Source organism: Bifidobacterium sp. LH_491, assembly GCF_056356495.1.
Map to the genome: position 1 here is coordinate 1614800 of NZ_JBKEUI010000001.1, position 57671 is coordinate 1672470.

Sequence of the window (57671 nt, forward strand, 5' to 3'; positions counted from 1 at the left end):
ACATCGATGGCGCAGTACAGGGTGTCGAGTTCGTGTCGCCCCTGCCAGGCTTTATGGCGTTCGCCTACTCGCAAAGTGAGATTGGTTTTTGCGGGGCATTCGACGCTGACGCGAGTCGGCAATGTATGTTCCTGCCGCTGCGTCATTGTGCCTCACCTCGCTGGGGTTGCTCCGGTTCGTCTGCGGCGTTGCCGTGGTCAAGGCAATCGGCAAGGCGTACAAATTCGTCGATGGTTAAGGTTTCCCCACGGCGGGTGGGGTCAATGCCGGCTTGTGCGAATGCCGAGTCCGGCACCAATTTTCTCAACGCGGCATGTAAGGTTTTGCGGCGTTGCCCGAATGCGGCATCGATAAGCTGAAATACCGTGTCACGCGAAGCTTGGGAGTGCAGTCGTTCGCTGGCTGTTTCGCCATGCTCATAGCGGCGGAAAAGCACCAATGCCGAATCAACGTTGGGTGCGGGCCAAAATACGTTGCGGCCAATGGTTCCCACACGTTCCGCAGTGCCATACCAAGCGAGTTTGACGCTTGGAGTGCCATAGATTTTATTGCCCGGCGCGGCTGCCAGACGGTCGGCGACTTCTTTTTGCACCATAACCAGAAAGCTATGCATGGTGTCGAAACGTTCGAGCAGCGTTAACACAATTGGCGTGGCCACGTTATACGGCAGATTCGCCACCAGCGTGAACGATGGGGATTGGGCGAGATTCGGCACCATGTCAGGCGTAAGCTTCAATGCATCCTGATTGATAACGCGGAATCGTGCCGATGCCTGCGGCATGTATTCGTCGACGGTGCCTGGCAGCCGTTCGGCAAGCGGCGGATCGATTTCCACCGCGGTGACATCCGCGCCGGTTTCCAGCAAGGCGAGGGTAAGCGAGCCAAGACCGGGCCCAACTTCCAGCACGTGGTCCTGCGCGCCAACGCCAGCCTCGCGCACGATACGACGAACCGTGCCGGGGTCAATCACAAAATTCTGCCCGAATTTCTTGGTGGGGCTAATGCCGGCTACTGCAGCAATGCGACGAATATCGGCGGCTCCCAACAAGCGCCCATCGGCACCACCGGCAGCATGATGCGTGCCATCTTGCAAGCCCATCTCCTCAACCATAGCGTTCCTCGTAGTGACTTCCGTCATATTTTTGCCGCGCGGCGAATGCGCTCTCCTACCTTAATACCAGTTGTTCTTCAAGAAAAACTGCCAGGCCTTTTCCGGCGAACCATAGCGTTGCGAGATGTAGTTCAATCCCCAAGCAATCTGGATGCCGGCATCATTGCGCCAGTCCGCGCCATACGCGGCCATCTTGCTTCCCGGAAGGGACTGAGGGATGCCATAGGCGCCCGAGCCCTGGTTTTCTGCGTTCCAGCGCCAGTTGGATTCACGCGTCCACAATTGTTCGAGATCGGTCCAATTTTGTCCCGTCCAGCCATATTGCGCCGCAGCTCCCGCACCATAGGTTTTAGCCTCCGCGATGGTGGGTCGCCATAATATCGCGCCGCTACCGTCCGAGCCGCCGGTGTCACCAGTATCACCGCCGGTGTTGCCGCCGGTATTACCGCCGCCAGATCCGGAACTTCCATTATCCGAGCCGCCGGTGTTGCCGCCCGTATTGCCACTGTCGGAACCGCCGTTGCCGCCTGTATTGCCGGAATCGCCGGTGTTGCCGCCGTTGCCGGTATCGGCGTCGCCACTGTTGTCTTCGCCGTTGCCGCCTGTATTGCCCGAATTGCCGGTGCTTCCCGAACTGCCGTCGTTGCTGCCAGATTGGCTTCCAGAAGCACTCCCCTGGCCGCCGCCGTTGCCGCTTCCCGAATCGCCATTCGAGCCACTGCTTGTAGACGGCGACTCGCTCACATCAGGCCCGACGGCAATCACGCGGTCAATCGCAATTTTCGTCGTCGTTTGCGACACCAACTGCTCGCTTTCCTGCACGCCGTCCACATAGGTGACGTCATACACTTCCTGGCGCTCGCCGTTCTCGCCTTCTTGACGAATCACCACTTCACCGGGTTTGAGGCTGGGGTCAATGATGGTTTGCGTGCCGAAGGGAACGCTGACGGTTTTAGTGACCTGCCCGTGCGTGACGCGCTGGACGCGCAAAATGGTCTGGCCGCCATCTTTTTCGACGCTCACGCGGTCGTCTTTGTTGAGAACGATGCCTTTGGAGTCGAGGATGGACGCTGCGGGCAGCGACCCGTCGGGTGCCACGGAGCTTTTGCCGTCGGCGATGACCGTAACCGGGCCGTTGGCGTTGATCACCAGTCCGCCGGTGAGTTTGTTGTAGACGTTGTCGATATTAACGGTGATTTTGGCGGCGTCCGCTTCGTTTTGCTCAAAAAATCCCAAAAGTTGATCTGCGCTGGTGGCGATAGTCCAGAACGGTACAGTTTTGCCGTTGATGGTGATGGTGGTTTGGTAGGCGCTGCGCACCGTGACCACCGTGTTGTTGGTCAGTTCACCGTTGGATGTGGTGGTGACGATGTCATGCGACTTCACTGTGATGTTTTGCTCCTGCAACAGGCGTCCGACGGTTTGCGCATAGGTGATTACCGTAGAGGTTTTGCCGTTGACGTTCAGCGCCACGGCTTTGCGGGTGGTTACGGCGAAGGTAATCGTGGAGGAAAGTACCAAGGCGGTCACGCAGAGTATGACTCGCAGCCGTCGCATCGCTACAAAATGTTGCGGTGTCCATCGTCTCGCCATGTCGTATCCTTTTGGTTGATGACCTACAATCTGTGACGCATTGTATCGTGTTGGGGGTTGTCGTGGACTGTTTTTGTTCTAGCGTTGTCGATTCCCCCACAAACCAGCGGGCGTTACGTTGTGCCCTTCGATATGTGTGTTGTGACGGGCGTCGGCTACGAGGTCTGTTGCGCGTTGCAGGTGTCAGGGGTATTCTGTGCCTTGGAAAAGTCCGCGGGGCGCTGCGGACAGGCTCGCGGATGGCGAACCCAATGACGGGGAAGGCTGCACGTGCATGGCTTTTCGGGTGGTGGCGACGGCGCGGTGGATGGCATTGACACCCACGCGTGTGTGGCTGGTTTCCGGGGAATATGCGGTGAATACAAGGAGATAAATGAAAAGAGGGGCGGGAGAGAAGGGGATATTCCCGCCCCTCGACGGACCAGGCTGGTTGGGGGATGCCTCGTCCGTCTGTGTACCAGAAGCCATAGTTGGGGGAAGGCTCCTGGATTCTTACTCATGGTAAGTTTTTGTGCGAGCCGATATGACGGCGTTAGTTCCATCATACCCGATGGCGCAGAGCCTCCTGTCGGGATCGAACCGACGACCTGCCGCTTACAAGGCGGCCGCTCTGGCCATCTGAGCTAAGGAGGCACATATCTGCCGTGGCAACGCTGGCGACGCCCGGCAAATAAGCACGAACAGGGCACCATCGTAGCACACTTTATGTGTGGTCAAGCGTTATAGCAGTGTGGTGTTCCCCACTTCACCATTATCTAGACAATTTGTTGCATTGCCTTATTGGTGTAAAGCCAAAGTATTGCAACGATTGGTCAGGAAAAAACAATATGTTGCAATAAAAAAGTTTTTCGCTATGAGTAACAATAATGGGCGCGTACCAGCGTGTCGCGCCCATTATTGTTGGCAGAGCCATTGCCCATAACCGCCGGATGCGAGATGCGACCAGTTACGCAAACGACTTCGGCTTCTGGGAATCACCGATCGAAGGTAGGGAAGCCGGATCACCAACCTTGTCGGGGGACAGGCCAATCGACTGCAAGAACGCATCCTTAACCGAAATATCGGCGGTTGCCAACTGGCTGGTATCCCAGTAATGACCGTTGATCGTCACTGTCGGTGTGCTCATGGAACCGCTGCTGTTCCATAATTCGGAACGCTTCGGGGTGTACGTGTTGATGGCCTCGAGCCATGGCTTATATTCGCCCGAATACGCAGCCTTGGCCACGGATTCATCTACGCCGGCGGCAATGGCCTGCTTGCGCAGTTGGGCGTCGCTCACGGACTGGTAGGCCGAAGCTTCACCGGGCTGGAAATCGGCGGCAAATAAGTTGGAAATATAGTCAAGCAAATGGTCCGGGTTGTCGTCATGGTCGGCGATGTACAGCGCGGAACTTGCGGCGCGACTCGAATAATTATCGGTGGACGAGGGGTCAAGGAACGACATGAAGTGCAAATCAAGGTTGATTTGACCGGCGTTCATCAGAGACACCAGCGTAGGGTCAAGCTGGCGGTTGAGGTTGCCGCAGCCGGGGCACAGAAAGTCCATGTAGACAGCCACAGTGGGTATGCCAGAGACTTTTTGGCCGTAGCCGTCTTTGGAAAGGAGTACGCCGCCCTCGTCGTCGGCGCGGGTTGGCTTCGTCTTTACGTCCTGAAGTTGCTGATAAGCCTGCGCTTTGGTGAGCGAAGTGGTGGCTTGGTTCTTATGCACCGCGCGATAAATGCCAAAACCGCCTACGCAGAGCAGTATCACCACAAGCGCGGCCACAATAGCGCCGATCATGGTTTGCTGGCGACGTTCCTTTGCCGCCTGTTCCTCGCGAGCTTTGGCGGCGGCAGCTTCGGCCGCGCGGCGGTCCGCGCGAGTCTGACGTTTTATCGACTTTTTATCGTTCTGAGGCATGGTATTCCTTTCGGCAGTCAGAACAGCCAATCAGTGCTGCCCATAGTAATCGATGGAGATGAACGAAGCCGTTGATAACGGCGACCATGTCAGTGGTTCGTCGGCGAGTACTACGGTGGCGCAGGCGGTCGTCACTATGGCCCATGCGGCTGCGGCGAACAAGGCGCGTCGCCGGGCAGATTGCGGTTGCGAGAGGACCTGGGCCGGGTCTGTTTGCATCGATTCGATGTCATTGGCATCGTCGGTGGAATTCGTTACCAATCTCACAGTTGTTCTCCCAGCGCATAAGACCCCCAAGCCAAAGCGAATCGGCCCGGCTGCGGGAGTGCATGCGGCCACCAGCCAGCCCAGCGCCCACGACAACGCCAGCGTTGCGCCCGTGGCCGACAGCGACGTATCCGATGGCAGCACCACGTCCATGCCCCACAAGCGCAAGGTGGCCGTGGGCAGCGACGTCACCATCATGCACGCCAGCAATACCACCATGGCCACTAGGGACGCTAGCAGCGCAGTGGCCAGCGCGCCTGGCAACGCCTTACACATATGCCAGGGCAACGCCGCGATACGCAGCGCCTGGTCGGAACGTTTACGCATGCCGCCACGACGACTCTCGCGATCCAACTGCGCCATTGCATTAATGCCGATCGTCGCGAACAACCATGCAGCGCCCGCGCATAACACCACCGTCCACAAGGGCATGCAAGCGCCCAACAGCGAGACCGGCACCGCAAGCGTCAGCGCCGCCCAACGGCCATGCGAACGCCTGCGGTATCTTGTTTCTTCGGCCGGATTAAGAGCCGTGGCAGGCTGCTGGGGGGACTCGGCGAACGGGTTGGTCTGTTCGAACGCCAGCGGCTGGGACAGAGGCTGTAAGGGATATTGCATTGCCGGTTGTGCTGTCGGCTGTCCGCCGGTCAACGGCAAGGTGGTAGTGGCGTCGGTCATTGGCAACGTAGCCTCGCCAGCTTGTGGCATCAGGCGTGTGCCACTGCCAGACAGTACCTGCGTCATCTGGGGCGTTGTCGGTATCGTCATCTGGGTCGCCGGTGCCGCCGTCGATGTCACCGAATCATCGTCACGCCACAACGTGCGCGGATTATCAACGCTGGCCGCCATTGCCGTGGTGCCCGGCAAGCCGGTCGCGCCCGCCAGCGTGTCCGGCTGCACTGTCGGGATGCCGCCAGCCAACGGCATCGTAACACTATCCGAAAAAGGGGGCATCATCTCCGACGAAGCATCGTTACCATCGGATCCGCCAGAAAACGCCTGCAACGCATCCATACTGATGGCTTCCAGCAACTCATCCGGCGTGCAACGCTGAGCACGATCCGGCATCAACGCCGCCCGAAACGCCGCCATCGTGCGCGCAGGAAGCCCCTGCAACATCGCATTGCCCGACGCCGCACGCTCCAACACCGCCATCATCGGCTTCACGCCAAACACCGGCTGACCAGTAGCCGCAAACGCCAACACCGACGCCACCGACCACCAATCCGTCCACTCATCCGACTCCGCACCATCAATAATCTCCGGCGCAATAAACCCCGGAGTACCCATCACCAAACCAGTGCGCGTCACATGACTCTCGCCCTCACCCATCGCAATGCCAAAATCCACCAACACCGGGCCCGACGCTGCCACCATCACATTCGTAGGTTTGATATCACGATGAATAATGCCCGCCGCATGCACCGCACGCACCGCATCAATCAACTTACGAGCCAACCGTTCCAAATCATCACCAACATAGCGGCCATTCGCCGCCACATCATCACGCAGATTCTTCCCCTCAATCAGCTCAGTGACAATAAACGCCAGCGAATCATCCAACTCCATATCAACAATCGAACACACACCCGAATGACGCACCTTCTGCAACGCAACAGCCTCACGACGAAGGCGCTCGCGGGCAGTCAAGCGATCCGTGGCGCTCGCCTCATCATCCGCCAACGAGTCGCGCAAAATCTTCATCGCATACACCTGCCCGCCACCATCGGTGACGCGCCACACCGAACCCATCGCACCGCCGCCCAAGCGCGACAGCAGCGTATAACCGCCAACCAGCTGTCCGGCTTCCAAATTCAACGCATGCAGGTCACTCATACCTCTCATCGTAGTAGGAGGCAGGCCGGGGCGGGGCGTTTTCCCAAGTGTTGCGTGCGGCGGCTGCGGTGGTTGACGTGTGGTGTGGTGGGGTTGCAGTGGCGGCTGGCGTGCGGAAGTTTTTGGTGGGGTTCGTTTTATTGCGCGGAGCGTTGTCACTCTCCGGCGGTGTGGTGTTGGTGGGAGGTGGGTGCTGGAAGGAAAGTGTGTGTTTTCCGTACTTGAACGGCCGAAATATCGGGGCGTCGGGAGCCTTGGGGCGAAAGTGTGTGAAAACGCCATGCTGAGAGGCGGATGTGGGCTGATTCCAGTGGTGAAAACACGCACTTTGCGGATTACGATGCCGTAAATGCACGCAATGAGGGGGGTTCCAGTGTTGGAAACACACACTTTTGGAGAGCCTTGACATCGGGTTACAGGGTTATAGGCCAAAATTGTGGGGTTATAGGTCAGAATGTGTGGAGTATGGGGTTATAAGCCAAAAGAGTTCTGTTTTTGGGTTTTCATCGATATTCATGGTAAAGCAAAAGGGCTGGAACCCTGAGGTCCCAGCCCTTTGGTGCTGGTGCGAGTGGGGGGACTTGAACCCCCACGAGCATACGCTCACTGCCACCTGAAGACAGCGCGTCTACCATTCCGCCACACTCGCAGACGAAGAGCAAACTTACCATGCTTAACGCGGTTGCGCAAGGCGGTGTGTCGCAGTGTGGCGCGCGGCTTTTCCGATATCCTCGCAGGTCTCGCTGTGTGGTTTTGCCGTCCGGTTCGCGGTTCCGCCAGGTTTAGCTGCGAAGCGCGGCTGCCTGGGTTGCTCGTCGGGACAGGCTGCCCAATCTGACTGTCCAACTGGCTGGGTTACTCACCTGACCAAGTCGAGGGACGTGGCTGCAGTTCGGGGCATCGAGTTTGGCTGGCCGGCTTGGCAACCAACCTGGCTGGCTAGCCTGGTACTAGGCTTGGTCCATTGGTGATCCTGTGCTGTCCGGTCGACTTGTCCATCCGGTCTGTCCGGTCGGCCTGCCCAACCGGCCTGTCAACCGACCCGGCAGACCAGCCCTCACAGGCTGCATTACCCGCGCGACCCGTTTGCGTAGAAGCGCGCCAGGGTTTCGTCGCGGAACTCGTCGAAGTATCCGCCGTCGATGGAGGCGCGAATATCATCGAGCAGTTTCACGAAGAAGTATTCGTTGTGGATGGTCGCCAGGGTGAAGCCGTTCATTTCACGGGCTCGCAGCAGATGGTCCACGTAGGCGCGCGAATAATGCGTGCAGGTATAGCAGCCGCAGCCTTCTTCCAGCGGGCCGAAGTCGGTTTTGAATTCGGCGCGTTTGACGTTGTATCGTCCGTCTCGCGTGAAGATGGCACCGTTGCGGCCGCATCGGGCGGGTGCCACGCAGTCGAACGTGTCGCCGCCGTTTTCCACGCAGGCGAAGATGTCGTCCACTGCGGCGATGCCGAGCACGTGTCGTGGCCTGCTTTCCGGCATGGCGTCGCAGATCCAGGCGCAAATGTCGCCGATGATGCGCTTTTCCATAGCGCCGCCGATGCCTACGCCGTCAAAGTCCAGCGAAGCGATTTGTTCGGCCGCGTGGCGTCGTAGGTCCTCATAGTTGGCGCCTTGCACCACACCATACAGCGCTTGATACGGCTTGCCGAGACGGGCTTGGGTGAGCCGTTGGTGCTCGGCCACGCAACGCTGCGCCCACCGGTAGGTGCGTTCCACGGAGCGTTCCTGATAGCCGCGCGTATTCATCAGCGTGGTGAGCTCGTCGAATGCGAACATGATGTCCGCGCCGATTTGATGCTGGATACCCATGGAGATTTCGGCCGAAAAACGGTGCAATGAGCCGTTGAGCGGCGATTTGAAGGTGACGCCGTCCTCGTCCACGAATGCGAGTCGCTCCTTGCCCTTGGCGATGACGTCGTCGGATTTCATGCCGGTGACGTCCATGGCCAGCGTTTTTTTGAATCCCGCGCCCAGGGAGAGTACTTGGAAGCCGCCCGAGTCGGTGAAAGTCGGGCCGTCCCATTGCATGAAGGCGCTGAGGCCGCCGGCGGCGTCAAGCACGTCGGGGCCGGGGCGTTCGTACAGGTGGAATGCGTTGGATAGCAGGCATTGCGCGCCGAGCTGCTTCATGCTTTCGGGCAGTACCGCTTTCATCGCGGCTTGTGTGGCGACGGGCACGAATGCCGGGGTTTTGATGTCGCCGTGCGGCGTGTGGATGATGCCGGTGCGTCCGTATCGGGCGCCGTCGCGACCTTTGCCGTCGGCTGAATGAGGTAATCGTGTGATGGTTTCAAAGGAAAATGCGCTGCGGTCGCCGGGTTTGCCCGGTGCGGCACCGTGCGGATGTTCGATAAGGCTGCTCATAGGCATTACTGTAGAGATATCCGTCAACAGACGGTTTATGGCAGGAGGGTTCGCACGATTTCTTGGCTTTCTATAATGTATCGGGTGGTATCCGCGTGTCGTAGGAGAGGACATTAGGCAACCCTCATGAAGATTAGTGCATTTCTTCCAACAAACATTCAGGAAACTTCCAGAGCTGGTGCGTTTACTCGTAGATAGCGATTCAAAGACGGATATGCGCACCTGATGCGGAGGCATTGGATGCAGTCCGTCAATGTTCAAAGGAGCAAACAATGGCTGAAGAACAGAACGGCGGCTGGAACAATCAAGCCGAGCAGCCTCGTGAGGATATAAAGCCCACGGAAACAATACCTTCGGACGCTCAGTCTCAGGCTGATACGTCCAATGATTTCAATGAGACTACTTCACTGCAATCCGATTCCGTTGTGTCGTCATCGCTAGGGACGCCAGAGGCGGATCCGGGTAACGCTGCGGAACAGACTACGCAGATGACCGACGACTCGCCGGTTTCGACCGAGCAGCCGACTGAGCCGGTATTCCAATCGGCACCCGAGTATGGCGCCTATATGCCGGCCGGAATGACTCCACCTCAAGGAGCGCCGAACGTTTCGGACGCTGCTTCGCCGGTTTCGGGTATTCCGGCAAGCCAGCAGCCTCCGTTTGGACAGCCCACGCAGGCAGGCAACACCGGTTACGGGCCAACCGGTAATCCTTTTGCTGCGCGTCAGCCGTGGAACTCGTCGTTTGGTCAGCCGGCCCAGGATGCCGGGCAGCCCACGGGGAATGGCGGAAATCCCGTGTTCGCCGAAGCGCCGCATGCCGATAACCAGCCAGGTCAGCCACAAGGCTTTGGCATGTTCCCGCCCGCGAACGGCGGCCAGCCGGGCGGAACTCCGGGTGCGCAGGGTGCTCGTCGTAATGCGAACTCGGTGATGGTGGCCGTGGTGGCTGCCTTGGTCTCTGCTGGTTTGTGCCTCGGTGTGGGGTATGCCGCGGTGACGAACGGCTGGGTTACGGTTCCATCGTCCAGTTCGTTGTCCACGGTAAAATCCAACGAATCGGGTTCTGGCACCGCCAAGGTCGAGGGTGGTACGGCTGTGGACTGGTCTGCTGTGGCCAAGAACGTATCCAATTCTGTGGTATCCATTCAGGCACAGCTGAGCAATGGTTCTGCTGCCGGATCCGGTGCGATTATCGACAAAGACGGTCATGTATTGACCAATAACCATGTGATCTCCGGAGCGCAAACCATTCAGGTTACGCTTTCCAATGGCAATATTTATCAGGCAAAGGTCGTCGGTACTGATACCACCACGGATTTGGCGGTAATCCAGATTAGCAATCCGCCGGATGACCTTACTCCTGTGACTTTCGCCAACTCTGATGATCTGGCAGTAGGCGAAAACGTCATGGCTATCGGTAACCCGTTGGGATATGATGACACGGCTACGACCGGTATTGTTTCGGCATTGAACCGTCCGGTAACGGTGATGGACGACAATGCGCAGATGGTGGTGACCAATGCGGTGCAAATCGACGCTGCGATCAATCCTGGTAACTCGGGCGGTCCGACGTTCAACGCCGCGGGGCAGGTAATCGGCATCAACTCGTCGATTGCAACTACCGCGTCAAGCAGCAGCTCCGAAGGCGGCTCCATCGGTATCGGCTTTGCGATTCCCTCGAACCTGGCAAAGCGTGTCGGCGAAGAGATCATCAAGGATGGTTCCGTCAAGCACGTGGCGCTGGGCGTCAGTGTGAAGAGTGCAACCGTTGAGGCCGACGGATTGGTGCGTGGTGGTGCTGAGATTACGACCTCGTCCACTGGGGGCGCGGCTGTGACCTCAGGAGGCCCCGCAGACAAGGCCGGACTCAAAGCGAATGACACTATCGTGGCATTTAATGGACATGCTGTGAACAGTATGTATTCGTTGTTGGGATTCATCCGTGCGGCGGCGCTGGGTGATACGGCAAAACTGACGGTTGTTCGCGATGGCAAGACGATGGAAGTCGACGTCAAGCTTGACCAGCAGGAGGAACAAGTAAACGGCACGAATCGCAGCGAAAGCAGCAATGGTTCGAATTCCCAGGACAACAGCCAGCAAAATCAGCAAGACCAGCAGGATCAGGGCGGCAACGGGTACGACTTCGGTGGGCTGACCGATCCGTTTGGACTGTGGTAAAGACTGCGCATCTACTGCGTGGGACGGGCGTGCCGAGAGGTGCGCCCGTTTTTCGTCATGGACGGCCGCTCAAGGCGGCAGTCCATGACGAAGTGAGGTGGAGTTCAGGGGCGGGCTACTTGACGCACAGGGTTTTGGGTGAATCAATATGGGCTTAATGTGAGCATAGAGCTGGTCTTGGCTGAATATCGCAACAAATGGGCGCTGGGCAATGCCGCATGGCAACATGTCGGCGTGTAATGTCTTATGTTTTGTCACCGGTATACGTGATACTGTTACCACATGTTTGCGTTCTCCTGTTCGGAGTTACGCGCCATCAATAACTGAATATGTCAATCTTTACGCCGTGTATCGCGAAGCATTCGTCGATGGGTTAACAAGGCGTGAATGCATCACCGTCGTGTGTTCGCCGACGGTCCGTGTACGAGCGTAAGGAGTTTCGATGAATCGTATCATCGACCTTTGTAGGCGGGTGCCGCTGCTGCCCGTGGTTATTATTCTCGCGTTCCCGCTTGCTGTGTGGGGACAATACCGTCCGTGGGGCCAGCTTGATTGGCCATTTGATCCGGGTTTGGGCGAACTGTTGGTGGTGGTGTTTGTTATTTACACCGTTATCGACACGTTGCGTGGCATGATCGATGACATTCGCAACGGTCATGTCGGTGTGGATATTCTCGCTGTGGTAGCCATCCTGTCTACTGTTGCAGTACAGGAATTTTGGGCGAGCTGGGCGGTTATGCTCATGATTTATTCCGGCGAAGCCATTGAGGAATACGCGCAGGCGAAGGCTGAGCATAGCTTGACGGCGTTGATGAGCGCGGCGCCGCAGGTGGCGCATGTGGCGACGCTGCCTGGTGTGGGGCCGAAGCTGGAAAGTATGGGCGCTCCTGAGGGCGCCGGCAAAACTGAGGATGGATTCCGACCCGCTGATGCCGGCGCGGTGTCTGACGGTGGCATACAGACAGAGACGGCGCAAGGTGCCGGCGATGCGGGGGGACGTGTCGACCGCGGCGAAGGTATCGAAGGAGCCGAGCAGGCTGCTGTCGCCGCGTTGGCGCAGAACGTTTCCAAACTTGCATCCAACCCCACCGCTGGCCATTTTCGCACGATTCCCGTCGATGAGGTCAAGCTGGGCGACGTACTGGTGGTGCTGCCGGGGGAAACCGTGCCAGTTGACGGCGAGCTGCTGTCTGGTTCGGCAACATTGGATTTGAGCAATATCAACGGCGAGCCGGTTCCGCGGGAGATTTTCGCTGGTGGTCGCGTTATGTCCGGCGCTATCAATGGTTCGGCGGCGCTTACCATGCGCTCCACGCAGCTTGCCCGCGATTCGCAATACCAGAGGATTTTGGCATTGGTGGCTTCGGCGCAAAACTCGCGCGCCGCTGTGGTGCGCACCGCTGATTTGCTGGCCGTGCCGTTCACGGTGATTGCCTTCATCATCGCTTGCGTCGCGTGGACGCTTTCCGGGGTGCCGCTGCGTTTTGCCCAAGTGCTGGTACTGGCCACTCCCTGTCCGCTGCTGATTGCCGCTCCGGTTGCTTACATCGCGGGCACCAGTCGTCTGGCCAAGGCCGGCATACTGATTAAATCACAGGAAGTGTTGGAAAATCTGGGACGGGTCTCCCATATTTTCTTTGATAAAACCGGCACACTCACAGTGAAGAAACCTCGTGTGGTGCGTGTGGACGTGCCTGGTGGCGGTGATGCAGGACATGCGGCGGCGAATAGCTCGCAGTCGGATGAGATTTTGCGATTGGCCGGTATCGTCGAAGCGTATTCCGTACACATTTTGGCGCAAGGTATTGCTGCCGCGGGTGCGGAAGCCGCAGAGCGGCTTGGGTATGGTCATGCCGCAGGCGCATTGGGCAAGCAGTATCCCGTTGTCGCCCATATTCACGAAGATGCCGGCAGGGGCGTTAGCGGAGAAGTGGACGGTCGTCAGGTGCGTGTCGGTCGATATGCGTTCGTTATGAACGAAGAGGGAGTCAAAGTGCCGCAAGGGCTGTTCCCCGAACGTGCGGCTGATGAGATGGCCACCTATGTCGCTATTGACGGCACGCTCGCCGCACGCATCGTGCTTAAGGACGTGCCGCGAGCCAATGCCGCATCGTCGTTGGCGAAACTGCGCGAACTGGGCATCACGCGACTGACGATGCTCACGGGCGACAAGGAAGCTTCTGCGCGGATCATCGCCGATGAAGTCGGCATTGACAACGTGTATGCCGAACTCTTCCCGGAGGGCAAGGTCGCCGCCATTAAAAACGCGTCGCTGATCAAGCCTGGCAAGCAGCCTTGGTGGGATGTCGCCATGCAGAAGCTTACAGGTGAAAACCGCCGGCATTCCGTCACCATGATGGTTGGCGACGGCGTCAATGACGCTCCCGTGCTTGCCGCCGCGGATATTGGCATGGCCATTACCGACGGTACTTCCACCGCGGCCTCCGAATCGGCGCAGGTCGTCATCATGAACGACGACATCAGCGCCGTGCCCACTGCGGTGTCGATTTCGCGGCGCACCAAGCGGGTTATGCTGCAGGCGGTTGTCGTTGGCTTGGCCTTGGCCATCATCGGCATGTTGGCGGCCGCGTTCAATCTCATCCCAGTGGTGGTGGGTGCGTTCATCCAGGAGTTGATTGATGTGGTCAGCATTCTGTGGGCGTTGACTGCGGTGTTTGACCGCGATTAGTCTTCGGCGTGCGCGGCTGCGCGGGACGGAGCGTGAGACTGACGATATGGCGTTGTCGAGCTGCGCGGGCGCGTTGCATCACTCCGTTTGTCACGTTCCACCACAAGGGCGGCGCGAGGTGGGAATATTCCGCCTCGCGCCGCCCCTTGCATGTGTCAAGGTCTAGCCTCGTTCCTTGTGTTGCGCTAGTCTGGACGGGTGACTGAGCATAATGAACTTCGTATCGCTGTTATCGGCGCCGGCCCCGCTGGCGTCTACTCCTCTGATATTTTCCTGCGTCAACTGCGCAAAACCGGTGAGGAACTTGGGTTGGGTACGTCGGCGCGTATCGACGTGTTCGAAAAGCTGCCGGTGCCTTTCGGTTTGGTGCGTTACGGCGTGGCCCCCGATCATCCCAGCATTAAGTTCATCGCGGACGCGCTGGAGAAAACGTTGGACAACCCGGACATCCACCTCTACTGCGATGTGGAATTCGGCAAGGACGTGACCCTTGACGAGCTGCTGGAACGCTACGACGCCGTGCTGTTCGCCACGGGCGCGGTGAAGGATAAGCCGTTGGAATTGCCTGGCGCTGATTTGGACGGTGTGTATGGCGCCGCTCGTTTCGTCGAATGGTATGACGGATATCCTACGGGCGCTCGCACATGGCCGTTGGAGGCCGAGTCAGTGGCGGTAATCGGCGGTGGCAATGTGGCCATGGACGTGGCGCGCGAGCTGATGCGCAATGCCGACGATCTCAAGGCCCACACCGACATTCCGGACAACGTGTATGAAGGAATCGCAGCGAATCAGGCCAAGGAACTGCATTTGTTCATCCGTCGCGGCGTCGCCCAGGCGAAGTTCAGCGTGCAGGAATTGCGCGAGATGGAAAAGCTGCCCGGTGTGCAGCTCATCATCAACGAAGACGATTTCGATTTGGACGAAGACACGGTCGAGGAAGCCAGCAAGGACAAGCTCACGCGCCAGATGGTGGAAGAGCTGTTCGCCATTCGTGAGATGGCGCTGGATATGGAAGATGACGGCGACGTGGATTATGAGGGCAATCCCGCCGACCGCAAGTACTATATTCACTTCAACGCCGCGCCCGTCGGAGTGTTGGGCGAAGACGGCAAGGTGACGGGGCTGCGCGTGGAGCGCACGCAAACCAGCGCCGATGGCCGCATGAAGCGTACCGGCGAATACGACGAGTATCCCGTGCAGGCCGTGTATCACGCGATTGGCTATCAGCCTGCCGAGGCGCCTGGCATTGCCTACGACGACAAGGGCGCGCATTTGGCCAACGAGGACGGCCGCATTGTGACCAGCGCCGAGCGTGGCACGGTGCGCCAGCGCCTGTATGCCACCGGTTGGGCCAAGCGCGGACCGGTGGGTCTGATTGGTTCGACGAAGTCGGATGCGCTGCTCATCGTGACGAATATGCTGCAGGATTTGGCGCAGGCTGGCTGCAATGGTCGCCTGGCTGGGGATCGTGACCCGCAGTCTATTGACCGGCTGCTCGAATCGCGTGGTGTCAAGCCGATTGACTTTGCTGGTTGGAAGAAGATCGATGCGTTTGAACGCGCGGAGGGCGCGAAGGAAGGCCGCGAGCATAAGAAGGTCATCGACCCTGAGCAGATGCGCGCCTTGGCCCATGCATAAATAGGCTATCGCTGCGTTTCGCTGTGCGCGGAGAGTGGGGAATGTCCCCGCTCTCCGCGTTTGGTGTAGTGGGGCGAATGGTTCTTGAGATTCATGTGGATTTCTCTTGATATTCGTAGGGCAAAGGCTGTTGCGCGGCAAGTGGCTTCATCGGTGTCGCCAGCATCGCATAATTCGTCAAGTGCTCATACAGCCAACGCCCAGCTCGGCAGTTTAGGCTTCACTACATGCACACCGATTTTCGCGTACACGGCCATTGCAACGGGTTGAAAACAGCCGCGTTGTTCGCCTTGCTGTGGGCAGTGCTGTTGGCCATATGGTGGCTGACCGGCGCACGGCAGGGCACGTTGGGTGTGTTCGTGCTCATTGGCTTGGCGGGTACCTTCTTCAGCTATTGGTTCTCCGACAAGATAGCCATCGCTTCCATGCGGGCGCAAGAAGTGAGCGAAACCCAAGCGCCGGTGTTGTATCGCATCGTGCGGGAGCTGTCTGCCAAGGCCGGGAAGCCCATGCCACGCATTTATATTGCCCCAACCGAAAGCCCCAATGCGTTCGCCACCGGGCGCAACGAGCGTCATGCCGCCGTATGCTGCACGCAAGGATTGTTGCAGATGCTGAACGAGCGGGAAGTGCGCGGCGTGCTGGGGCATGAGCTGATGCACGTGTACAACCGCGATATTCTCACGTCTGCGGTGGCTTCAGCCATGGCCACGGTGATTACGTATTTAGGCTATTCGCTGATGTATTTCGGCGGAGGGCGCGACCGGCGTGACGGCGATGCGCTGGGGGCGGTCGGCACGCTGCTCATGGTGATTCTCGCGCCCATCGGTTCGGCGTTGATTCAGATGGCGATCTCGCGGACGCGTGAGTTTGATGCGGACGAAGACGGCAGCCGCCTGACCGGCGATCCAGAAGCCTTGGCTTCGGCTTTGTGCAAGATCACCAACGGCGTGCAGGCGACGCCCATGGCGCAATCGGCGGGTGTGGAATCTGCCGCGGCTATGATGATCGCCAACCCGTTTAAGGGCGGCGATGTGTCGCGTCTGTTCTCCACTCATCCGCCTACCGAAGAGCGCGTGGCTCGGCTGATGCAGATGGCTCAGGAGATGCGCGGCGTCACCGTGTGGCAGCAACGTTAGTGTCGTCGGCAAGTTCATGGTACACTGACTAACGGCGTTTGCACATCGCGGCATGCGTTGTGTTCAAGCCCTGCGGATGTAGTTCATCGGTAGAACGAAAGCTTCCCAAGCTTTAAAGGCGGGTTCGACTCCCGTCATCCGCTCCACTCGCCCAGTGCTGGGATTGCAAGTTCCAGCCACTCAACACATTCAAAACCACTCATCCCAACGGTTCTGGATGGGTATGCGGTCTTTCTCGAAAAACGTGGCAAGCCCAGTCAAGTACTATAGTTGCTATAGTGGTGTGTCCAACTTAAGCAAAGCAATGCATGGGCGCAATGGAGGAGACTAATGGAGGGGGCAATGGCGGTTATGGAAACGGAGCGGCTGCTGCTGCGAGCATGGGATGAACAGGATGCGGAAGCGTTGTATCGGTATGCGAGTGCGCCTGAGGTCGGCCCGGCCGCGGGATGGCCGGCGCACACCAGTGTGGATGATAGCCGCAATGTTATTGCCAACGTGCTGTCGGCTCCGCAAACCTACGCGGTGGTGTGGAAGAAAACGGGCGAGCCGATTGGCAGCATTGGGTTGTCGACGGGTTCGGCGACGGATTTGACGGATCGGGCCGATGAATGTGAGCTTGGCTATTGGGTTGGCAAGCCGTTTTGGGGGCGCGGGATTATTCCCGAGGCTGCGACGGCATTGTTGGATTATGCGTTCACCGACTTGGGGATGCGAGCCGTATGGTGCGCATATTACGAGGGCAACACCAAATCGGCCCGCGTACAACGCAAGCTGGGCTTTCGCTATCATCACACGACCCATGACGTCGACGTGCCGCTGCTGGGCGAACATCGTACGGATCACGTGTCGTTGCTCACGTGCGAGGATTGGCAGGGGAGCTCGCGGGAGTCGACGTCCGCAGCCGGTGCCGCCGAAACGGCCGGGGACGCTCAATCCGCTGGGGGCGGCGAGTCCTATCAAGATGTCAACGCGCGTGTGATTACGTCGTGGATCGAGGACGGCTGGGAGTGGGGCGTGCCCGTTGACCATGAGACATTTATGCGTGCGCAGCAGGGTGAATGGACCATTCAACTCACGCCGACCAAACCGGTGCCGGCCTCCTGGTTTCCCCCGTTGCAAGGCTGCCGCGTATTGGGGTTGGCGTCGGGCGGCGGCCAGCAGATGCCGATTCTTACCGCCGCCGGAGCACAGTGCACGGTGTTGGATTACACGCCGGCGCAGTTGGAGGCGGAACGTAAGGTTGCCGCACGCGAAGGCTATGACGTGACCGTGGTTCGCGCGGACATGTCGAAGCCGCTGCCGTTTGCGGACGAAAGCTTCGATCTTATCGTGCACCCTGTGTCGAATTGCTATATCGAAGAGGTGCTTCCGGTATGGCGTGAATGCTTCCGCGTACTTCGCTCGGGCGGCAGGCTTATCGCCGGGCTGGATAATGGCGTGAACTATATCGTCGACGAAAACGAAGCACAGGTGGTGAACCATCTTCCGTTCAACCCGTTGCGCGACGCCCAACAGCGGCAGCAGTTGGAAGAGCAGGATTGCGGCATGCAATTCTCCCACACGGCCGAAGAACAGTTGCGCGGCCAGCTGCAGGCGGGATTGCAGATCATGGACCTCTACGAGGACACCAACGGCACAGGACGACTGCACGAACTCGGCATTCCCTCATATTGGGCGACTCTGGCGGTGAAACCGCAGTAACACCGCAGTCGTGAACCACAGTGTGGATGGTAGAGGCGAACTGCGGTAGTTCGACTACGTCGGCTCGGGGGCGGTGCAACTTAACGATGGGGGTTGCCGCCGCTCATCACCGCCGCCACTCGTCGAGTAACCGCCCGCGGCACCAACCGTTCGGCGGCAGCGCCTGCCCAAGCCAGCGGCCCATGATAGGCCAGCACCTTGCCCGACATCATGCGGCGATAGGCGAAACGGGCAAGCTGCCGGGCACTCGCCGGCTTGGTCATAGTGAAGAAATTCCGCCCTGACATGTGTGCCGCCGAGGCGAAACCAGTGGAGGTAGGTCCAGGGCATACGGCGGTGACGGTCACTCCCGTTGCGCGCAATTCATACGACAGCGCCTCGCTGAACGAGCGCACGAACGCTTTGGACGCGAAATATGTGGCCATATACGGGCCAGCCATGCTCGCCGCTACCGACGCAATATTGAGGATGCGCCCGCAGCCGGCCTGTCGCATATCCCGGCCATAACGGTAGGCCAACTCCGCCAACGCCGCCATATTGACCTGCAGCAGCTCGCGTTGACGCCGCCAATCGGCGTCGAGAAAACCATTCCAGTCGGCAAAGCCCGCGTTATTGACCAAGATGCGCACATCATATCCGCGTCTCGTAGTGGCCTCATGCAAGGCCGCTGCGGCGTCCGATTCGCTCAAATCCAGCGTGATTACCGCAACATCGACGCCATATCGTGCGGTAAGGCGCTCGCGTATCGCCTCCAGCTTGTCACGCGAACGCGCGGTGAGCACGAGATTGTAGCCGTCGGCGGCCAGTAGCGCCGCCAACTCTCGCCCGATGCCGCCCGAAGCTCCGGTAACCACTGCGTATGCCATGCGTCCTCCCGCCGTTGTAGATGTGTTGATTCCACTGTACGCCTGTGACAGCCGGAGGGGTGGCGAGAACCGCATTTTGCTGCGCCAATAGTCGCATTCCGTACGCAGATGAGCACATAATTGCGGGGTGCGCCGAACGTGACGCACCCCGCAATTGCTATATGCCGTGGCTGTTGCGAGCCGTCAGCGTTATCGGTCGTGGCGTGCTCGTCGCGTGAGCATCATTGTGGCGCCGGCGATCATCACTATCGCTGCGGCCATCATAAGGGAGTGCACGTTTGAGCCAGCTTGTGGAATCGTGTGCTTGCTGCCGCTGGCGTCGCCCGATTCCGGTTTGGTGGTCGAGTCGGACGGAGGGATATTGGGGTTGCCTGGGGTCTGGTCGCCTGAGCTGGGCGGCGTCGGTGGGGTGTCTCCCGTGATATTCACCGTAAATTGGGCGGTGATATTGGGATTGTCGGCGTATGCCACGGTAATGGTGTTGGTTCCGGCCTTGGACGAGTCGAAGCCGGACACCGTGTACTGATCTGCGTTGAGGGGGATGGTGGCATTGTCGGCAAATGTCACCGTCAGGGCGAGCCCGCTGCCATCAAATGCTTCACCGACCTGGTAGGAGGTTTTGGCTGGTCCTGAGGTGATGGTCAGAGCCGTAGCGGCGGGTATCGCATCGGTGATGATGACTTCACCAACCTTGGAATACGGGTAGGGTGATATTCCGTCGTTGCCGGTCTGCGTGAGGCGTAGTTTGAGGCCGGTTGTGGCCGGGATGCCGCTGAGATCCACGAATACTGATGGTTGCGCGGATTGTGAGACTCGACTGGTTCCGCTGGACGCGTCCGCCGTCGCTGATGATCCGACCGGCACGCCAACGAGGTCGGTGTCCGCCCATGTGCCGTCGCTGTTTTGATATTGCACCGTGTATCGGGACGGCACGGCTTCGTTCTTGGCATCTGGATACATGACGACGCCGCCTAGTTGCCGCGCGGTGTCGAAGGTATAGCTCAGCCAGGCGTCAGTATCGCCGGCATCCCAGTTCGACCATGAGGTGGACAGCAGTCCGTCGTTGCTGTTGGATGCTGGCATATCACCATAATTATGTTGAATTGCCGACGCGGTCGCGGTGGCTTGTGTGGCAATGTTGTCGATCACTCTCACGTAGAGGGTGGCCGTGATGTTGGGATCGGAGTTGAGCATTATCGGCACGTGTTTCAGACCGGGAGTGCTCATATCGACGGTGCCGGTGGTGTATTCGCCCGAGGTCAGCGCGCGGGCGGAGCCATCAGTGTACGTTGCCGTGACGGTGAGGCCGGTCTCGTCGAGGCGCTCGTTGGTGCCATATACCGTGCGCTGTGGCGTCGTGGTGATGGCGAGGCTCTTCACGTTGCTGGTGGCGCTTTCCACCTGCACCAATGTCACGTTATCGATGGCGGCGGTGGCATCGGCGGTCAGATTCGGCTGTCCGATGGCAACCCAGAGCGCGCAGGCGGGATCGACGTCAAGAGGCACGACGAAGGTGCCGGTATAGTACACGCGGCCTCCGGTGGTGTCTGCAGTGGTGGTTGAGTCGTTCAATACGGTTTTGGTGTACTGGCTGAACGATCCGCCTGCGCCGAGTGCGGCTGGGTGTGCCTTGACGGTGACTTGCAGCTTCGACGGGCTAGCGTCGCCGCTCTTGCCCAGCGTGGCCCACAAGCCGATGCGATAGGTTTTGCCCGGTTGCGCCGGTAGTGTGCGCTGGTTAATGGTGGCGTTCTTGAAGGGATCGCTGATGGTACCGAGTTCCGCCGCGTAGGCACCGGAGACAACGCCGGTGGTACTGGAACGTGGGTTATAGGCAACCTTTTCGCCATTATTCGTATCCCAGTTCAGCGTATTGTCAGGGCTGCCCATGGTCCAAGGCGATGCGGATTTCTTGGAGCCGTTGGAAGAGGACGCCGATTCGAATGAGCCATCACGCATCACGTCATTGACGGTGGCGAAACTGATGCCGGTGATGGTGCCATCGCCCAAATTGTCAAGGCGTAGGCTTGACGTGTCCGACCCCGTGCGCACATACAAGGTGGATGTGCCACCTGTCAGGTCGGTGGTCTGCATGTAGCCGCGCTGATTATCGATGCTCACGCCCAGTTGGGTGCCTTGCGGCGTGGTGGAGGTTATGGCGATGGTGCGATTGCCCGGGACGGTTACTGTTGTACCGCTGCGGCCCGCCAATTCGGCGATCCCAGGCTTGCCCGTATTCACGTCAGCTTTTTGGAACGCGCCGACATCCGGGGCGGACCAGCTGGGCACCGGATTTTGCTGACCGTACGCGTGGGTTGCACTGTCGAACGAGGTGGGGAATCCCTTGGTAGTGTTCGCGCCGTCGTTCAGATGGACGTTGTTGAGCTCGAAGGGCAGTCCTTCGGAGGCAAAGGCTCGTCCTTTTCCGTTGGTATACGGGTTGACCATGTTCAATGAGGACAAATCACCGTTGCTGACCGCGTCGAGGTTCAGGCCGCTGTCGGCTAGATATTTGTTGAGTCCAACGACCTGATTGCCTTGGCTGGCTTCTCCCAGCGGCCAGTTGTGTGCATTGTCGTCGGAGCCGACGAACACATTGTTCACATACACCATGTGCCGTGTCGGGGTTTCCAGCGAAGCGTTTTCGTCCGCAACCGTGCCTTGCGCGATGATGAGATTGTTGGCGAACGTGATGGATGCCGCACCGCCGTTCGTGCTGAATTGCATGCTTTGCGTCTTGGGCATGATGAACGTGTTGTTGTAGAAGTTCATGTCGGTTACGTTGGCCATGAACATGGAGCGGTGCGTGTCCTGGTTGAAGTCCAACGGTTCCGAAGCGACGCCGTCGTTGATGGACAGGTTGTATCGGAAGGTTGCTCCCGCGGTCATGGCAGTGGGGCCTGAGCAGTTGCATACCAAGAGCGAGCCGCCGGCGTTGTCGTGGCTGTAGTTGTATTGGAAAACCGTGTTGCGTGTGCCGTAATCGTAGTCCCAGGCCGTGCCGTCATTGTTGCTGCTTGCTCGCTGTGTATTGGCGACTTCGTTGTACTGGAACAAGGTGTTGTCGGCGTTCCAATTCCAGATTGCGGCATTGGAACCCGCCGAGGCTTGTTCCGCGGCGGAATACACGTAGTTGCCTTCGACCACCGCGCCGTCGGACATTTGGATCACGATACCGTCGCCGCCGATGTGACGCAGGGAGTTACGTGCGATGTACACGTTCTTGTTGGGCGTCCAACTGTTCGCATCATGCGGGGCGGGACAATCCCAGCTGACGTCTTCGCGGCAGCGCCAATCGGTGGACATGTTGATGCCGGAGCGCTGCACGTTGGTCAGCGTGTTGTCGGTGATGCTTACGTCGTCGAAGTACGAGACGGTTTTGCCCGGTCGGCTGGCGTCCGAAGTGACGTTGGCCTTTGTTTTATCCGGACCTACTGTCGGAATGGACTGTCCGTAGGTTTCCATTTGGATGCCGCCTGAACCGCCCAGATCCTTCTCCGGAGCGCCGTAAATGTCGTGAATGGTGTTGCCGGTAACGGTGATGTGGTGGAGCACTCCCGCATTGTCGTTCATGAGTACGATGCCGCGGCGCATATATTTGCCGCGTTGTGCGCTATCGCTATCCGTATTGGTTACTTCAAGACCTTGCACGGTGATGTATTCGGAGTTTTTCAGCAGTACGGTTTCGCTTACGCCATTGCCGGCGATTACCGGCGCCGCTCCTGTGCCGTACGTGCCGATGGTGATGGGCGCTTCGGCGGTGCCTTTCGCGTTGACCACGCGCAGACCGGCCTTGACCTGCTGGCCGTCAACGTCCTGCACTTGCGCCGAGCACGTGGTGCCGGCTTTGAACAAGATGCCATCGCCGGGTTGCAGCGTGATGCCGTTGGCTGCGGCAAGTGAGTTGAGCGGTGAGGCTTCGGAGCCATCTCCGTTTGCCTCGCGCGAGCAGTCCACGTAATACGGATGCTGAATGGTCGCCGTATCGGATGCGCCTGGCGTGCTTTCATTGACGAAACCGGGAGTGGCGGTAACGCCTACGGTAAGCAATGTGGCAGCTGTTACCGCGCATCCTGCGAATTTTTTGCAACATAATGACAGCATTGTCACGACGGTGCCCCTTTTCTTGTGTGTTCCCTCAAGTGCCGTCCTCGGTGACGACACCCGCGTCCTACGATACAGGCAGCCGGGTAAAACTATTGCCGGGCGCCGCCATATGTGCCGGGGTTTCGTGGTGCATCTCACAACGATAATGACGCATTGTCAGCTTGGTTGGCGGATAATGGAAGTATGACTATTGCAACCCCTGAACGCTATGCCGAAATGCTGGATGCCGCGCGCCGCGGGGGTTACGCATACCCCGCCATCAATGTGACGAGTTCGCAGACGCTGAACGCAGCGCTGCAAGGGTTTGCCGAAGCGCAATCCGATGGCATCATCCAGGTGTCCGTCGGCGGCTCGGCGTATTTCTCCGGGCAGGCGTTACGTGACCGTGTGGTGGGTTCGATGGCGTTCGCCGCGTTCGCGCATGAAGTGGCTGCACAGTATCCAAACGTGACGGTGGCGCTGCATACGGATCATTGCGCCAAGCAGTATCTCGATGAATGGGTGCGGCCATTGTTGGAGCGTGAGGCCGAGCAGGTGGCTCGGGGCAACGAACCGCTGTTCCAGTCGCATATGTGGGATGGCTCGGGGATTGCATTGTCGCAGAATCTGGACATCGCCGAGGAGTTGTTGGAGCGTTCGGTGGCTGCGCATACGATTTTGGAGATTGAGGTCGGCGCGGTTGGTGGCGAGGAGGACGGACACGGTGCCGCCATCGATGAGCGGTTGTATTCCACGCCGCAGGATGGCTTGGAGGTGGCGCGTCGCCTTGGTTTGGGGGAGCGTGGCCGGTATATGGCGGCGTTTACTTTCGGCAATGTGCATGGCGCGTACAAGCCGGGAGTGGTGAAGCTCAGGCCGTCGTTGTTGGGCGATATCCAGCGTGAGGTGGCGCAAGCGGTGGATGATGGCCGGCTTTCGACGGCAGGCGATGTCGTCGGAATGACCGGTACGGACGATGTTCCGGCAGACAAGCCGTTTGCCTTGGTGTTCCACGGTGGTTCGGGCTCGACGCCGCAGGAGATTGCCGAGGCGGTTTCCCATGGCGTGGTGAAGATGAACATCGACACGGATACGCAGTACGCTTTTTCCCGCGCGATCGCCGGGCACATGTTCGAGAATTACGACGCCGTGTTGAAGGTGGATGGCGAAGTGGGGGACAAACACATGTACGATCCGCGTTCGTGGGGGCGTGAGGCGGAGGATGCGATGGCCCGGCGCGTGGTGCAGGCATGCCAGCAGTTGGGGTCGGCGGGGCGTGCCCTGAAATAGTCGCAGGATGGGGGCGTCCTGCTGGTCGTCGGTAGCTGCGGTAGAGGGCTCGGGGTACTCTTCTGATGTTGGAATTGCGCCGTTTATACCACCGAATGTGACGCGCGGGCGGCGCGGTGCTGGAGGTGCATACTATGCCAGGAATCGTGTTGATCGGCGCTCAGTGGGGCGACGAAGGTAAGGGCAAGGCGACGGATCTTATCGGCTCGAAGGTCGATTATGTCGCTCGGTTCAACGGCGGCAACAACGCCGGGCATACTGTGGTGGTCGGAGATGAATCGTATGCGTTGCACTTGCTGCCCAGCGGTATCATCAGCCCGAATGTGACGCCGGTTATCGGCAACGGCGTGGTAGTCGATCCGGAAGTGTTGTTCGAGGAAATCGATGGCCTACAGTCGCGCGGCGTGGATTGTTCTCGGCTGCTGGTGAGCGAGAGTGCCCATATCATTGCGCCGTATCATCGAGTGATCGATAAGGTGACGGAGCGTTTCCTGGGTAAGCGCAAGATCGGCACTACCGGTCGCGGCATTGGTCCGGCGTATGCGGACAAGATCAATCGTGTGGGCATCCGCGTGCACGATTTGTTCAACGCGGAGCATGTGCATGATAAGGTCGAGGCGAGCCTGCACCAGAAGAACCAGATGCTGGTCAAGCTGTATAACCGCCGTGCGATTGATGTGGATCAGATCACTGACGAACTGCTGGCATTGGGTGAGCGGCTCAAACCGTATGTGGCGAATACCGGATTGGTGCTGAACAAGGCGTTGGATGCCGGCAAGACCGTACTGTTTGAAGGCGGACAGGCTACCATGCTGGATGTCGATCACGGCACGTATCCGTTCGTGACATCCTCGAATCCGACTGCCGGCGGCGCGTGCACGGGCACGGGCGTCGGGCCGACGAAGATTTCCCGCGTGATCGGCGTATCCAAGGCGTATGTGACCCGCGTGGGCGAGGGACAGTTCCCTACGGAACTGTTCGATGAGAGCGGCGAATGGCTGCGCCAGCAGGGCCATGAGTATGGCGTGACCACCGGGCGGCCCCGCCGTTGCGGCTGGTTCGATGCTGTGGTGAGCCGGTATGCGGTGCAGGTGAACGGTTTAACGGATATTGTGCTGACCAAGTTGGATGTGCTCACGGGCTTGCGTGAGATTCCGATTTGCGTGGCGTATGATGTGCAGAACCTGGACGGCACGCATACGCGCTATGACGATATGCCGTGCGATCAGGCGGCATTCGCTGCGGCGAAGCCGGTGTACGAAACTATGCCGGGTTGGTCGGAGGACATCTCCCAGATTCACGACTTTGCCGATCTGCCACAGGCGACGCAAAACTACGTCAAGCGGTTGGAGGAGCTGTCCGGATGCCGGATTTCGCTGATCGGTACTGGTCCGCAGCGCGATCATGTCATTTCGGTGCATTCGCTGATTGACTGATCGCGGTTCGAATTGGCCCGCATATTGAGGGGCGGATTCGGTTGCGCTGGCTTGGGTGGACATCTGATAGGGTGTTGGCGGCGGTCATACACCGCCGCTTTTGTCGTGGTAGTGAGTACGGAGGGTGAACCCGATGCGGGAAGAAGTCGTGGGATCGGAGGCGAATGGCGAGCCTGTAGTGCCGATGAGGCCCAGTATTCCGGAGCTGAAGCCGGTGGAGTTGCATGCCGTGCCATTTGTGCCACTTGATGTCGACGACGATATGGCCGCCGATGCTGCCGCGGCCGCTGACGTACAGACTCGTTCTGCGTCGTCGCATCCGGATGCGGCTGAGCCTCCTGCCAGCACGATGGAATTGTTGACTGCGGTAGCTGAGCCGGTCGTGCATCCTACCGGTGCCGCGGCCGACCCGGAGCCTCCATCTATTCCGTTGGCGCCGTTAAAGCGTGTGCAGGCACGGTTCAATCCGTTGGCGGATGCCGTGCTGTATGCGGTGGTGTTTGTGGGCGGCTGTTTGGGTACGGGCCTGCGGTATGGCACGTCGCTGTTGTGGCCTGCTCCCCATCAGGATGGTTCATTCCCCTCGGCGCTGCATGGTGCAACGTTTGTGGTCAATATGGTGGCATGTTTGTTGTATGCCTACCTATCGGCGTATATGTCGCAGGCGTCCTGGCTGCGCAAGCGTGTGCGTGAGGTGACGAGTCACGGCGTTGGCATGGGATTTTGCGGCGGTTTGTCAACGTTGTCGGCAATGGTTGTGGAGAATATCAGCGCCTTGCAACATGGGCAGTATGCCGGAGTGGTCACATATACCTTGGGTAGTTTCGTGTGTGGTGGCATATTGGCGTGGATTGGTATGCGTGCGGCGACATCGGTGGCGGCTGACCGCGCGGCACGTTCGGTGATCCAAGTACAGCTTGATGACCAAGGGGGCGATATGCCGCCTGCTGCTCCGGTGAGTGCGCTGGTGAGTAAGGCTGGCGTGCGCGCGGGAGCGCATGGTGAGGTGACGTTGGAGGTTGCATCCGAGAGGTCGGCGATGGCGTCGTTGCCTGCGTTTGAACCTACGGCGGCCACGGATGAAATTCCTGTGGTTGCCGATCCCGCCAGTGGGGAGGTGCGGTGATGGTAGTGCTGCTGGTATGCCTGTGTGGTGGTTTGGGCGCAGTGTCTCGTTTTGTGTTGAATACGTCGATTCAACGTTGGTGGGACAAAGCATTCCCGCTTTCCACCATGGTGATTAACGTCATTGCCACGTTCTGCGCCGGCGTCGCAGCTTCGGCGTATGCGCATGGCGCCGTCGGTGACGTGCCGTACCTCCTGTTTGTCACCGGTTTCCTTGGAGGATTCTCCACGTTCTCTACGGCGATTAGCGAATCTGTTGCGCTGATGCGCGACAAACGTATCGTCATGTCGCTGCTCTATATGTTGATGACGATGGTGCTGCCGATGTTTTGCGTGCTCGCCGGCTGGTGGGTTGGTTCGCTCGGTCGATAAGCCGGGAGGCGTAAACATTGTCGCCCCAAGTCGCGCTGGACTGGTGCGGTTTGTTTTACAATGAAGTGGCATGACAGGTGCAAGTCAAGGAGGCCAAGCATGTCGCAGACGGACGAATCCATGATTGGGCGTGAGTCGTCGGCGGTTCCCGGGCGTTTCGGAGAGCCGTTAACCGTGGAACATGTGCGATGGTCCCGACAGGAGGGGAATGCCGCGCCGAATCGTCCTATGTTTGTATGCCTGCATGGTTGGGGCTCCAATGAGGATGATTTGGTCGATATGATGCGTTACGTTGCGCCATACAATGATTATGTGTCGCTACGTGCGCCGCTGGTGCTTGCCCCGGGAGCATACTCGTGGTTCCACGATGCGGTGCCAGCTGGAGAAGATTTGGACCGTGACGCGTTCGCCGCAGCCAGCGCGGTAGTGCGTTGGATCGAGCAGCATATTTGCGCGGACCGAGAGCTGGTGCCTATCGGATTCTCCCAAGGCGGTTTGCTCGCAAGCCATCTGCTGCGCCTCAATCCGCAACGGTACCGCGCGGCGGTGGTGCTCTCCGGCTTTGTTGCGCATGGAGATGTGCCCGGCAGTGCGCCTGCGGACGAGGAGCTTTCCGCGTTGAACGTGCCCGTATTCTTTGGCTACGGTGACGATGACGCCGTTATTCCCAAATACGAGTTGTTCGGTGCGGCCGCCTGGCTGGAAGAGCATACATGGCTCAAATGTAAGTCGTATCCGAAGCTCGACCATGCGGTGAGCCTGAGCGAGTTCAGTGATTTGCGCCAATGGCTGGCGGATAACAATATTTCTTCCGGAGTGCTGTAAGCCAGGATGGCCGGGGCGCGCTGTGGGGCTGTGGCCATGCGGTCACCGGTTTTACAGTCGGGATACCAAGCCGTCGAGCTGGTTGGCGTGATACTCTTGCCGTATTCGGCTTACAGGCTGGCGTCGGCATCCACGCTCATCACATAGATATTGCGCCGCAGCGTGCGAGCCTGTGCTCGGGTGATGTCACCGGCCTCCACCATATCGCGCACGACGCCAAGCTCAATGGCATAGCTTTCCCGCTTCACCTCTTCGGCCTGCACCATTGCCTTCGCGCTGCCGCCCGCAGTCGGTCGGGCGCGCAGCACCGCATCCGCTCGACGGTAATCCAGCAACAGTGCCGAACAATGCTCGGTGTTATAGGTAGTGCCGGACAGTTCGTTATGCAATTGCGCAATCACGTGCTCGTTGGCCGCCAACTGCACGTCGCGCACGGCCGCGTACACATCGCTTTCGCTCAACAATGGCGCGGTACGGCGAATCTTATCGCTGACACGACGCAGCATAACGCCGGCACGCCGTTGGAATGCGCGACATCGTCCGCGCACCTGCGACACTGTATGTCCAGAACGCTTCGAGCCCGAAGCATGCCGGAGTGTATTCATAATATGGTCAAGCAGGCGTTCGCAAGCCTCCAACTGCACTTGCTGCTGCGTGGCGTCCGGCGTCGGATGCGCTTTGAGTCGGTCGCGGTATTCCTTGATATAGTCCTTTTCCCAATGCAGCGCATCGATTTGCAGCTGCTCCAAACCATACGGATCGGTTTGTCCAATGCGTTGCTGCAGCCGCGCTATACGCTTCGTATAGGAATCCATGACCATCAGTACTGCTCGGCGATTGTCCTCGGTGATGCGGCTGGCCAATTCTTCGATAGTGGTGCGTAGCACTTCGATGGTGATGGCATCCATCGTGGCGGCATCATCGTCATGATGGCGGGGCGCGATCAACGGCAGTAAGAAATTGGCCAATATCAACGTCACGATGATGACGCCCGACGCCACGAAAATCAGCTCATCGCGCATGGGGAACTCGTGGCCGGAATCAATGGCATACGGGATGGTGAGCATCAGTGCCAGGGTAATGGTGCCTTTGGGGCCCCCGAATGTCATGACCAAGGCGGAACGCCAGCGTTCACGGGTCATACGGCGGCGCTGATGTGTGTGCTGGTCGCGGGCAAGGCGCAGCATGCCGGTGACCCAGAGAAATCGCATGGCAATGACGACTGCCGAAATGACCAGAATATCGCTTATCAGCATAGTGTTGCTGATGTGGGGATCATGCCAACTGGCACTCATTGCGCCTGGCAACAACAGGCCTAGAAGGATGAACACCGCACCGTTGAGTGTGAACGACAGCACCTGCCACACGCTGCTGGACACGATGTTGGTGCGTGCGACGTTGGGGCCGACTCCGGTCCGGTCGAAGCGGACGATAAGTCCGGCTGCCACTACGGCAAGAATACCGGAAACGCCGATAAGATTTTCCGCAGCTAAATACAGCATGAACGGCAGAAACAGCTCCATGAGCACGCGTGTGGTGGTGGTTTCCCAGCCGAGCGAACGAATGGTTTCAAACAGCCAGTTGGCAAGCCACCCTACGATTACGCCGAACAACGCCCCGCCTATGAAAGTTGCGGCAAAGCGTGTGGTGGCATCCACCGGTGAGAATGTTCCGGTGACCGAGGCAAGAATGGCGAATTGGAAGCCGACGACACCAGAAGCATCGTTGAATAGTGATTCGGCGTTCAACACGCTGCGTTGCCGTTCGGTGAGCGAGGCCTCCTTGCCGAGTGAACTAACCGCTACGGCATCCGTGGGACCGAGCGCCGCGCCCAATGCGCAGGCGGCCGGCACGGTCATGGCGGGCCATATCGCATGCAGAGTGAAGCCGACTGCAGCAATCGTGGCAACCACCAGACCCACTGCCAGCGACATGGAGAGATTCAACGTGCGGAGCAACGCTGGTTTATCGATGTCGTGAGCCTCGATATACAGCAGCGGGGCGATGAAGAGTACCATGAACAAGCCTGGATCAAGGTGCACATGGTCTGTCGAAGGCAAATAGGCCAACATCACGCCCAAGGCGATTTGCACCAACGGCATGGAGATTTTCGGTAGGAAACGGCTGAGGAATGACGAGACCACCACTGCGCCGATAATGTACAGTCCGAGCTGAAAAACCTCCACGAAACCTCCTTCGCATCGGTGGATGGTTTCAGAGTATCGAAACGTTGCGTCGTCCGCATACTGTCACAGATGCGTCTTGCGAATCCTGCACATCCGTCGTGTACCCGTGCCGCTGAAACTTGTAACTCTCAGTTACAGGTTGGGGGTGTGGGGGTCGCTTTGTACCTTAGGGTTGCGGGTTATTGTTGTGTGATGTGCGGCGTGTGACGCACGCATAGAGTAGTTATGCGATATAGCGCTCAATAACTCGTGAGGCTGCCGATTTTGCCCATTCTCCCCAATCAAAATCAAGGATTTCAAAGTCGACTTTGCTGGCTTGCGTCGGGCGATACCAGTTGATGCCGGAGCGGATGGATTCCGTGCCGAGCTTGGCGAGGAATGAGGATTCCCCACTGATCAGCACGCGCGACGGCATGGAGAAGTTCGCCATCATCGCGGTGAGCGCTCCCAGTCGGAAGCATAACTTATTCGTCAATAGCCGAGCTTGTGCCTTGCCATTGACGGCGTCGCGGGCGAAGTCGTCGAAGGTGGCGTCTTTGCCGATGGCAGCGGAGTATTCTTCCGCCAACGAATCGCTGGTCAGACACTGCGAACAGCCGATATGCCCCGCGTAGCATCGCGGGCCTTCCGGGTCGACGAGCACATGCCCGGCAAGACCGTAGCTTTTATCCGAATAATCGACGGGCTTGCCGTTCTCCGAAAGGGAGAACCCCACGCCCGCGCCGATGGTCAGCACGGCGAACCGCGGAATGCCAACGCCTCTCCCGAACCAGCTTTCATGGACAAGCAGCGAATCCAAATCGTTGAAGACGGACGTGTGAATACCGCAGGCTTGTGTGAGCATGCCCGCCAAGTCGACGCGGCCATCCCAATGCAGGAACGGGGCGTAGGTGACGTAACGGTCGGATTTGACGTGTCCGCCGAGACTTATCCCGATGCTGACGGGCTGTGTTGGCGCGTCGGCACAGCATTGTTCCACCAGCTTGTGCACACGCCGTACCACCGATTGCGGCGCATTGTCGGGAAGATTCATGGTGCGCGGCTGTCCAAGCGGACAGCACAATGCATCCGTTGCCACTGCGGTGGCCTGTTCGGTGTGCAAGTTGATGCCAATGAACGTGCGTTCGCCCGCGCGAAGCCGCAGTGCGGTTTGCGGACGTCCGCGACGCTCTGTCGTATCGCGCGGCACAAACCCCATCGGCAGTGTGCCGTGGGCGTTGGCTTCCGAGGGGAGTTCTTCAATGACGTTGGCGTACAGCAAATCGCTGGTGATGCGGGACAATGCCCCCTGCGAAAGCCCAAGTAGCTGGGCCAGCGTGGTGCGGGCGATAGGTCCATATTGGGTGATGGCGGCAGCGACGCGGTGGGTGTAGGGCGAGCCGGTGAACCATTGCGGTGATTGCCACTCGTCGTGTTCCAGTTCCGCGTCCATAAAGCCCCCTTGGGTTGATGCTGCGAAGTGCGTGTGCGACGCAGGTTGCCCTGTCACGAACCCCATTATAGAGAACGGTGTCTGGGATAGCTGAAAATTAGCCGAAGGATACGGGCACTCTTCCGCATGTTCGCTGCAGGGCGAGTCGTAAACATATTCGACACGCCCTCGTGGAATAATAAAGAGGTATGCATTGGCAGCATTTGCGCCGATGCCCATGACCGCGCAGTCTTGCCATGATCGTCAGTGTTCCGCCGCAAGCGGCAGAAGCCTTGCGGCGTTGAAGAGGCGAGCATGAGGACTGACTACTCCGCGGCTGATTGAGGAGAATATTATGGTTGATCATCGTGATCAATCCACTGTATCGGAGAGCACGGCGGCCCAAGAGGCGTTGTTGCATGACACGGATCCCAGCTTGACCGACGCCATGGATGTGGCGCAAGCGTTGCAGGTGGATCCCAACGTTGGTTTGAGCTCGCAGGAAGCCGAACGCCGTTTGGCGAAGTTCGGCCGCAACGAATTGGCTAGTGCGCCACCCGTACCGAAGTGGAAGAAGTTCCTTCAGCAGTTCCAAGACCCGCTGGTGTATCTGTTGCTCGTCGCCACCGGCATTTCCCTGGTGGCTTGGTTCATTGAAAAAGCCAATGCCCAACCCGGTGCTGAAGGCGGCGAGGCGCTGCCGTTCGACTCGATGGTGATCGTGCTGATCCTCATCGTCAACGCCGTGCTTGGCTACATTCAGGAAGCCAAAGCGGAGCAAGCCGTCGAAGCGTTGTCCAAGATGACCGCGCCGCAAACTTCCGTCCTGCGTGATGGGCAGGTCGTGCGCGTGGATACCGCCGACATCGTTCCGGGCGACATCCTCGTCCTCGGCGAAGGCGACACCGTATCCGCGGACGGTCGACTGCTCGCTGCAGCCTCGCTGCGTATCGCCGAAGCAAGCCTGACCGGCGAATCCGTACCGGTTGGCAAGAAGCCCGACACGTTGGCCAGCGCCAAAGCATTGGGCGACCGTTCCAACATGGTGTTCAACGGCACCTCCGTCACCCAAGGCACCGGCCGTGCCATCGTTACCGGCACCGGCATGAACACGCAGGTTGGCAAAATCGCCGACATGCTCGCCCAAACCGACGACGAAGCCACGCCGCTACAGAAGGAAATGGCGCACGTGTCCAAGATCCTCGGCATTGCGGTGTGCATCATCGCCGTGCTGGTGCTGGTGGCGCTCGCGGTGATGGAAGGCTTCCACGATATCCATGATGTCATCGATTCGCTGCTGTTGGCGGTCTCGTTGGCGGTTGCCGCCGTGCCCGAAGGCTTGGCTGCGATTCTGACGGTGGTGTTGGCGCTTGGCGTGCAGCGCATGGCGCAGCATCACGCCATTGTGAAGAAGCTGTCCTCGGTGGAGACGCTGGGCTCGGCTTCGGTGATTTGCTCGGATAAGACCGGTACGTTGACCCGTAACGAAATGACCGTGGAACGCGTGGTCACGCCGTCCGGCGAAGTAGCGATCACTGGCACGGGTTATGCGCCGCAGGGCGATATGGCCGCCGTTGATGGCGGGGCCATCAGCGACGCGCTGCGTGGTGAGGTGTTGGCGACGTTGGGTGCCGGCACGTTGGCGAATGATGGCGAGCTGCGTGAAGGCAGCCAGCCTGGTACGTGGGATATCGTCGGCGATCCTACCGAGGTGTCGCTGGTGGTGGCTGCTCGCAAGACCGGTGCCGATGGGCGTTATGCGCATTTCGCTCGTGTGGCGGAAGTGCCGTTTACGTCCGAACGCAAGCGTATGGCGATTGTCGTCAAGGATGCGCAGGATGGCATGCTGAGCGTGTTCGCCAAGGGTGCCCCGGATGTGTTGCTGAGCTACTGCTCGCGCATTGAGGAGGGCGGCATGGTGCGGCCGCTTACCCCGGCGGACCGCGATGCCATTTTGGCGACCGTCGAACGCTTGTCAGGCGAAGCGTATCGTACGCTGGGCCAGGCCTACCGTCCGTTGCAGGTTCCTGAGTTGGCGCAGATTCCGGGCATTCAGGCTGGTGCCGACGGTCAGGTGAGCGACGTCGCCGAACAAAGCGACGTCATCGAACATGACCTGATTTGGAATGGTTTGGTCGGCATTATCGACCCGCCGCGTACGGAAGTGCGTGATTCGGTAGCGGAAGCCCATCGCGCGGGCATTCGCACGGTGATGATTACCGGCGACCACCCGTTGACCGCGGCTCGTATCGCCACTGACTTGGGCATTATCGACAAGGGCGGCAAAGCCATGACCGGCGATCAGTTGGATCAGCTGTCCGAAGCCGATCTTGACAAGGCCACGTCCGAGGTGTCCGTGTACGCCCGTGTGGCGCCGGAGCATAAGCTGAAGATCGTTGAATCCTTGCAGCGTCAGGGCAATATTGCGGCCATGACCGGCGACGGTGTGAATGACGCCCCGGCGGTGAAGAGCGCCGATATTGGCGTGGCCATGGGCATTACCGGCACGGAAGTGACGAAGGAATCCGCGAAGATGATTCTGGCGGATGACAACTTCTCCACCATCGTTGCCGCGGTGCGCGAAGGCCGTGTGATTTTCGACAATATCCGCAAGTTCCTGCGCTACCTGTTGAGCTCGAACGTGGGTGAGGTGTTCACCGTGTTCGGCGGCGTGATGCTTGCCGGCTTCCTGGGCATCAGCCAGCCGGGTACGGTCGGCGTGACCGTACCGTTGTTGGCGACCCAGCTGTTGTGGATCAACCTGTTGACCGACGCCGCGCCGGCGTTGGCCATGGGTGTGGACCCGCAGACCGACGATGTGATGGATCGCCGTCCGCGCAAGCTCACCGATCGGGTGATTGACAGCTCCATGTGGGGCGACATTATCTTCATTGGCGTCATTATGGCGGCGGTGACGTTGATTGGTATGGATATGCATTTGGCCGGCGGCTTGTTCACCGACCGTAGCGTTGAGGCATTGGGCCACGAGGCGCAAATGGTGGAGGCGCGTACCATGGGCTTCACCATTCTGGTGTTCGCGCAGCTGTTCAACGCGATTGCGTCGCGCTCGCCGCGCCAGTCCGCGTTTGTCGGCCTGTTCTCCAACAAATGGCTGTGGGGTGCGATTGCCATTTCGATCGTGCTGCAGCTTGTGGTGATTTATGTGCCGTTCCTGAACGCAGCCTTCGGTACTACGCCGCTCGGCTTGTGGGCATGGTTCGAGTGCATCGGCTTGGCGGCGCTTGTGCTCGTGGCGTCCGAAGTGCGCAAGTTCATCCTGCGCATGGTGGAGCGTCGCAAGTAGTCGCAGCTATCTGCCAGTACTGGCAGACGGTAAGGGCCGGGCATCCTGTGGTGGGATGCCCGGCCCTTGGTCATACCAAAGCCGTTGATGGCAGTTACGGCCGGAAGTTAGTCGGCGATATTGGCCCGGTAGAAGCGCTCGTAGCTGCGGCTCGGGGTCGGGCCACGCTGCCCCTGGTAGTGCGAGCCGGTGGCTTGTGAGCCGTAGGGGTGCTCGGCGGGGGAACTGAGTTGGAAGAAGCACATTTGGCCGATTTTCATGCCAGGCCACAGCTTGACCGGTAGGGTGCTTACGTTTGAGAGTTCCAGGGTGATGTGCCCTTCAAAACCGGGGTCGATGAATCCGGCGGTGGAGTGGGTGAGGATGCCGAGGCGTCCTAGGGAGCTTTTGCCTTCGAGACGTGCCGCGATCGTGGCGTCGAGCTTGACGTATTCCCATGTTGCGCCTAGCGCGAATTCGCCGGGGTGTAGGATCCATGGTTCGTCGGGCGCGACTTCGAATTGTTCAGTGAGTGCTCCTTGGTTTTCGGCAGGATCCACATATGTGTAGGCGTGGTTATTAAAGAGTCGGAAGAAGCGATCCAAGCGGACGTCGATGGAGGCGGGCTGCACCATCTCCGGCGTCCACGGGTCAAGGGAAATGTGGCCGTCGCGTTGGGCGGCAAGGATATCGCGGTCAGACAGCAGCATACAAGCTCCTTGGACAGGACCGCCTGTCGGCGGTCGAATGTGATATACGTTACTGTGTTTCAGTCTACCGTTATGGTGGGTCCGTGTTGCGGAGGCGGGGTTTATGCGTATGGAGTTTTCCACAAGAGCATCGGTGCGGCGCCTCATGTCACCGTTATATCGTATGCATCATGGCGTTTGGCGTGGAGACGTGTGGGGCGATGAACGTACCGGCGCATCATATATATCGCGACACTTACAAGTACTTTGCGTAGTTCTCAGGATATTCCCAGAGAACGCCAGTTATGTGCTCAGCAATGGGTGGTTATATAGAGATTGTCAGCACAGCTGATCAGGGAAATTCCTGATAATTCAATCCTTTCTTCTTCTCTCTCCTTTCTCGCCCGGCGGGCCCCCTCCCGCCGGGTTCTTTTTTGCCGGGGCTGCGATTGTGGATAATGCATCCGGTAGGCGCGAACAAAACGGCATTCCATGGGATCGGCCGGCCGATAGCGCCGCGTTGGACAGTGATTGTGCGCGAACGACATATGTCCGTCCATTCGGCGCATTCTGCGCTAGGCTGACGGTATACGTGGTAAGTTAAGTGGCGTTTCGCGTGAAATCGCCGAGACCTATTCCAAGGCGCGCGGGACTGGCGTCGAGTGCCGCGAAGCGCACGGTGAGGAGGGATACGCATGGTCGGTATGCGTGATGTAGCAAAAAAGGCGGGAGTGTCGCTCAGCACCGTATCCCTCGTCATGAACGGCAACGGATACGTGTCAGCGGCCATGCGCGAACGCGTCGAAGCGGCCATGAGCGAGCTGAACTACATTCCCAACGAACTTGGACGCAACCTGTTCCGCAATCGCACCGACACGGTAGGCATCATCGTGCCCACCATACGACACCCGTTCTTCGGCGCCCTCACTGCATCGCTACAGCACAGCCTCGCCGCACACGGGTTGCGCACGCTGCTGTGCTCCACCGCCGACGTGGAACAAGGCGAAGCCGAATATGTCGGTATGCTGCAGCGTCACATGATGGATGGCATCGTGATGGCCGCCCACACCACGCATACTCCCGATTATTGGACGTCCATCAACTGTCCCATCGTGGCGTTCGACCGGCGCTTGGGTCATGGCATTCCCTCAATCGGATCTAATCATGGGCAGGGCGGCGAGCTGATTGCCGACCTGTTGATCCGTACCAATGCGCGCAGCGTGCTTCTCGTCGGTGGTCCGCGCCACCAATTCCACGACGTACCCGACGTGGAAGGCGGCACCACTTTTCCCACCATCCGCTACTACCAAACCGTGGAACGTCTCCTTGCCGACCGCGGCATACGCTGCCGATACATCGAAGTGCCCGACGTCGCTGACTTTGACGCCTACCGCACTGCGATCCACCAGGCATTGCCCGCCTTCCCTGATGCTGACGCCATCGTCAGCCCCGACATGGGCGCTGCCTACGCTGTGCAGGAACTCACCCGGCTGGGACGTAGCATTCCTGGTGACATTCAGGTCATCGCATACGACGGTACCCACATGGCTGACGCCGCCGGGAAGCGACTTACCGCCATCCAACAGGATTTTGACGCACTCGGTGCCGGTGTGGCCGACACCATGGCGGCACTGATTGAGGGGCGTTCGCCGGAGCGGCTGGCGTTGGCTCCGGTGTCGTTGCGGGTGGGCGACACCACACGTGCGTAAGCATTGCGACGGTTTGGCGATGCACGTAGGGTGCGAAGCGTAGATGCATGGTCGGCGTCATGCGTCGTGCCGTCGCTCGATGCAGCGGGGCGGTACAAAACGATGGCGGCCGCGCGGCAAGAGCAGTATGTCTTTGTCGCACGGCCGCCAAAATCGCTACGTTACGCTGTTGCTTCACGGCGGGCCATGGCCTGCTCGTAGTCGCGCGTACCCTTGAACACTTCATGCAGCCATGGGTTGATATGCTGCCGACGGGCGCGCGCCATGATGTATCCGAAGGCCAGCACGTTGGCGACCAGCGCGCACAGCGACACCGCAAGATTCACGTTCGGATTGTTCACCGAATCGGTGGAGAACACCGAATAATCTTGGAACATGGGGAAAATCTGCGCGAACATGCACCACAGGGCCAACGTGTTGGCGCGGTTTTGGATCCATCCTCCCTTGTTCCAGAAGAAGTTGGCGACGGTGGGGGCCAGCAGCAGCGCCAGGCCGCAGTACCATGCGTGCGTAGGCAGGCAGTTGTACGTGTAGCAGAAGTTCCACAGGTCGTAGGCGACGATGAACACCCACGTCATATCCGGCCACAGCATGTCCTGCTTTTTCTTGGAAACATAAATGCCGAACCAGCCGGTCATGCAGGCAATGTTGATGATGCCGGCGATGCCGTTGAACACGTTGTGCCAGCCACCCATGAGCGTGACGCCTTCGGTGGAAACCCACGTGGTGCCCCATGCGCGGATTGCTGACTCAAAGTCGGATGCTACGGCGATGAGAATATTGATAGCGACGATCACGAACGGGAAGCATTTGAACCATTCGGATTTGCCGATGTTGCCCCAGCGGTATTTCAGCGCCATGAAACCGATGCAGCCCGCGGTTGCCGCGTAGAGTTTCGCGTAGTGGAACCAACTGTTCATATGGATGTATGTGGGGTTGTGCAATGCCCATTGTGCGCCCATTGCCACGCCTACGTAGATGGCGATGAAGTACACGGTAAGTGCGGCCGGTATCACGAGGAATGCGATGATGCCGCCGAGTTTGGTTCGTCGGGCGAGCTCGTTGGCGCCGATGAGGCATGCAAATACCAGTATCCAGCCGAGCCATTGGTAGATGGCGTGGTCGCCATAGACTTGGAACAGCATGATGATCCTTTCTCTCTGCTCTCTTTCGATGTTGTGGTGTTGCTTAGTTGTAGGGGGGTCGCGTTATGCGTTGTCGCGGTTATCGTCGTCGCCGAGATAGGCGTCGAGGTGTAGCGTGTATGCCGCGAGGCTGGCAAGCTGGTCGTCGCTGATGTCGGGTTTGATGCGGATAAGCGCGATAAGTCCTACGATGAGCATGTAAAACGTGTCGGGTACGTACTGGATCTTGATGGGGTGCCGTGCGGCGAAGTCGCGTACGGTGGAGTTGCACATGTAGTCGGAGACACTGCGTGCGGCGCGGTTGATGAACCGGGAGTAGAGGTCGGTGTCAGCGTTGTGCGTCATATGGTGGCGCAGCGGACTGTCGTCGTTCACGATGACGCGTAGTAGACGGATGACGTCGTCAAGCGCTTTGGAGATATCGCCGGGCGTGCGGTCGCGATCCCAGATGCGTACTTGGTTGAGGATATCGTCGGTGGCGTCGTCGATGATGGCGTCGGCGAGAGCGTCTTTGTCTGGGAAATAGTGGTAGAACAACGTTCGTGTGATGCCGGCGTATTGAGCGATGTCGCCGACGGTGAGGGCGGCGAAGTCGCGTTCGGTGCAGAGTCGGCGAGTCGCGGCGATGATAGTGGCCCGTTTGCCGCCGTTGGTTGCCGGGTGTGTGGCAATGCAGTGTGATGGTGTGATGCTCATGGTGGCGGTCCTTTCGGTGGCCTCGATCATGTGGGTGCGGCGGCGTCGACGTTCTATTTCGACACTGTGTCAAAATAGCGGTTTTCAGTGTAGGGCTATTTTGACACATTGTCAACTATGAAATGGTGAAGTTTGACAAATACCTAGAAAAAGCCGCTGTATCTAGGGGATTTTCGTTGAAAGTCTACTTTTATCTTGCTGATAGGTTTGCCGTGCATCCCCGTTCGGAAACTGTGCATGCGCCACGCTGGTAGGGCTTGTTTCGTGTGTATATACCCCACTTTGGAGTGGCAATTGTGCCGTTACGACACTCGTAGGGATCTGAAACCGGCTGTACGGGTGTGGAACTTACGCATTTTGGTGTTCGGAGTTGGAAAATGCACAGGATTGTAGCCTTATCAATGCGGTACATGCACGGTTTCCTCTGCTGAAGGAGGCTGGGAGGCGTATGGACGCCGTATATGCACAGTTTCGGCTGGGGATTTGGCGCCTGGTTTGGATGGTGTGTGTTTTCGACACTGATAGGTCCCGTTTTGTGCGTGTTTTCGACACCCTGGACCGAAAGGTGTGTGTTTTCCGCACTCTTGGAGGGCTGATACGGGGGTGAGGATGCTGAAAACACGCACTTTCGGGTTCGAGTCCGGTGAGGGGGGGGATTGGTCCTACCGGTGGCGGAAACACGCACCTTTACTCGGGGTGGTGAGGCTGGGGTGGGATGTATCCAATCAGGTCGGATGGAGCCATTGGATGGACTCATGAGAGTGCTGCAGATACACAGTTTTGCGCGGATGCGGCTTGACAGGGGCGTCCAGGGAGTCCTGTCTGAGGCGATAAGGGTGTCGCAAAGACGCAGTTTTGGGCGGGGGCGCGAAGGGGTTGCGCGGGCGACGTACACTGATAATATGGCTAATTCTTCTCGCATGTCGTCGTTTCAGCGGCGCGAACAGTTGATCCGTGTGGGACGCGCGTTGTTTGCCGCCAAGGGCTTCGAGGCGGTGAGCGTTGAGGAAATCGCCGCTAGTGCCAAGGTGAGCAAACCAATTGTGTATGAACATTTTGGCGGTAAGGAAGGCTTATATGCGGTGGTGGTGGATCGTGAGATGCGTGCGCTGACTGACGCGTTGGTGGCGGCATTGTCTGACGAACATGCGCACCCGCGGCAGATTGTGGAGCGGGCCACGTTGGCGTTGTTGACGTATATTGAGGAAAATAGCGAGGGCTTTCAGGTGCTGGCTCGGGATTCGCCGTTGACTGATCCGGATGGCTCGTTCAGTTCGCTGTTGGGTGATATCAGCATGCGTGTGGAGAAGATTCTTACGGGTTGGTTCAAGCGTCAGCATCTTCCGGCCAAGGGCGTGCCGTATTATGCTCAGATGGTCGTTGGCATGACGGTGTACACCGGGCAGTATTGGGCGGATCGTCGCAAGCTGAGTAAGGAGCAGTTGGCGGCGTTGATTGTGAATTTGGCGTGGCACGGATTGTCGCATTTGGAGGCTAAGCCGCAGTTGCGATTTGAGGGCAGTCATGCGGAACGTCAGACTTCTCGGCTGGATCAGACCGTGGGGAGCCGGCCTGTCGGTGGTGGATCGGGCGGTATGGCTGTGGATTTTGTGGCAGGCGTTGCTGGTATTGGTGACGCTGCTGGTGTGGAAGCTGACAGCGATATCAATGTCGATATTGCCGGTGATGTCGATGGCATGTCCGGCAATTCAGACGGCGAGCGGGGCGTGTGACTGTCAGCATCCTCGCTCTCGCTGGGCTATGCCGTCTCCAGCTGCCGCCCCTCAATGCTAGGTTGGTAGTGGATGGGTGACAAACTGTCACAGCGCACAGGTCATAGGAAATACGAGAACGATATGAAGAATGCAGCGAAGACCCTCACGTTTGTGGTGCCGGCATACAATATGGAGACGTATTTGGAGCGCTGTATCAGTTCGTTGGTGGCGGTTCGTCGGCCAGATGATATTGAAGTGCTTATTGTTGACGATGGTTCGAGCGATGGCACTGCTGGTCTTGCCGACCAGTTCGCGCAGCGGTATCCGGGTATCGTGTATGCGATTCATCAGCAGAATAAGGGGCATGGCGGCGCGGTCAACGCGGGTATTGCTCGTGCGCGTGGCACATATGTCAAGGTGGTGGATGCCGATGATTGGGTTGGCCCGGAAGCGCTTGCCCGTATGATGGACGTGCTGCGCAAGCAGTGTGCGGGCGGTGAACCGGTTGATTTGGTGATCACGGATTACGTGTACGACAAGGTTGGCAAGCGCAACAAGCATGTGGTGCGGTTCAATCGGGTGATGGATGCGGATCGCGTGCTTGGCTGGGATGATTTGAAGCGTTTTGGCATGGCGCAGTACATCATTATGCATGCGTTGACGTTCCGTACTGAGGTAGTGCGCCAGTCGCAGTTGTGCCTGCCGGAGCATACGTTCTATGTGGATTTCATTTATGCGTATGAGCCGTTCCCATGGGTGCATACCATCATGTATTTGGACATGCCGTTCTACCATTATTTCATTGGACGCGACGGGCAGTCGGTGCAAACCGATGTAATGATTCGTCGTGTCGATCAGTTGCGTCGGGTGAATCAGATTATGGCCAAGTCTACGCCGGAGCCGGGTACGGTGCCGGACGGGTTGTATCGCTACATGATTCATTTCCTGTCGATTAATACGGTGGTGACGAGCGTGTTCCTGATTTTGTCGAAGGATCGGGAGCATTACGAGCAGCAGCGTCAGTTGTGGCGTGATATTGAGGCGATGTCGCCGGCGATTGCCAAGGATCTTCGGCGCCGTCCGCTGTCGCGGGTGATTAATATGCGCGGCAGTGTGGGGCGGTTCATTATTCGTCAGGGGTATCGAATTGCCGAACACGTGGTGGGGTTCAACTAAGCGCAGGGGCTTGGATTTGCCGACAAGGCCCCTGGAGAGAGCGTGGCTCGTTGACTCGTGCCGCGTCGTTCGCCGTGCAGTCCCTAGGACGAGAGCAAAGCGCCGATAAGTGCCCCAGGGGTTCTCGAACCACGCATGGACGGATCGCCCCTCACGACGGTGCCCGCGGCTGGGCTGATTCGATGGTCTCGCCGCCTATGGTCGTTCTCTTTGCCGGTCTGGCCGATGACTGCTTCTGACGGCATGCCATTCCGGACGGCGGCGGGCGGCCGTCATGAGACTCGCGGACGCTACACGCCTGCATGGCACGGATCCCGCCCGCAAGAGGAATGGAGGTGCCGCATTAGTTGTCTGTATTGTCGCTCATCCTTGATTCCGCCTGAATGACAGCGCTGATCCATTCCAATTGGTTCTCAGTTGAGATTGTCAAATTAGTCGTATGCTCGCGAATTTTAAGCCATGTTCCTAGGACGTCCCATGGAAGAAGACTTTCAGTGGAGAGGTTGTCAATTTCCCCATATATCGCCGGTCTGTCTCCAACGACATCAATGGCATGTTGCAATGATTCACAATCATCCACATCTATCGCAACAGCTGAGACCGTCTCCCAATACACGTCTGCGTCGTCCCAACTTGAGCTTGCCTGAAATAACAGAAGATATGACAGGGAAAGTAGTACGACGTATCCAGCGGCGAACACGAAGAGGCATCGGCGAGCTCGCCGCCGGATATGTTGAGGTGGGCGAGGTAACGGCAACATCAGTCGCACCTGTACTGAAGCCCGTACCGCGTCATGTTGTTGTGCCCCTGTTTGTGTGCGTACTGGAGTGATTGCGTCAGCCTCCGCTTTTCCGGGTTGAATGATGATTGTCCCCTACCCAATGAGGCTGGAGTTCGCGCAGCGTCTATCACGGAAGACATTGTACTGCCATCGAGACGTTCCGCTCCGTTGAATCTCGGTAGGGGGATTCGTCCATTTGCCGTTCGAGACGAGTTCCATGGTCAACGATATGAAAAAGTCCACCGTTTCCGGCGGACGTTCCGATGAAGTAAGTGCCCCCCCAGGGATTCGAACCCTGAACCCACGACTTAAAAGGACGCTGCTCTAACCGTTGAGCTAGAGGGGCAACGGTTCATCACTATACAACCTCCCCGTAGACAAAAAAGTATTGCGTTTGTGTTGATGTGTGGTATTCTATAAAATGTAACTATTCCAATAACAAATAAATGACGGACTGGAGGGAGACGTCATGCCTGCTGAACATGTAATCGCCATTCATGCGTTGGTGTATCTGCATCATCGGCATGGGGTGGTGTCCAGTGCGGAGCTGGCCGATAACATGTGCACGAATCCTGCGCGAGTGCGCAAGGTCATGGCAAAACTCAAAGATGCTGGTCTGGTGAAGTCTTGCCGTGGCAGAGGGGCTGGGTACTGTCTCGCCGCTCCGGAGGACGATATCGCATTGGACCGTGTCTTCGAGGCCGTTGCTGAGGTTCCGGTGCCCACTGGTTGGCTTTCCGGAGATCCGCACCGGGAGTGTCTGGTTTCGTCGGGTATGGCGGATGCGTTAAGGGAAGTGTATGCCGATCTGAATGAGTGCTGCGCCCGGCGTTTGGGTGCGATCACTATTCGGAGCATAGGCGAAGGCATAGCACGTCGCCGTTGAGTGCGGTAGATCGGTGCGTTTGCCGTGTGGGGGTGGATTTGGCGTCGCTCGGCGGCAGGCCAGTATGCGATAGTCCTCTCGGTGCGTCTGCATGAAAAGTTGCGAGTAAACAATAACAGAGAAAGGACATGGCTATGGTGGATACCGTAAGGTCATATGATGCCATAATCATTGGATTCGGTAAGGCTGGGAAAACCTTGGCGGCCGATTTGGCGGGTCGTAACTGGAGCGTGGCGTTGGTGGAGCGTTCTTCGCACATGTACGGAGGCACATGCATCAATGTAGGGTGCATTCCCTCCAAAACACTGGTGGAAAGCGCGCAATTATCGAAGCGTTGTGACGGCGAGGACAATGCGGAGGCGTACGAGCGTGCGATAGATCGGAAGCGTCGCGTGGTGAGCATGCTGCGGCAGAAAAACTATGAGAAGCTTGCCAAATTGGAGACTGTGGATGTGTACGACGGCGTCGGGTCTTTTATCGATTCGAATACGGTTGCCGTGAGCTCGCCCGACGGCGAGGAATGGAAACTTGGATCGGAACATATATTCATTAACACCGGTGCGCGTCCGATAATGCCCGACGTCGAGGGACTTTCCGATAACCCTTATGTGTACACCAGCGAAACCTTGATGGAGGAAACTCGCATCCCGAAGCGCTTGGTCATTATCGGCGGGGGATACATCGGTATGGAATTCGCTTCGATGTATGCTGATTTTGGATCACAGGTCACCGTGCTCCAGGACGGCGAGGTGTTTCTTCCCCGTGAGGATCGCGATATTGCCGACGCTATTTTCGATATGAATAAGCGACTCGGCGTATCCATTGTTCTGGGGGCGTCGGTGCGACGCTGCGAGGGGGGATTGGTTGTGTATTCCCACCATGGCGAGGAAAGCAGCGTTACCGGGGATGCCGTTTTGGTGGCTACCGGGCGTCGGCCTAACGTGGAGTCGCTGCATGTGGAGAATGCCGGTGTCGCGCTTGATGATCGTGGGGCCATCAAGGTGGATGATTGCTTGAGGACCAATGTTCCCGGAATTTGGGCGCTGGGAGATGTCAATGGCGGTCCCCAATTCACGTTCGTGTCATTGGACGACTACCGTATCGTGGCGGCGCAGTTGCGTGGTGACGGCTATTCCAAGGCTGATCGGGCGGCTATACCTTACAGTGTGTTTATGGATACTCCGTTGTCCCGTGTTGGGTTGACTGAGCGGCAGGCGCGCGAACAAGGGTTGCCGATACGGGTGTGTTCCATGCCGGCTGCCGCCATCCCGAAGGCCCAGGCGATCGGCAAGACGGAAGGCATGCTCAAGGTGATCGTGCATGAGGAGACCGGACAGGTGATAGGGGCGGCGTTGCTGTGCGCTGAATCGTATGAGATGATCAATACGCTGTCGCTTGCCATGCGGTGCGGCGTGCATTATAGCCAGCTTCGTGATGCGATGTATACCCATCCAACGATGACCGAAGCGTTCAACGAATTGTTCATGCAATAATATCGATGGCGCTGAATGGGCTTCGGGAGGCGTCTGATTGACGTGGTCCGTCGGTGTTGTGGAACGCGAGACGTTCTATGACGTAACCATCGGTTCATTGTCGGTAGAAGTAACCTTCCGGGGCCCGGGCCGGCTGCAGGCCGGTGGCGTCGAGAACGATTCCATTCCGCGTGGAGTCCGTGTTGGGGGAGTGTGTGGGGTCGACGGTGATGATCGCCTCTACCGTAACCCACGCGTGGTTGTCGGGGGTGGCGGTGACGTGGGCGTTTGCGGATGGGCGTACCACAAAGCCAAAGGGCGTCATGTCGAGAATGCAGCATGACATGAGTTGGCGTGACAGAACAAACGATCCTGCTGGTGTTCGAGGCGATACGTCGACAAAGCCCTTGACCCGGACGTGATATCCCTTGTACAGATTGGGGTAATGGTCGATATGCTCATACCAGGAGCCGAATTCCTCGTCGCTTATGGTAATGGTGTGTCGTGCCTGATCCAGGCCATGTAGTCCTGGAGGAACCAACGCGTGGCTGGCGATGGATGTGCGAGTAATGGGGATGGCGATGCCGCCTCCGTAGGGGTCGAATCCTTGATCGGACATTTGTGGTGTGAACGGTATGCTAATCAAGAGTGCGGGGATGAACAGGCAGCACAACATGGATGAACATGATTTCGGTGTGGCGTGAAAGTGACCTTTCCATGCGAGGGCCGCGCATGTGAGCAATATTGGTACCGATGCGATGAGGTAAGGCAGCAGCCGGGGAGTGGTGAGACGCTCGTAGTATCCGCTCCATGTTGCGTGCGCAATCGCCAGGGAGAGCGTTGCGAAACTGAGGGCTTCAACGCGGTCGGCGGGACTGGGTGATGTGTTCATTGGTTATCCTAAGGTCGAGATGGGGGCGATGAGTAGGGCTCCGGCGAGACATGCCGCCAATACGGTAATGATGATGCGCGCGATGTATCGGCTGGCGCATTGTTGTAGGAGAAGCGCGATGTTCTTGCCGTTGCAAATGGGGCCGAACGTCAAGAATGCCATGATGGCGGGAAGAGGCAACAGGGGGCTAAGCGCCGCCGCTATGACTGCGTCGGAGGATGAGCAGACCGAACAGCATGCGGAGATTGCCATGGCGAGGATAATGGATGCGGCGAGATTAATGTGAAGGCTGGTCGTAGTCCCTTGAGAAGAGAAACTCCGTAGGATGGTGTTGCATATTGAAGAAGCGAGGCAGGCCAGTAGGGTTATCGGCATGATTCTCATGAACTCACCGTGTGTGTGCGCGATGATTGAGGCGATGCTGGCTCGTGCCTGCGTATGGGGTGCTGTTGTGTATTGTGTGGTGCATTGGGGGAGTGCTGAGGCGCGGCGGAGGGTGTGTTCGGCTGGTCTGATAAGAAATGATGCTGCTGTGGCAAGCGCCACCGCAAGGCTGAAGAGCACGCGCAGCGCGACTAGCCAGGGCTTGCTCGGGAATGCATAGTATGTTGCCCATAGCGCTATGGGGTTGAGGGTCGGTGCCGCGCATAGAAATGCGACGGTGTACGCGCTGTTGGTGCCTCGTCGGGTGAGGCTGTTGAATAGGGGCGCGGTGGCGCAGTCGCAGCACGGTAGGCATGTGCTGGCGCATATGATGGCTCCGATGCCGAGGAGTGGATGGCGATGGAGTCCGGTGACTGTTGGGGGACGGTGCGTCCATATGCGAATGAGCGCCGATCCGACGCTGCCGAACAGCACGAATGGTATTGCTTGGATGATCAATCCGGCTGTGCCAGTGCCGATGCGTACGAGGGGAATGGGGAATCCTTTGGATTCCAGCATGGCGGCTGAGGCAATCAGTAGGGATATGGATGGTATGCCGATGATCAGGATTGCGTAGTGGTTGGATAGCGCTAGTTCCTCCGGTTTGCGCCGGGGCGTTCCGTGCATGCGTGGCATTAGTCCACATTATCAAATGGTAATTGTTCTCAATAACCGAAACGCCTTATATGTGACTAAATTTGCACAAGCGGTCATTTGATGATATATTGGCTAATGAGAATCATTATCGAATAGAATGTATGAGGGAAGAGAACATGAGGCACGAGCATGTGGCGTGGTCGCTGCGCCGGGCGCTTGCGAAGGTGTGCGCCAGCATATGCGCCATCATTACCGTGATGGCGTGGTGGGGTCCGGCCTATGCGGATGACCTCACGCAGGTCATCGATCCGAACCAAGGTCAGGGTTCTGGGCGGGTGGTTATTCGTGCGGGTCATGTCGACATGGGGCCAACCCTGGAAACCGGGGCGTGGAAGATTCAGCTGCATGATGACACGGGTGAGGTGTCCTATTGGAGGATGCCCGAGGATGTCGTGTTTTCGCTGTCCGATGAGGCCATTATTCCCATGCCGGATAACAGCACCTATCAATTCTTGGAAGAAAAGCCGGGAACGCCGTTATGGGTGATTCCCCAGACGCAGGAAGACCATGTTCCTTGGCTGGGTTGGAATACCCAGGATCCCGCACTGCTCTCACGGCTTAAAGATGGCATGCGGCTCAGTCTCGACGGCGTACAGGGGCCGGGGCGTGTCGATGTGTACCTGGAAAACGGCGATTTGCAGCCGCCGCAGCAAATCTGGTCTACGACACGAGCCTACCCGCAGCCGACATGGATAGAAACCAATGCTCATACCCATGTGAATTGGGTATTCCATCGGCCGGGAGTGTATTTGTTGCGTTTTACGGCCAGCGGAACCCTCACTGATGGCACTGTGGAACGAAACACTGCTTTACTGCGCTTTGCGGTTGGCGATGCCACGGATCCTCAGGCGGCATTCGACGCTCGTTACCGTGAGTCGGATCATGCCAACAGCGCCAAAAAAGAAGCCACGCAAAATAACGACGCCGCGAATTCCACTCGTGATAGCGGTGACGAGCATGACGGGCTGTTGTACTGGGTGTGGGTTCTGGTCGTCATATTCGGCGTGATCTGCATGGTATTCGCCGTGGTGGTTGCTTTGGCCGGCAGGAGAGCCAAGGCGCGATATATGCGCGCGCATGAGCAGACCTTGCGTCAGGCTGCGCATGATCGTCCATCCAATCAATCCGATACGTCATCAAGTGAACAACCGCTACATAGCAAGCGCGGCATCTGGCATCAGGGGGAGGAAAGCCATCATGAGTGAGCGTTTGAAAAAGGGTCTTGTACGCAATGTGCTGGTATGGCGTTGGATTGCGTTGTGCTGCGCGGCCGTATTGTCCGTAGGCTGGTTGCCGATGGCTCATGCCGCCGATATGTCGCAGGATGGTGTCGGTCAGCATGATGGGGCTGATAATGCGATGCTGTGTATGGCGCAGGACGATGACGCTCCTGATGGCAGCATGGTGGAGCAGCAGGGCGATGCCGGCAACATGCCTGTTCCCGGTAAGCGCTGCTATGTCGCCGGAGTCCATAGCGACGTGTTCAGCATGTATCTGACTGCGGGAGAGCATCGCGCTTTGGTCTTGAAAACTCGGGCCGATGAGTTGGTGCCCGGTGCTGGCGACGGCACAAGATATGACTCCGACACATTGGCGTTCGTGGTGCCGGATGCAGCCAAGCAGGCGACTGGTGATTTGCCTGCCCAATATGACTTTTTGCAACGAGCTTCAGGCAATGGCGATATATGGTATTTGCCTCAGACGCAGGATTCCCGGCTGTTGTGGGCAGGCGCCAGTACCGAAGCGTTGGTGCGTGCTTCCGAGAACTTGCGTGGCTCGCAGGCGACGCTTGAGCTTGTTGGTTTCCGTGGTCCTGGTCAGGTTATGCTCTGGCAAGATGGCGTAGAGGGGGATATTGTCCCGTTGCTGGGGTCTCCTGACAGTGGTTTCCCGCGGTCGCACACCATGCAGATTCCTCAGCATGAACACATGAATTGGGCATTTACTCGGCCGGGGCGTTACGCCCTGACCATGCAGGCGAGTGTGACCGTTGACGGCCAGCTGTTGACGGATACTCAAGAATACATATTTATCGTGGGGGAAGGCGGAGTCACACCGGGTGACTCGAGGGTGACTGCCGTCGCCCATCAGGGCGGCGGCAGAACCCGTATTGACAGTACGGTCGCTGCTTCGGATTTCGGCAATCCTCAGGGTTGGGTGAGTGTGTCCGACGAACATGGAGTCTTGGCGTGGTCAAGGGTGATCGGTTCTCGTGCTTCGGTGACGCTGCCATTGGCGGATAATGATGTCAGTCGCTTGAGGGTGCAGTTCCATCCACGCTTCGCGGAAGATATGAATGGCGCCGTATCGTCGGTGACCATGGGTGAACCTGATCCCTCCGTCGGTGCCGGAGAACAAGGCCAAGGGGATGGCGGCAAGGTGGTGACTCCGAAACCGGGATCTGGCAGAAATGGTGAGGGTCCAAGGCCTGACGCCAGGCGTGGCGAGTCGCCTTCGAGGAATTTATCTGATGTTTCTGCCTCAACCGGAGTTCAGCAGCAGTGCGATTCGCGCGATATGGTGGTGTTGGATCACGGTCATATGGATATCGCCGCGTTCTCCCCATCCGGTCGTGGTCTGCGGATTGTCGTCCAAGAAGATGTCACCGGCAGTCATGTGCGTCGCGATCCGTCGTCGGTCATGATATGGGTGCGGGATGCATCTCGAGTTGCCAATGCGTGGCGGGTGCCGCAGACGCAGCGCAGCGGCATTCCTTGGCTGGGATGGAACAACCAGTTCCTCTCTCGTCGTGATGTTCCGGTGACGTGGACCATTGAAGACGTTCGGGGGCCGGGACATGTGCGGGTATGGATGCAGGGTAATCTGGGTCGTCCTGGCGAGACGGTGTTCGATAGTATTTCCCAACGTACATATGTGATTCATCCTAATACGCATGCGCATGCCAATTGGGATTTCAGTGCTCCGGGGTATTACGCGTTTCGTATGAGGATGAGCTCGTCGTTGGGCTCGGATGTGCGCACGGTATATCTGACGGTCGGCGATCGCGATCCTCATGCGATGCCGCTGCCTTGTACGGTCCAGCAATCTTCGAGGCAGATGCGGGAACCGGTGTCGTCCGGCGATATTGCGGTTCCTGGAGTAATGACGCCTAGCGAAGGTGAGCGTAGCGATGAGCAGTCCGCAGACATCGGTGACTCGGAGCAATCCGATGACGATGGTGTGGAAGTGCCTCGTTTTGACCGCCCACGAAAGAGCGGCGTCCATGGATCCGTCGATGCTGTGGGCGACAGGCCTTCCAATATGTTTTCGCGGCGTCCGTGGCTGAGTGCATTGGCGTTCGTTATGCTTGGAGCCTCTGCGACGATGGCTGTGATGACAGCCGTATATGCCGTGCAATGCATCAATAAGACTCCGCGAGATGAGATATCGCGGGATGGGGTGCCGCATGCGTAACGGTTGGAATAGAGCCGTAGCTAGTGTGTTGGCGGCGTTGTCCTTGGTCTTGATGTCTGCTTGTGGTTCTGGTTCTGGGCTCGGTCGTGAGGCTGGGTCGGGGCGGCTCAATGTGGTCACCACCACCGGCATTATTCGTGACATGGTCCAGCATGTGGCGGGTGATCGAGCCAATGTGGTGTCGTTGGTTCCTGATGCGGCGGATCCTCACAGTTATGAGCCATCCTTGCGTAAGGTGCGCGACGTGGTTTACGCCGATATCGCGTTCAGCAACTATATGCTGCTGGAGGAGCATCGTATCATTCAGACCTTGGATGCGAATTTGCGAAAGGGTGTGCCGAACATCCAGCTAGCGGAGGAATCTACGCGATATGCCGCGGAAGTCATTCCACTGGTAGAAAATGTTTCGTTGGATACCGTGTGGTTGGGCGTCGCCGCAGAGGGCATTCCGGCCGATCAGCGCGATGGCCATATCGTCGTGAAGCCGGTTACCGTGCATGGACCTGGCGCAATGATGGCGTATGTAACGGACACCTTTGGCCGTGTGGAATTATATGTTGACTCGAGTGACGGCTGTGAGAACGATCCGGGCATTTCGCTGCCGGCGGGCGCGCATACGCATTTGAGTTGGGCGTTTACCGCTCCGGGAACGTATGACGTGCGCTGGCAGGCATGGTGGGATGACGGTTCAGGCAAACGGGAGGATATCGGGCAGACTGCAACCACGTTCGCGGTGGGAGTGAATGCGCGGCAAGTCGCGATGCGGCATCATGCCGCACATGTGCTGGATTCCGGACATGCCGATTTGACGGTTGATTACAGTCAACGCAAGTTTTCATATCGTTTCGATAACACCGAGCGGAACGATAGCGATCATGGGGCGTTGCATCGTGAGTATTGGCGGACCGACGATGCCATCGTGGAAGTGCCCACGAAGGCGCTGCATGCCATTCCGCCAAGTCGTGAATACCGTTTCTTGGGGTCGCCTCGAGACAAGGTGTATGTGTTGCCTCAAGCGGTGCTTGGTAAGCATGTGCATGGAGAAATCGATCCGCATCTGTGGCAAAACGTGCGCAATGGCATTGCGTATGTTCGTACGATTGCACACGGACTGTCGAAGGTTGATCCCGCTCATGCGGACCGCTATCAACGGAACGCGGCTTCATATATTGAGCGTCTACGCAAGGTGGATGCCTATGTCTCCGAGACATTGCGTTCCATTCCTGAACGGCGACGAATGCTGGTGACAACTCACGATGCTTTCGGATATTTGGCGCATGCGTATGGTTTGCATGTGGCTGGCTTTGTCACGCCTAACCCTTCGACCGAACCGAGCATGGAGAGCCGTAAGAAGCTGACGCAGACGATGCGTGATCTACGCATACCGGCGGTGTTCATTGAAGCCAACCTTCGATCGAGGGCGTCGGTTCTTCAACAGGTGGCGAATGACGTGGGAGTCCGTGTATGTCCCATATATGGGGATTCGTTGGACGGCAAGGTTACGAGTTACGAGGCAATGATGCGGTTCAACGCGGACAGTATCAAGGAGTGTTTGTCATGAAAGAGCAGTCAATGCAACCTGATGCGGACGGCAGCCGTGTGGTATTGCAATGCCGAGATGTCAATGTCGATCTTGCGGGGCGTCCTGTGCTGCGCAACGTGAGCTGTTCGCTGCGCAGTGGTTCGTTCGTGGCGTTGCTGGGGCCGAATGGCGCCGGTAAAACCACGTTGATGCGTGCGTTGCTGGGGCTCGTTCCCTGCAAATCTGGACAGGTGAATATCGGCGGTCGTCGCATGGCGCGACGTCATGGTGCTGTCGGTTATGTGCCGCAGCGACGTTCATTCGCATGGGATTTTCCCATTAGCGTGTTTGATGTCGTGGTTATGGGGGTTGTCGGAGGCGGGCGTATCGCCCGGTCTGTGTCCACGCAGGAATACGACAGTGCCATGCAGGCGTTGGAACGGGTCGACATGGTTGATTTGTGCAAGCGTCCGGTGGGGGCGTTGTCGGGTGGGCAGCGGCAACGTGTCTTGGTGGCTCGCGCTTTGGCGGCGCGGCCGGAATTGCTGCTATTGGATGAGCCTTTCACGGGATTGGATATGCCGACGCAGGATCTGCTGACGGAAGTATTCGTCCAACTTGCCCGCGAGGGAGCATGCATACTGATGAGTACCCATGACATTGTTGGAGCCATCGAATACTGCGATGAGCTGATATTGCTGAACCAAACCGTGCGGGGCGTGGTCAATCCGGGCGATGCTTTCGACGATCAATTGTGGTGCGATGCCTTTGAAATTGCGCCGACGCATCCATTGCACCGCGCATTGCGGCTACAACAGGAGGGGAAGCGATGATATTGACGCCATGGGATTTTATTATGGATTTGAGCAATCCCGATTTATGGTTTTTGCTCAAAGCGTTGATGGTCTCCTGCATGAGTGCCTTCATATGTGGCATTGTCGGTGTTCACGTGGTGCTCAGGGGTATGGCATTCATTGGCGACGCGGTGGCTCACGCGGTGTTTCCCGGGCTTGCCGTGGCATTTGTGATTGGCGGCAACCTGGTTGTCGGAGGCGTGGTCTCCGGCGTGGTGACGGCTATCATAGTGGCGGTGCTCAGTCAGTATCGTCGGATTGGGGAAGACACCGTTATCGGCATCGTGTTCGCCGCCGCATTCGCGCTGGGTATCGTGATCATCAGTCAAGCCCCCGGATATGCGGGTTCGTTACAGTCTTTTCTGTTTGGATCGATCACGGGTATCCCCGATAGCGATATCGTCATGGTTGCGGTCGCAGGTAGCATAATCGTGACGATACTGACGGTAGTGCGGCGTCCGCTCATCGCCGTAAGCCTCGACCGCGAGCTTGCCGCTGCGGACGGCCTGCCGGTATTTGCTCTCGATTTGCTGTTGTACGTGATCGTATCCGTATCGGTCGTGCTATCGGTGCAAACCATCGGTAACGTACTGGTCCTGTCGCTATTGGTCGCCCCCGCTGCGACAGCTCGTCTGCTTACCGATTCATTCACCGTCATGTCCATACTCTCTCCCTTGATTGCGGTGGTGGGAGTCACGCTCGGCATGTATGTGTCATGGAGCGTGGAAAATGCGCCGGCGGGCGGAACGATCGTACTGACGTTGACCGGAATATTCATATTGACATGGATTGTCTCCCCAAAACACGGGTTGCTGGCAAAAGCGTTGCATACGCAGCGGGCGCATCGGAGCGTATAGGAGACGGTTATGAACACAATTCAGGACATGGTTGGCAATAACGATATAAGGGGGAATTCTCCGAGAAAGGGGCGCACTATGCGCAATAGTATGACAAGAATAGTGGGATCGCTGCTGGCAATCCCCACGATGCTCGCCGGAATGGCAGTAGCGGGGAGCGCGTATGCGGTGGAGGACGCGCGTGGTCCGGCACCGGCGGCCAAGCCTGTGGTACGGACCGCCGATCATGTCGATTCCCCGCATGCGTTTTGGCAGGATAATAATTTCGTACTGCGCTCGCATTCAGGGGAGGCTCCCTATCCGCGCATCGACGATACGGTGAATTGGATTGGCAAGGGGTGGTACAACGGCGGTCGAGCTACGTATATTTACACGGTTGCCGACGATAAGGCTCATGCGTTTTTAGGGAAGTCTGGACAGCGTTTGTACTTGGCTCCGGCCGTTCCGGATACTACGTCCTATAGTCCGATTTGGATGGGCATGGGCGCGGACAAGGCAATCCCCGTTGACCGGTTCCGCGATGGGCAGTTCACGTTGGATGTTATGCGTGTGCAGGGTCCGGGACGTATGGAATTTTTCAATGACGACGGAGACCAGGTGACGCGGCTGCTGTCCAGCCAGGATCCGAGTTACCGTTCGTATTGGATGACGGCGGGGTCCCACACCCATAACAATACGACGTTCACCAAGCCTGGGCGGTATGTGGTTACATACCGAGTGAGTGCGCGGACGAATGACGGTCAGCTGGTGAAGTCCGCGTCGCAGCATCTGGTATACCAGGTGGGCGGTGCTAATCCGTCGAGTAATACGCTGCCGGGCGATATGTCCGATGTCGCCGCCGCTTATAATGCCGCGGCGTCTGTGGGGAATCAACGCACGGTGACGGTAACGCTCGAACCCAAGCGCAACAAAGCCAAAGCGGGTGATGAGGCGCTCACGACGATGAGTCTCGATACGCATCATACCAATGATGAGGGTGTGGCCGTGTTTACCATCGACGGCTACTATCTCACGCAGGTTCCGGTTCATCAAGGCAAGGCTTCGTGGGATGAGATGCTTGGCGATCTTCCTTCGTCGATTCAGGCGATGTATATTCCTCGTTCGGGAAGTACGGCTCGTTGGATATCGCAGCCCGTGCAGTATCGGACGGGACTTGCCCGGACTGCGGTGTCGCAGGGCGCGTCGGAGCTCAGTCCGGAGAACGGCAGTGATGTGAGCCCGGTGTTTCCGTATAGGGAGGGTCATGTATCCAGCGCAGACCGGCTGAACGTGTCGTTGTCGGCGATGGACGGCGATGGGCGTGTGGCTATGCACGCGCATATCGGCGACAAGGATTTCTATGCCAAGATCATGGGCGGTGCGTACGAGGGCGACGATGACGTTCCGGCGTGCGCCGTTGAGGATACCGCTATCAGCGGGTATGCGGATGTCGATAAAAAACTCAATTGGTCATGGTGCCAGGATTCCGGAGAAACCTATACGTTGCGCTTGCGCATAGTGCCTCACGCGTTGATCGGTGGGCCATCGGGAGAAATTGTGGTCAAGCAATACGATCCGCAAAAAGCCTATAACGATTTGCATGTGCAATGGAATGGCGCCCCTGTCAAGGATCATGACGGAGACACGTCTAATCCTGCGCCGAAACCCGCGACCGGCAAGCGTGACATACCAGTAGGGCAGTCGTTCCTGTGTGGAAAGACCTATTGCATATTCAATAACGGGCATCTTGATATTTTTGCTGGCGGTATTGCCGGCGATGGCAAGCCTACGCTCGACATCAAGGAAGACATCACCGGCTCCGAAGTGCATCGAAATCCGGAACAGGTGTTCCTTAAGGTCAACAAACTGGCGCATCGCAAGAAGTTGTCGAAGCAGACTTTTGGGGTGAGCGAGGCGTATGTGTTGCCGCAGACCCAGGATCAGCGTGTGCTGTGGCCGGGTTGGGATACTAATGGCATTAAGTCGCATGGGTATCGTGCGTCCGCCGTGCACATTGAGTCGCTTACTGGTCCCGATGGCGGTATGGTATTCGCTTTCCAAGAGCAAGGATTGGGGGGTGGCGAGTTGCCGGTTGCGTCTGACGGTGGACTGTCGTTGGCGAAGGGCAAGACCATTGAGATCGCCCAACCGTCTCATGCGCATCTTAATTGGGTGTTTACTAAGGCGGGCGTGTATCGCATGCAGGCTCGCTTGGAAGTTAAGGGACGTACTGCCGGTGAGGCAAGTCTCATGAGTGCGTCGCATACGTATACATGGTGTGTGGATGTGGCGTGCCCGGTGCCCGCCGATGATGTCGCTTCGGTCGGTGATGGCGGCGTCTCTCCCATTGCGCAGCCGGTTCCGGAGCGTGATGATGTGATTGTTGGTGCCGACGGTTCGTCGGATGCTGTTCGCGACGGACGGGAAACTTCGTCGGATGCTGCTGACGGAGAGTCGGTTGCTGCTGCCGGGGCGAATGGGAACGTTGATGCAAAAGGGCAGGCGTCTCAGCCTGGGCAGGTGACGCAACAGGGTGCGTTGGCGCTGACCGGCGGGTTGGCTGTTGATCCCGTTGGCGTGGTTATTGCCGCGGCAGTGGTAATCATGATGCTATCGCTAGTGTCTGTTGTGGCGGTGCGCCGCACGATGCGGCCTTAGCGCATTGGATTCGTGAATGGTCGTGGGGTTCTTGGTGAATTCTACGACCGGTGTGATTGCCGGCGTAGACGGAAGGCTGAACCGTCGCGTCGGCAATCACATTCTCGGGGTCATGCCGAATACGTATAGCGATGCAACGTTTCCAGCAAGAGCCCGATCGTGGCGTGCATTTTGTCGAGGAACAGGTATTCAACACTGGTGTTGGCGCTGAGAAAGATAAGCGCGGAGAGATTACTGATGATTTCGGGGTCCGCGGATGATGTGCCGCCGGTCAGTAGTGTGATGACGCGTGTGAAGTATTCTCGCTCAAACTCACGGAATTGTTCCCATTGGCGCGATGATATTTTTTGCGAGACATACATAATGTCTTCGTGGGTGACGAAGGTCATGTGTTGGTAAATATCTTGATAGGCCTGTTGGATTGCCCGAGGGTCTGTGCTGTTGGCGACGGATTCCTCCAGCGTGCGGTAATTCTGCTCCATCTGGTGTCGTATTGCACTGAGGAGGAATTCTTCTTTGGACTCGTAAAGGGAGTAGAAATAGCCTTTCGAGGTGTCGATGATGGCTACCAGCTGGTCGACCGTAGTGTGTTTGTAGCCCTGTTTCATGATTAGGGCGAAGCCTTGTTCGAGTAGAACGTTGCGTTGTTGCGCTTTGGTTGTTTCATCGAAGATGTTGGGCATGCTTCCTCACTTTCCGCCAAAAGCATTGTAGCTGATGGTTGGGCGTGTCGACTGGTTTGGCATGGCGTTGCGCGGAGTGATGGTGGGGGTGTTTGATTTTAAATGACTATTTCATTAATATGGTCATTTGAATGCGCTGGTGGTGCTCGTGC

38 protein-coding genes and 4 tRNA genes (1 of these 42 cut by a window edge) are annotated in these 57671 nt (G+C 58.1%); 23 read left to right on the forward strand and 19 right to left on the reverse strand.

Features of this window, described 5'->3' with window-relative positions; all coding sequences use genetic code 11:
* The 8 genes from AC1AWK_RS06260 to tgt all read right to left on the reverse strand — a co-directional run.
* On the reverse strand, positions 1-146 hold the beginning of the coding sequence (locus AC1AWK_RS06260) for a 4-(cytidine 5'-diphospho)-2-C-methyl-D-erythritol kinase (protein ID WP_476569047.1). It extends 772 nt beyond the left edge of the window; 146 of the gene's 918 nt are visible here — the first part of the coding sequence; it begins with the start codon at positions 144-146; its stop codon lies off the left edge, out of view.
* Positions 143-1111 carry a 16S rRNA (adenine(1518)-N(6)/adenine(1519)-N(6))-dimethyltransferase RsmA gene (gene rsmA / locus AC1AWK_RS06265; RefSeq protein ID WP_476569049.1) on the reverse strand — a complete coding sequence of 323 codons (969 nt, stop codon included), beginning with the start codon at positions 1109-1111 and terminating at the stop codon, positions 143-145. Before rsmA ends, AC1AWK_RS06260 begins: the two co-directional genes overlap by 4 nt.
* Before the next feature lie 60 nt (positions 1112-1171).
* A complete protein-coding gene (locus AC1AWK_RS06270) occupies positions 1172-2704 on the reverse strand; it encodes an aggregation-promoting factor C-terminal-like domain-containing protein (protein WP_476569050.1) in 1533 nt (510 codons plus the stop codon).
* A gap of 559 nt (positions 2705-3263) precedes the next feature.
* Positions 3264-3337 (reverse strand) — tRNA-Thr (locus tag AC1AWK_RS06275).
* Between the two features lie 313 nt (positions 3338-3650).
* Positions 3651-4607, reverse strand: coding sequence for a DsbA family protein (locus tag AC1AWK_RS06280; protein ID WP_476569052.1), 957 nt, complete (start codon positions 4605-4607; stop codon positions 3651-3653).
* Between the two features lie 30 nt (positions 4608-4637).
* The gene (locus AC1AWK_RS06285) at positions 4638-6719 is read right to left on the reverse strand and encodes a serine/threonine-protein kinase (protein ID WP_476569054.1); all 2082 of its coding nucleotides are present in this window, start codon (positions 6717-6719) and stop codon (positions 4638-4640) included.
* A 554-nt stretch (positions 6720-7273) separates the two neighbouring features.
* A tRNA-Leu gene (locus tag AC1AWK_RS06290) sits at positions 7274-7359 on the reverse strand.
* A 420-nt stretch (positions 7360-7779) separates the two neighbouring features.
* Positions 7780-9081, reverse strand: coding sequence for a tRNA guanosine(34) transglycosylase Tgt (gene tgt / locus AC1AWK_RS06295; protein WP_476569056.1), 1302 nt, complete (start codon positions 9079-9081; stop codon positions 7780-7782).
* Positions 9082-9353: 272 nt separating this feature from the next.
* Between tgt and AC1AWK_RS06300 the strand changes: the two genes are divergently transcribed.
* The 6 genes from AC1AWK_RS06300 (at position 9354) to AC1AWK_RS06325 (ending at position 18431) form a co-directional block, all read left to right on the forward strand.
* Entirely contained in the window at positions 9354-11261 is a 1908-nt protein-coding gene (locus AC1AWK_RS06300; RefSeq protein ID WP_476569058.1) for a S1C family serine protease, read from the forward strand.
* Positions 11262-11703: 442 nt separating this feature from the next.
* On the forward strand, positions 11704-13950 hold the full coding sequence (locus AC1AWK_RS06305) for a heavy metal translocating P-type ATPase (protein WP_476569060.1): 2247 nt from the start codon (positions 11704-11706) through the stop codon (positions 13948-13950).
* A 198-nt stretch (positions 13951-14148) separates the two neighbouring features.
* Positions 14149-15588: an FAD-dependent oxidoreductase gene (locus tag AC1AWK_RS06310; RefSeq protein WP_476569062.1), complete on the forward strand. Its 1440-nt coding sequence runs from the start codon at positions 14149-14151 to the stop codon at positions 15586-15588.
* A 227-nt stretch (positions 15589-15815) separates the two neighbouring features.
* On the forward strand, positions 15816-16727 hold the full coding sequence (gene htpX, locus AC1AWK_RS06315) for a zinc metalloprotease HtpX (RefSeq protein ID WP_476569064.1): 912 nt from the start codon (positions 15816-15818) through the stop codon (positions 16725-16727).
* A gap of 72 nt (positions 16728-16799) precedes the next feature.
* Positions 16800-16873 (forward strand) — tRNA-Gly (locus AC1AWK_RS06320).
* A 196-nt stretch (positions 16874-17069) separates the two neighbouring features.
* Positions 17070-18431, forward strand: coding sequence for a GNAT family N-acetyltransferase (locus tag AC1AWK_RS06325; protein ID WP_476569066.1), 1362 nt, complete (start codon positions 17070-17072; stop codon positions 18429-18431).
* Positions 18432-18511: 80 nt separating this feature from the next.
* Here AC1AWK_RS06325 and AC1AWK_RS06330 read toward each other — a convergent pair whose 3' ends face one another.
* On the reverse strand, positions 18512-19297 hold the full coding sequence (locus tag AC1AWK_RS06330) for an SDR family NAD(P)-dependent oxidoreductase (protein ID WP_476569068.1): 786 nt from the start codon (positions 19295-19297) through the stop codon (positions 18512-18514).
* A 189-nt stretch (positions 19298-19486) separates the two neighbouring features.
* A complete protein-coding gene (locus AC1AWK_RS06335) occupies positions 19487-23401 on the reverse strand; it encodes a bacterial Ig-like domain-containing protein (RefSeq protein WP_476569672.1) in 3915 nt (1304 codons plus the stop codon).
* Between the two features lie 186 nt (positions 23402-23587).
* Between AC1AWK_RS06335 and fbaA the strand changes: the two genes are divergently transcribed.
* The 5 genes from fbaA (at position 23588) to AC1AWK_RS06360 (ending at position 28431) form a co-directional block, all read left to right on the forward strand.
* Entirely contained in the window at positions 23588-24673 is a 1086-nt protein-coding gene (fbaA, locus tag AC1AWK_RS06340; RefSeq protein WP_476569070.1) for a class II fructose-bisphosphate aldolase, read from the forward strand.
* Positions 24674-24807: 134 nt separating this feature from the next.
* Positions 24808-26109 carry an adenylosuccinate synthase gene (locus AC1AWK_RS06345; protein WP_476569072.1) on the forward strand — a complete coding sequence of 434 codons (1302 nt, stop codon included), beginning with the start codon at positions 24808-24810 and terminating at the stop codon, positions 26107-26109.
* A 133-nt stretch (positions 26110-26242) separates the two neighbouring features.
* Positions 26243-27235: a fluoride efflux transporter FluC gene (locus tag AC1AWK_RS06350; RefSeq protein ID WP_476569074.1), complete on the forward strand. Its 993-nt coding sequence runs from the start codon at positions 26243-26245 to the stop codon at positions 27233-27235.
* Entirely contained in the window at positions 27232-27606 is a 375-nt protein-coding gene (locus AC1AWK_RS06355) for a fluoride efflux transporter FluC (protein WP_476569076.1), read from the forward strand. Before AC1AWK_RS06350 ends, AC1AWK_RS06355 begins: the two co-directional genes overlap by 4 nt.
* 99 nt (positions 27607-27705) lie before the next feature.
* The gene (locus tag AC1AWK_RS06360) at positions 27706-28431 is read left to right on the forward strand and encodes an alpha/beta hydrolase (RefSeq protein ID WP_476569078.1); all 726 of its coding nucleotides are present in this window, start codon (positions 27706-27708) and stop codon (positions 28429-28431) included.
* A 110-nt stretch (positions 28432-28541) separates the two neighbouring features.
* Here AC1AWK_RS06360 and AC1AWK_RS06365 read toward each other — a convergent pair whose 3' ends face one another.
* Positions 28542-30617, reverse strand: coding sequence for a cation:proton antiporter (locus AC1AWK_RS06365; RefSeq protein ID WP_476569080.1), 2076 nt, complete (start codon positions 30615-30617; stop codon positions 28542-28544).
* Positions 30618-30840: 223 nt separating this feature from the next.
* Positions 30841-32049: an ROK family protein gene (locus AC1AWK_RS06370; RefSeq protein ID WP_476569081.1), complete on the reverse strand. Its 1209-nt coding sequence runs from the start codon at positions 32047-32049 to the stop codon at positions 30841-30843.
* A gap of 334 nt (positions 32050-32383) precedes the next feature.
* On the opposite strand from AC1AWK_RS06370, the gene AC1AWK_RS06375 reads away from it, so the two are divergent.
* Positions 32384-35332 (forward strand): cation-translocating P-type ATPase, encoded by a 2949-nt coding sequence (locus tag AC1AWK_RS06375; RefSeq protein ID WP_476569083.1) that lies wholly within the window; start codon positions 32384-32386, stop codon positions 35330-35332.
* Between the two features lie 107 nt (positions 35333-35439).
* Here the strand turns inward: AC1AWK_RS06375 and dcd are convergent, their stop codons facing one another.
* Entirely contained in the window at positions 35440-36021 is a 582-nt protein-coding gene (gene dcd, locus AC1AWK_RS06380; RefSeq protein ID WP_476569085.1) for a dCTP deaminase, read from the reverse strand.
* Positions 36022-36695: 674 nt separating this feature from the next.
* On the opposite strand from dcd, the gene AC1AWK_RS06385 reads away from it, so the two are divergent.
* The gene (locus AC1AWK_RS06385) at positions 36696-37709 is read left to right on the forward strand and encodes a LacI family DNA-binding transcriptional regulator (RefSeq protein WP_476569087.1); all 1014 of its coding nucleotides are present in this window, start codon (positions 36696-36698) and stop codon (positions 37707-37709) included.
* A gap of 161 nt (positions 37710-37870) precedes the next feature.
* On the opposite strand, the gene AC1AWK_RS06390 is transcribed toward AC1AWK_RS06385, so the two are convergent.
* Both AC1AWK_RS06390 and AC1AWK_RS06395 read right to left on the reverse strand, forming a co-directional pair.
* On the reverse strand, positions 37871-38854 hold the full coding sequence (locus AC1AWK_RS06390; RefSeq protein WP_476569089.1) for a DUF5692 family protein: 984 nt from the start codon (positions 38852-38854) through the stop codon (positions 37871-37873).
* A gap of 63 nt (positions 38855-38917) precedes the next feature.
* Entirely contained in the window at positions 38918-39550 is a 633-nt protein-coding gene (locus AC1AWK_RS06395; RefSeq protein WP_476569091.1) for a TetR/AcrR family transcriptional regulator, read from the reverse strand.
* A gap of 902 nt (positions 39551-40452) precedes the next feature.
* On the opposite strand from AC1AWK_RS06395, the gene AC1AWK_RS06400 reads away from it, so the two are divergent.
* On the forward strand, positions 40453-41283 hold the full coding sequence (locus tag AC1AWK_RS06400) for a TetR/AcrR family transcriptional regulator (protein ID WP_476569093.1): 831 nt from the start codon (positions 40453-40455) through the stop codon (positions 41281-41283).
* Positions 41284-41406: 123 nt separating this feature from the next.
* Positions 41407-42441, forward strand: coding sequence for a glycosyltransferase family 2 protein (locus AC1AWK_RS06405; protein ID WP_476569095.1), 1035 nt, complete (start codon positions 41407-41409; stop codon positions 42439-42441).
* 1054 nt (positions 42442-43495) lie between these two features.
* Here AC1AWK_RS06405 and AC1AWK_RS06410 read toward each other — a convergent pair.
* A tRNA-Lys gene (locus AC1AWK_RS06410) sits at positions 43496-43568 on the reverse strand.
* A 123-nt stretch (positions 43569-43691) separates the two neighbouring features.
* Between AC1AWK_RS06410 and AC1AWK_RS06415 the strand changes: the two genes are divergently transcribed.
* Positions 43692-44108 carry an RrF2 family transcriptional regulator gene (locus tag AC1AWK_RS06415; RefSeq protein WP_476569097.1) on the forward strand — a complete coding sequence of 139 codons (417 nt, stop codon included), beginning with the start codon at positions 43692-43694 and terminating at the stop codon, positions 44106-44108.
* A 134-nt stretch (positions 44109-44242) separates the two neighbouring features.
* Complete coding sequence (locus AC1AWK_RS06420; protein ID WP_476569099.1) at positions 44243-45601, forward strand: FAD-dependent oxidoreductase; 1359 nt, start codon at positions 44243-44245, stop codon at positions 45599-45601.
* Positions 45602-45695: 94 nt separating this feature from the next.
* On the opposite strand, the gene AC1AWK_RS06425 is transcribed toward AC1AWK_RS06420, so the two are convergent.
* Both AC1AWK_RS06425 and AC1AWK_RS06430 read right to left on the reverse strand, forming a co-directional pair.
* Positions 45696-46472 carry a TIGR03943 family putative permease subunit gene (locus AC1AWK_RS06425; RefSeq protein ID WP_476569101.1) on the reverse strand — a complete coding sequence of 259 codons (777 nt, stop codon included), beginning with the start codon at positions 46470-46472 and terminating at the stop codon, positions 45696-45698.
* 3 nt (positions 46473-46475) lie between these two features.
* Entirely contained in the window at positions 46476-47531 is a 1056-nt protein-coding gene (locus tag AC1AWK_RS06430) for a permease (RefSeq protein WP_476569103.1), read from the reverse strand.
* A gap of 137 nt (positions 47532-47668) precedes the next feature.
* On the opposite strand from AC1AWK_RS06430, the gene AC1AWK_RS06435 reads away from it, so the two are divergent.
* The 6 genes from AC1AWK_RS06435 to AC1AWK_RS06460 all read left to right on the forward strand — a co-directional run bounded on the left by AC1AWK_RS06435 (position 47669) and on the right by AC1AWK_RS06460 (position 56836).
* The gene (locus AC1AWK_RS06435; RefSeq protein WP_476569104.1) at positions 47669-48757 is read left to right on the forward strand and encodes a choice-of-anchor M domain-containing protein; all 1089 of its coding nucleotides are present in this window, start codon (positions 47669-47671) and stop codon (positions 48755-48757) included.
* On the forward strand, positions 48750-50966 hold the full coding sequence (locus AC1AWK_RS06440; protein ID WP_476569106.1) for a TIGR03773 family transporter-associated surface protein: 2217 nt from the start codon (positions 48750-48752) through the stop codon (positions 50964-50966). The genes AC1AWK_RS06435 and AC1AWK_RS06440 overlap by 8 nt, the downstream gene beginning before the upstream one ends.
* Positions 50959-52527 (forward strand): anchored repeat ABC transporter, substrate-binding protein, encoded by a 1569-nt coding sequence (locus AC1AWK_RS06445; RefSeq protein WP_476569108.1) that lies wholly within the window; start codon positions 50959-50961, stop codon positions 52525-52527. Before AC1AWK_RS06440 ends, AC1AWK_RS06445 begins: the two co-directional genes overlap by 8 nt.
* On the forward strand, positions 52524-53321 hold the full coding sequence (locus tag AC1AWK_RS06450) for an anchored repeat-type ABC transporter ATP-binding subunit (RefSeq protein ID WP_476569110.1): 798 nt from the start codon (positions 52524-52526) through the stop codon (positions 53319-53321). The genes AC1AWK_RS06445 and AC1AWK_RS06450 overlap by 4 nt, the downstream gene beginning before the upstream one ends.
* Positions 53321-54199: an anchored repeat-type ABC transporter permease subunit gene (locus tag AC1AWK_RS06455; RefSeq protein WP_476569674.1), complete on the forward strand. Its 879-nt coding sequence runs from the start codon at positions 53321-53323 to the stop codon at positions 54197-54199. The genes AC1AWK_RS06450 and AC1AWK_RS06455 overlap by 1 nt, the downstream gene beginning before the upstream one ends.
* A gap of 90 nt (positions 54200-54289) precedes the next feature.
* Positions 54290-56836, forward strand: a complete 2547-nt coding sequence (locus AC1AWK_RS06460) for a choice-of-anchor M domain-containing protein (protein WP_476569112.1) — start codon at positions 54290-54292, stop codon at positions 56834-56836.
* Positions 56837-56946: 110 nt separating this feature from the next.
* Here AC1AWK_RS06460 and AC1AWK_RS06465 read toward each other — a convergent pair whose 3' ends face one another.
* Positions 56947-57519, reverse strand: coding sequence for a TetR/AcrR family transcriptional regulator (locus AC1AWK_RS06465; protein ID WP_476569114.1), 573 nt, complete (start codon positions 57517-57519; stop codon positions 56947-56949).
* Positions 57520-57671: the final 152 nt, after the last annotated feature.

What these genes read in the sequence shown, in the direction of transcription:
- rsmA (WP_476569049.1), bottom strand. Translation starts at nt 1,111, where the DNA reads ATGGTTGAGGAGATGGGCTTGCAAGATGGCACGCATCATGCTGCCGGT.
- AC1AWK_RS06270 (WP_476569050.1), bottom strand. Translation starts at nt 2,704, where the DNA reads ATGGCGAGACGATGGACACCGCAACATTTTGTAGCGATGCGACGGCTG.
- AC1AWK_RS06280 (WP_476569052.1), bottom strand. Translation starts at nt 4,607, where the DNA reads ATGCCTCAGAACGATAAAAAGTCGATAAAACGTCAGACTCGCGCGGAC.
- AC1AWK_RS06285 (WP_476569054.1), bottom strand. Translation starts at nt 6,719, where the DNA reads ATGAGAGGTATGAGTGACCTGCATGCGTTGAATTTGGAAGCCGGACAG.
- tgt (WP_476569056.1), bottom strand. Translation starts at nt 9,081, where the DNA reads ATGAGCAGCCTTATCGAACATCCGCACGGTGCCGCACCGGGCAAACCC.
- AC1AWK_RS06300 (WP_476569058.1), top strand. Translation starts at nt 9,354, where the DNA reads ATGGCTGAAGAACAGAACGGCGGCTGGAACAATCAAGCCGAGCAGCCT.
- AC1AWK_RS06305 (WP_476569060.1), top strand. Translation starts at nt 11,704, where the DNA reads ATGAATCGTATCATCGACCTTTGTAGGCGGGTGCCGCTGCTGCCCGTG.
- htpX (WP_476569064.1), top strand. Translation starts at nt 15,816, where the DNA reads ATGCACACCGATTTTCGCGTACACGGCCATTGCAACGGGTTGAAAACA.
- AC1AWK_RS06325 (WP_476569066.1), top strand. Translation starts at nt 17,070, where the DNA reads ATGGCGGTTATGGAAACGGAGCGGCTGCTGCTGCGAGCATGGGATGAA.
- AC1AWK_RS06330 (WP_476569068.1), bottom strand. Translation starts at nt 19,297, where the DNA reads ATGGCATACGCAGTGGTTACCGGAGCTTCGGGCGGCATCGGGCGAGAG.
- AC1AWK_RS06335 (WP_476569672.1), bottom strand. Translation starts at nt 23,401, where the DNA reads ATGCTGTCATTATGTTGCAAAAAATTCGCAGGATGCGCGGTAACAGCT.
- fbaA (WP_476569070.1), top strand. Translation starts at nt 23,588, where the DNA reads ATGACTATTGCAACCCCTGAACGCTATGCCGAAATGCTGGATGCCGCG.
- AC1AWK_RS06345 (WP_476569072.1), top strand. Translation starts at nt 24,808, where the DNA reads ATGCCAGGAATCGTGTTGATCGGCGCTCAGTGGGGCGACGAAGGTAAG.
- AC1AWK_RS06350 (WP_476569074.1), top strand. Translation starts at nt 26,243, where the DNA reads ATGCGGGAAGAAGTCGTGGGATCGGAGGCGAATGGCGAGCCTGTAGTG.
- AC1AWK_RS06360 (WP_476569078.1), top strand. Translation starts at nt 27,706, where the DNA reads ATGTCGCAGACGGACGAATCCATGATTGGGCGTGAGTCGTCGGCGGTT.
- AC1AWK_RS06370 (WP_476569081.1), bottom strand. Translation starts at nt 32,049, where the DNA reads ATGGACGCGGAACTGGAACACGACGAGTGGCAATCACCGCAATGGTTC.
- AC1AWK_RS06375 (WP_476569083.1), top strand. Translation starts at nt 32,384, where the DNA reads ATGGTTGATCATCGTGATCAATCCACTGTATCGGAGAGCACGGCGGCC.
- dcd (WP_476569085.1), bottom strand. Translation starts at nt 36,021, where the DNA reads ATGCTGCTGTCTGACCGCGATATCCTTGCCGCCCAACGCGACGGCCAC.
- AC1AWK_RS06385 (WP_476569087.1), top strand. Translation starts at nt 36,696, where the DNA reads ATGGTCGGTATGCGTGATGTAGCAAAAAAGGCGGGAGTGTCGCTCAGC.
- AC1AWK_RS06390 (WP_476569089.1), bottom strand. Translation starts at nt 38,854, where the DNA reads ATGCTGTTCCAAGTCTATGGCGACCACGCCATCTACCAATGGCTCGGC.
- AC1AWK_RS06395 (WP_476569091.1), bottom strand. Translation starts at nt 39,550, where the DNA reads ATGAGCATCACACCATCACACTGCATTGCCACACACCCGGCAACCAAC.
- AC1AWK_RS06400 (WP_476569093.1), top strand. Translation starts at nt 40,453, where the DNA reads ATGGCTAATTCTTCTCGCATGTCGTCGTTTCAGCGGCGCGAACAGTTG.
- AC1AWK_RS06405 (WP_476569095.1), top strand. Translation starts at nt 41,407, where the DNA reads ATGAAGAATGCAGCGAAGACCCTCACGTTTGTGGTGCCGGCATACAAT.
- AC1AWK_RS06415 (WP_476569097.1), top strand. Translation starts at nt 43,692, where the DNA reads ATGCCTGCTGAACATGTAATCGCCATTCATGCGTTGGTGTATCTGCAT.
- AC1AWK_RS06420 (WP_476569099.1), top strand. Translation starts at nt 44,243, where the DNA reads ATGGTGGATACCGTAAGGTCATATGATGCCATAATCATTGGATTCGGT.
- AC1AWK_RS06425 (WP_476569101.1), bottom strand. Translation starts at nt 46,472, where the DNA reads ATGAACACATCACCCAGTCCCGCCGACCGCGTTGAAGCCCTCAGTTTC.
- AC1AWK_RS06430 (WP_476569103.1), bottom strand. Translation starts at nt 47,531, where the DNA reads ATGCCACGCATGCACGGAACGCCCCGGCGCAAACCGGAGGAACTAGCG.
- AC1AWK_RS06435 (WP_476569104.1), top strand. Translation starts at nt 47,669, where the DNA reads ATGAGGCACGAGCATGTGGCGTGGTCGCTGCGCCGGGCGCTTGCGAAG.
- AC1AWK_RS06440 (WP_476569106.1), top strand. Translation starts at nt 48,750, where the DNA reads ATGAGTGAGCGTTTGAAAAAGGGTCTTGTACGCAATGTGCTGGTATGG.
- AC1AWK_RS06445 (WP_476569108.1), top strand. Translation starts at nt 50,959, where the DNA reads ATGCGTAACGGTTGGAATAGAGCCGTAGCTAGTGTGTTGGCGGCGTTG.
- AC1AWK_RS06450 (WP_476569110.1), top strand. Translation starts at nt 52,524, where the DNA reads ATGAAAGAGCAGTCAATGCAACCTGATGCGGACGGCAGCCGTGTGGTA.
- AC1AWK_RS06460 (WP_476569112.1), top strand. Translation starts at nt 54,290, where the DNA reads ATGACAAGAATAGTGGGATCGCTGCTGGCAATCCCCACGATGCTCGCC.
- AC1AWK_RS06465 (WP_476569114.1), bottom strand. Translation starts at nt 57,519, where the DNA reads ATGCCCAACATCTTCGATGAAACAACCAAAGCGCAACAACGCAACGTT.